General features: G+C 67.2%; 59 protein-coding genes, 2 pseudogenes and 1 riboswitch (1 of these 62 running past the window's edge). Of the genes and pseudogenes, 32 read left to right on the forward strand and 29 right to left on the reverse strand.

Annotated elements, in window-relative coordinates; genetic code table 11:
* Positions 1–1,145 carry the 3' portion of a hypothetical protein gene (locus tag D456_RS0103165; RefSeq protein ID WP_017574703.1) on the forward strand. The gene continues 292 nt to the left of window position 1, outside the view, so the window shows 1,145 of its 1,437 coding nt (coding positions 293–1,437); the start codon falls outside the window, past its left edge; its stop codon occupies positions 1,143–1,145.
* Positions 1,146–1,234: 89 nt separating this feature from the next.
* Here D456_RS0103165 and D456_RS0103170 read toward each other — a convergent pair whose 3' ends face one another.
* From D456_RS0103170 to D456_RS26455, 5 genes and pseudogenes are all read right to left on the reverse strand, one after another.
* Entirely contained in the window at positions 1,235–1,657 is a 423-nt protein-coding gene (locus D456_RS0103170) for a YchJ family protein (RefSeq protein WP_017574704.1), read from the reverse strand.
* 89 nt (positions 1,658–1,746) lie between these two features.
* Positions 1,747–1,923, reverse strand: a complete 177-nt coding sequence (locus D456_RS27020; RefSeq protein WP_017574705.1) for a hypothetical protein — start codon at positions 1,921–1,923, stop codon at positions 1,747–1,749.
* 130 nt (positions 1,924–2,053) lie between these two features.
* Entirely contained in the window at positions 2,054–2,764 is a 711-nt protein-coding gene (locus D456_RS0103180) for a DUF4352 domain-containing protein (RefSeq protein ID WP_239643769.1), read from the reverse strand.
* A gap of 90 nt (positions 2,765–2,854) precedes the next feature.
* A pseudogene (locus D456_RS27200) lies at positions 2,855–3,680 on the reverse strand (SAM-dependent methyltransferase).
* Positions 3,681–3,779: 99 nt separating this feature from the next.
* Complete coding sequence (locus D456_RS26455; RefSeq protein WP_152442468.1) at positions 3,780–4,106, reverse strand: hypothetical protein; 327 nt, start codon at positions 4,104–4,106, stop codon at positions 3,780–3,782.
* Between the two features lie 291 nt (positions 4,107–4,397).
* Between D456_RS26455 and D456_RS23555 the strand changes: the two are divergent.
* A pseudogene (locus D456_RS23555) lies at positions 4,398–4,622 on the forward strand (SAM-dependent methyltransferase); the annotation flags it as partial.
* A 58-nt stretch (positions 4,623–4,680) separates the two neighbouring features.
* Here D456_RS23555 and D456_RS0103200 read toward each other — a convergent pair.
* Both D456_RS0103200 and D456_RS0103205 read right to left on the reverse strand, forming a co-directional pair.
* Positions 4,681–6,003, reverse strand: coding sequence for a sodium:solute symporter family protein (locus D456_RS0103200; RefSeq protein ID WP_017574710.1), 1,323 nt, complete (start codon positions 6,001–6,003; stop codon positions 4,681–4,683).
* 155 nt (positions 6,004–6,158) lie between these two features.
* The gene (locus tag D456_RS0103205; protein WP_017574711.1) at positions 6,159–6,992 is read right to left on the reverse strand and encodes a MurR/RpiR family transcriptional regulator; all 834 of its coding nucleotides are present in this window, start codon (positions 6,990–6,992) and stop codon (positions 6,159–6,161) included.
* 161 nt (positions 6,993–7,153) lie between these two features.
* On the opposite strand from D456_RS0103205, the gene D456_RS0103210 reads away from it, so the two are divergent.
* The 3 genes from D456_RS0103210 (at position 7,154) to D456_RS0103220 (ending at position 10,841) form a co-directional block, all read left to right on the forward strand.
* Positions 7,154–8,401: a metal-dependent hydrolase family protein gene (locus tag D456_RS0103210; RefSeq protein ID WP_017574712.1), complete on the forward strand. Its 1,248-nt coding sequence runs from the start codon at positions 7,154–7,156 to the stop codon at positions 8,399–8,401.
* A gap of 603 nt (positions 8,402–9,004) precedes the next feature.
* Positions 9,005–9,700 carry a GPR1/FUN34/YaaH family transporter gene (locus D456_RS0103215; protein WP_017574713.1) on the forward strand — a complete coding sequence of 232 codons (696 nt, stop codon included), beginning with the start codon at positions 9,005–9,007 and terminating at the stop codon, positions 9,698–9,700.
* Positions 9,701–9,821: 121 nt separating this feature from the next.
* Positions 9,822–10,841 (forward strand): LLM class flavin-dependent oxidoreductase, encoded by a 1,020-nt coding sequence (locus D456_RS0103220; protein WP_017574714.1) that lies wholly within the window; start codon positions 9,822–9,824, stop codon positions 10,839–10,841.
* A 136-nt stretch (positions 10,842–10,977) separates the two neighbouring features.
* Here D456_RS0103220 and D456_RS0103225 read toward each other — a convergent pair whose 3' ends face one another.
* Together D456_RS0103225 and D456_RS0103230 are read right to left on the reverse strand one after the other, a co-directional pair.
* Positions 10,978–12,189: an FUSC family protein gene (locus tag D456_RS0103225; protein ID WP_017574715.1), complete on the reverse strand. Its 1,212-nt coding sequence runs from the start codon at positions 12,187–12,189 to the stop codon at positions 10,978–10,980.
* A gap of 292 nt (positions 12,190–12,481) precedes the next feature.
* The gene (locus tag D456_RS0103230) at positions 12,482–13,096 is read right to left on the reverse strand and encodes a DUF4352 domain-containing protein (RefSeq protein ID WP_239643758.1); all 615 of its coding nucleotides are present in this window, start codon (positions 13,094–13,096) and stop codon (positions 12,482–12,484) included.
* A 416-nt stretch (positions 13,097–13,512) separates the two neighbouring features.
* Here D456_RS0103230 and D456_RS0103235 point away from each other — a divergent pair, with 416 nt between their 5' ends.
* The 5 genes from D456_RS0103235 (at position 13,513) to D456_RS0103250 (ending at position 16,812) form a co-directional block, all read left to right on the forward strand.
* Positions 13,513–13,803 (forward strand): FmdB family zinc ribbon protein, encoded by a 291-nt coding sequence (locus D456_RS0103235; protein ID WP_017574717.1) that lies wholly within the window; start codon positions 13,513–13,515, stop codon positions 13,801–13,803.
* A gap of 27 nt (positions 13,804–13,830) precedes the next feature.
* Positions 13,831–15,087 (forward strand): formamidase, encoded by a 1,257-nt coding sequence (gene fmdA / locus D456_RS0103240; RefSeq protein WP_017574718.1) that lies wholly within the window; start codon positions 13,831–13,833, stop codon positions 15,085–15,087.
* A 493-nt stretch (positions 15,088–15,580) separates the two neighbouring features.
* Positions 15,581–15,931, forward strand: coding sequence for a putative immunity protein (locus D456_RS27985; protein WP_394297263.1), 351 nt, complete (start codon positions 15,581–15,583; stop codon positions 15,929–15,931).
* A 39-nt stretch (positions 15,932–15,970) separates the two neighbouring features.
* Positions 15,971–16,459, forward strand: a complete 489-nt coding sequence (locus D456_RS0103245) for a hypothetical protein (RefSeq protein WP_017574719.1) — start codon at positions 15,971–15,973, stop codon at positions 16,457–16,459.
* A complete protein-coding gene (locus D456_RS0103250; protein WP_017574720.1) occupies positions 16,459–16,812 on the forward strand; it encodes a winged helix-turn-helix domain-containing protein in 354 nt (117 codons plus the stop codon). The genes D456_RS0103245 and D456_RS0103250 overlap by 1 nt, the downstream gene beginning before the upstream one ends.
* Before the next feature lie 341 nt (positions 16,813–17,153).
* Here the strand turns inward: D456_RS0103250 and D456_RS0103255 are convergent, their stop codons facing one another.
* The 4 genes from D456_RS0103255 to D456_RS0103270 form a co-directional block, all read right to left on the reverse strand.
* Positions 17,154–18,470, reverse strand: coding sequence for an LLM class flavin-dependent oxidoreductase (locus tag D456_RS0103255; protein ID WP_017574721.1), 1,317 nt, complete (start codon positions 18,468–18,470; stop codon positions 17,154–17,156).
* Positions 18,470–19,252: a 3-oxoacyl-ACP reductase gene (locus tag D456_RS0103260; RefSeq protein WP_017574722.1), complete on the reverse strand. Its 783-nt coding sequence runs from the start codon at positions 19,250–19,252 to the stop codon at positions 18,470–18,472. The genes D456_RS0103255 and D456_RS0103260 overlap by 1 nt, the downstream gene beginning before the upstream one ends.
* Before the next feature lie 52 nt (positions 19,253–19,304).
* Positions 19,305–19,407: riboswitch (TPP riboswitch) on the reverse strand.
* Between the two features lie 124 nt (positions 19,408–19,531).
* Positions 19,532–19,933 (reverse strand): hypothetical protein, encoded by a 402-nt coding sequence (locus D456_RS0103265; RefSeq protein WP_017574723.1) that lies wholly within the window; start codon positions 19,931–19,933, stop codon positions 19,532–19,534.
* A gap of 531 nt (positions 19,934–20,464) precedes the next feature.
* Entirely contained in the window at positions 20,465–20,932 is a 468-nt protein-coding gene (locus tag D456_RS0103270) for an NUDIX domain-containing protein (RefSeq protein ID WP_017574724.1), read from the reverse strand.
* 209 nt (positions 20,933–21,141) lie between these two features.
* On the opposite strand from D456_RS0103270, the gene D456_RS0103275 reads away from it, so the two are divergent.
* A complete protein-coding gene (locus D456_RS0103275) occupies positions 21,142–22,161 on the forward strand; it encodes an LLM class flavin-dependent oxidoreductase (protein WP_017574725.1) in 1,020 nt (339 codons plus the stop codon).
* A gap of 73 nt (positions 22,162–22,234) precedes the next feature.
* Positions 22,235–23,596 (forward strand): MFS transporter, encoded by a 1,362-nt coding sequence (locus D456_RS0103280; protein ID WP_017574726.1) that lies wholly within the window; start codon positions 22,235–22,237, stop codon positions 23,594–23,596.
* Positions 23,597–23,706: 110 nt separating this feature from the next.
* Here D456_RS0103280 and D456_RS0103285 read toward each other — a convergent pair whose 3' ends face one another.
* The 4 genes from D456_RS0103285 to D456_RS0103300 form a co-directional block, all read right to left on the reverse strand.
* Entirely contained in the window at positions 23,707–25,446 is a 1,740-nt protein-coding gene (locus D456_RS0103285) for an ADP-ribosylglycohydrolase family protein (RefSeq protein WP_017574727.1), read from the reverse strand.
* Positions 25,443–26,150, reverse strand: a complete 708-nt coding sequence (locus D456_RS0103290; protein WP_017574728.1) for a DarT ssDNA thymidine ADP-ribosyltransferase family protein — start codon at positions 26,148–26,150, stop codon at positions 25,443–25,445. The genes D456_RS0103285 and D456_RS0103290 overlap by 4 nt, the downstream gene beginning before the upstream one ends.
* Complete coding sequence (locus tag D456_RS0103295) at positions 26,147–27,529, reverse strand: 3'-5' exonuclease (protein ID WP_026115526.1); 1,383 nt, start codon at positions 27,527–27,529, stop codon at positions 26,147–26,149. The genes D456_RS0103290 and D456_RS0103295 overlap by 4 nt, the downstream gene beginning before the upstream one ends.
* A gap of 266 nt (positions 27,530–27,795) precedes the next feature.
* Positions 27,796–28,173: a DUF1330 domain-containing protein gene (locus D456_RS0103300; RefSeq protein WP_017574730.1), complete on the reverse strand. Its 378-nt coding sequence runs from the start codon at positions 28,171–28,173 to the stop codon at positions 27,796–27,798.
* A 673-nt stretch (positions 28,174–28,846) separates the two neighbouring features.
* On the opposite strand from D456_RS0103300, the gene D456_RS0103305 reads away from it, so the two are divergent.
* The 3 genes from D456_RS0103305 to D456_RS25415 all read left to right on the forward strand — a co-directional run bounded on the left by D456_RS0103305 (position 28,847) and on the right by D456_RS25415 (position 32,173).
* Positions 28,847–29,719 (forward strand): TetR/AcrR family transcriptional regulator, encoded by an 873-nt coding sequence (locus D456_RS0103305; protein WP_017574731.1) that lies wholly within the window; start codon positions 28,847–28,849, stop codon positions 29,717–29,719.
* Entirely contained in the window at positions 29,716–31,194 is a 1,479-nt protein-coding gene (locus tag D456_RS23560; protein ID WP_017574732.1) for an MDR family MFS transporter, read from the forward strand. Before D456_RS0103305 ends, D456_RS23560 begins: the two co-directional genes overlap by 4 nt.
* 442 nt (positions 31,195–31,636) lie before the next feature.
* Positions 31,637–32,173: a putative immunity protein gene (locus tag D456_RS25415; RefSeq protein WP_083904495.1), complete on the forward strand. Its 537-nt coding sequence runs from the start codon at positions 31,637–31,639 to the stop codon at positions 32,171–32,173.
* A 14-nt stretch (positions 32,174–32,187) separates the two neighbouring features.
* On the opposite strand, the gene D456_RS0103315 is transcribed toward D456_RS25415, so the two are convergent.
* Together D456_RS0103315 and D456_RS0103320 are read right to left on the reverse strand one after the other, a co-directional pair.
* On the reverse strand, positions 32,188–32,397 hold the full coding sequence (locus tag D456_RS0103315; RefSeq protein WP_017574733.1) for a DUF397 domain-containing protein: 210 nt from the start codon (positions 32,395–32,397) through the stop codon (positions 32,188–32,190).
* 28 nt (positions 32,398–32,425) lie between these two features.
* On the reverse strand, positions 32,426–32,953 hold the full coding sequence (locus D456_RS0103320; protein ID WP_239643759.1) for a DUF6879 family protein: 528 nt from the start codon (positions 32,951–32,953) through the stop codon (positions 32,426–32,428).
* A 101-nt stretch (positions 32,954–33,054) separates the two neighbouring features.
* Between D456_RS0103320 and D456_RS0103325 the strand changes: the two genes are divergently transcribed.
* The 4 genes from D456_RS0103325 to D456_RS23565 all read left to right on the forward strand — a co-directional run bounded on the left by D456_RS0103325 (position 33,055) and on the right by D456_RS23565 (position 37,108).
* Positions 33,055–33,927: a helix-turn-helix domain-containing protein gene (locus D456_RS0103325; RefSeq protein ID WP_239643761.1), complete on the forward strand. Its 873-nt coding sequence runs from the start codon at positions 33,055–33,057 to the stop codon at positions 33,925–33,927.
* A gap of 92 nt (positions 33,928–34,019) precedes the next feature.
* Complete coding sequence (locus D456_RS26460; RefSeq protein ID WP_040698634.1) at positions 34,020–35,153, forward strand: hypothetical protein; 1,134 nt, start codon at positions 34,020–34,022, stop codon at positions 35,151–35,153.
* Positions 35,146–36,075: a phosphotransferase gene (locus D456_RS0103335; protein WP_026115529.1), complete on the forward strand. Its 930-nt coding sequence runs from the start codon at positions 35,146–35,148 to the stop codon at positions 36,073–36,075. Before D456_RS26460 ends, D456_RS0103335 begins: the two co-directional genes overlap by 8 nt.
* 52 nt (positions 36,076–36,127) lie before the next feature.
* Entirely contained in the window at positions 36,128–37,108 is a 981-nt protein-coding gene (locus D456_RS23565) for a hypothetical protein (RefSeq protein ID WP_017574738.1), read from the forward strand.
* A gap of 303 nt (positions 37,109–37,411) precedes the next feature.
* Here D456_RS23565 and D456_RS0103345 read toward each other — a convergent pair whose 3' ends face one another.
* The 3 genes from D456_RS0103345 to D456_RS0103355 form a co-directional block, all read right to left on the reverse strand.
* A complete protein-coding gene (locus tag D456_RS0103345) occupies positions 37,412–38,062 on the reverse strand; it encodes a hypothetical protein (RefSeq protein ID WP_152442471.1) in 651 nt (216 codons plus the stop codon).
* A 90-nt stretch (positions 38,063–38,152) separates the two neighbouring features.
* Positions 38,153–40,363, reverse strand: a complete 2,211-nt coding sequence (locus D456_RS0103350; protein WP_152442472.1) for a hypothetical protein — start codon at positions 40,361–40,363, stop codon at positions 38,153–38,155.
* Positions 40,360–40,782, reverse strand: coding sequence for a hypothetical protein (locus D456_RS0103355; protein WP_017574741.1), 423 nt, complete (start codon positions 40,780–40,782; stop codon positions 40,360–40,362). The genes D456_RS0103350 and D456_RS0103355 overlap by 4 nt, the downstream gene beginning before the upstream one ends.
* 621 nt (positions 40,783–41,403) lie before the next feature.
* Between D456_RS0103355 and D456_RS27990 the strand changes: the two genes are divergently transcribed.
* From D456_RS27990 to D456_RS0103395, 9 genes are all read left to right on the forward strand, one after another.
* Positions 41,404–41,832: a Scr1 family TA system antitoxin-like transcriptional regulator gene (locus tag D456_RS27990; protein WP_394297264.1), complete on the forward strand. Its 429-nt coding sequence runs from the start codon at positions 41,404–41,406 to the stop codon at positions 41,830–41,832.
* On the forward strand, positions 41,792–41,992 hold the full coding sequence (locus tag D456_RS0103360; protein WP_026115530.1) for a hypothetical protein: 201 nt from the start codon (positions 41,792–41,794) through the stop codon (positions 41,990–41,992). The genes D456_RS27990 and D456_RS0103360 overlap by 41 nt, the downstream gene beginning before the upstream one ends.
* A 3-nt stretch (positions 41,993–41,995) precedes the next feature.
* Positions 41,996–42,550: a DUF6879 family protein gene (locus D456_RS0103365; RefSeq protein ID WP_017574743.1), complete on the forward strand. Its 555-nt coding sequence runs from the start codon at positions 41,996–41,998 to the stop codon at positions 42,548–42,550.
* On the forward strand, positions 42,551–43,396 hold the full coding sequence (locus D456_RS0103370; RefSeq protein WP_017574744.1) for a helix-turn-helix domain-containing protein: 846 nt from the start codon (positions 42,551–42,553) through the stop codon (positions 43,394–43,396). It begins immediately after the preceding gene.
* 183 nt (positions 43,397–43,579) lie between these two features.
* On the forward strand, positions 43,580–43,693 hold the full coding sequence (locus D456_RS26465; RefSeq protein WP_152442473.1) for an albusnodin family lasso peptide: 114 nt from the start codon (positions 43,580–43,582) through the stop codon (positions 43,691–43,693).
* Positions 43,686–45,401: an albusnodin/ikarugamycin family macrolactam cyclase gene (locus D456_RS0103380; protein ID WP_083904496.1), complete on the forward strand. Its 1,716-nt coding sequence runs from the start codon at positions 43,686–43,688 to the stop codon at positions 45,399–45,401. The genes D456_RS26465 and D456_RS0103380 overlap by 8 nt, the downstream gene beginning before the upstream one ends.
* Positions 45,398–46,018, forward strand: coding sequence for a lasso peptide biosynthesis B2 protein (locus D456_RS25420; protein WP_040698603.1), 621 nt, complete (start codon positions 45,398–45,400; stop codon positions 46,016–46,018). Before D456_RS0103380 ends, D456_RS25420 begins: the two co-directional genes overlap by 4 nt.
* A complete protein-coding gene (locus D456_RS0103390; protein ID WP_026115531.1) occupies positions 46,015–46,578 on the forward strand; it encodes a GNAT family N-acetyltransferase in 564 nt (187 codons plus the stop codon). Before D456_RS25420 ends, D456_RS0103390 begins: the two co-directional genes overlap by 4 nt.
* Before the next feature lie 16 nt (positions 46,579–46,594).
* Positions 46,595–47,176 carry a GNAT family N-acetyltransferase gene (locus D456_RS0103395; protein ID WP_017574748.1) on the forward strand — a complete coding sequence of 194 codons (582 nt, stop codon included), beginning with the start codon at positions 46,595–46,597 and terminating at the stop codon, positions 47,174–47,176.
* Between the two features lie 416 nt (positions 47,177–47,592).
* Here D456_RS0103395 and D456_RS0103400 read toward each other — a convergent pair whose 3' ends face one another.
* The 3 genes from D456_RS0103400 to D456_RS0103410 are packed head-to-tail and all read right to left on the reverse strand — an operon-like array spanning position 47,593 to position 49,176.
* A complete protein-coding gene (locus D456_RS0103400) occupies positions 47,593–48,447 on the reverse strand; it encodes a helix-turn-helix domain-containing protein (protein WP_017574749.1) in 855 nt (284 codons plus the stop codon).
* Positions 48,444–48,974 carry a DUF6879 family protein gene (locus D456_RS0103405; protein WP_017574750.1) on the reverse strand — a complete coding sequence of 177 codons (531 nt, stop codon included), beginning with the start codon at positions 48,972–48,974 and terminating at the stop codon, positions 48,444–48,446. Before D456_RS0103405 ends, D456_RS0103400 begins: the two co-directional genes overlap by 4 nt.
* 1 nt (position 48,975) lies before the next feature.
* On the reverse strand, positions 48,976–49,176 hold the full coding sequence (locus D456_RS0103410; RefSeq protein WP_017574751.1) for a hypothetical protein: 201 nt from the start codon (positions 49,174–49,176) through the stop codon (positions 48,976–48,978).
* Between the two features lie 172 nt (positions 49,177–49,348).
* On the opposite strand from D456_RS0103410, the gene D456_RS0103415 reads away from it, so the two are divergent.
* Together D456_RS0103415 and D456_RS0103420 are read left to right on the forward strand one after the other, a co-directional pair.
* Positions 49,349–50,449, forward strand: coding sequence for a HesA/MoeB/ThiF family protein (locus tag D456_RS0103415; RefSeq protein ID WP_017574752.1), 1,101 nt, complete (start codon positions 49,349–49,351; stop codon positions 50,447–50,449).
* Positions 50,446–50,928: an HIT family protein gene (locus D456_RS0103420; RefSeq protein WP_017574753.1), complete on the forward strand. Its 483-nt coding sequence runs from the start codon at positions 50,446–50,448 to the stop codon at positions 50,926–50,928. The genes D456_RS0103415 and D456_RS0103420 overlap by 4 nt, the downstream gene beginning before the upstream one ends.
* A gap of 314 nt (positions 50,929–51,242) precedes the next feature.
* Here the strand turns inward: D456_RS0103420 and D456_RS23580 are convergent, their stop codons facing one another.
* Complete coding sequence (locus tag D456_RS23580) at positions 51,243–51,746, reverse strand: hypothetical protein (protein WP_040698605.1); 504 nt, start codon at positions 51,744–51,746, stop codon at positions 51,243–51,245.
* Positions 51,743–52,288 (reverse strand): ATP-binding protein, encoded by a 546-nt coding sequence (locus D456_RS0103435; RefSeq protein ID WP_040698607.1) that lies wholly within the window; start codon positions 52,286–52,288, stop codon positions 51,743–51,745. Before D456_RS0103435 ends, D456_RS23580 begins: the two co-directional genes overlap by 4 nt.
* A 391-nt stretch (positions 52,289–52,679) precedes the next feature.
* Between D456_RS0103435 and D456_RS0103440 the strand changes: the two genes are divergently transcribed.
* Entirely contained in the window at positions 52,680–53,567 is an 888-nt protein-coding gene (locus D456_RS0103440) for a helix-turn-helix domain-containing protein (protein ID WP_239643762.1), read from the forward strand.
* A complete protein-coding gene (locus tag D456_RS0103445; protein WP_017574757.1) occupies positions 53,564–53,773 on the forward strand; it encodes a DUF397 domain-containing protein in 210 nt (69 codons plus the stop codon). The genes D456_RS0103440 and D456_RS0103445 overlap by 4 nt, the downstream gene beginning before the upstream one ends.
* Before the next feature lie 167 nt (positions 53,774–53,940).
* Here D456_RS0103445 and D456_RS0103450 read toward each other — a convergent pair whose 3' ends face one another.
* Positions 53,941–54,441 (reverse strand): hypothetical protein, encoded by a 501-nt coding sequence (locus D456_RS0103450; RefSeq protein WP_017574758.1) that lies wholly within the window; start codon positions 54,439–54,441, stop codon positions 53,941–53,943.
* Positions 54,442–54,627: 186 nt separating this feature from the next.
* The gene (locus D456_RS0103455; protein ID WP_017574759.1) at positions 54,628–55,242 is read right to left on the reverse strand and encodes a hypothetical protein; all 615 of its coding nucleotides are present in this window, start codon (positions 55,240–55,242) and stop codon (positions 54,628–54,630) included.
* Positions 55,243–55,421 lie beyond the last annotated feature (179 nt).

Below are 55,421 nucleotides of genomic sequence, written 5' to 3' on the forward strand. Positions count from 1 at the left end.
CACGGCTGGCCATCCCCTGGCGCGCCGCCGTGCACCTGAACATGATCGACGCCTCGGCCGGCCAGGCCCGCCCCAGCCGGGAACTGGAGGAGGGCTTCGACGAACCCGGCCAGATCATGCACTGGTGGGCCGGGCTCCTGTCCTGGGCCGTCGACGAGTCCGACAAGGTCCTGACCACCGTCGTCCCGGAGGCCGCCGGGCCGCGCCTGGTCTCCCGGGTCCTGCACGGGCTCTACGAGACCCTCGACGGTTCCCGTCCCCGCCTGGAGGATCTGGTCGCCGACGGGCTGGCCGGCAGCGCACACACCGACGCCCTGACCCGGCAGCGCGCACAGGAGGCCCTCCTGCCCCTGTTGCAGTGGTTGTCGGAGACCGGCGCCCTCGAGGTGCACCTTCCCGGCCCTGAAGCCCTGGACGACCGTGAGAGCGGCAGGCCCTGCAGCGAACACGCCCATCTGGTGCGCCTGACGCCGTTGGGGCGTTTCGGGGTACGGCACCTGTTGCTCGCCGAAGGCGTGCCCGCCCCGCTCATCGACGACTACGCCGACGTGTCCGCGGAAGCCTTCCTCGACTCCCTGCCCGGGTTCTCCCAGGAGGGTCGGCTCGTGGCCGTGGACACCTGGATGTCCGCGCGCACCCCCGCCGAGGCGCTCCGGCAGATCGGCCCCGCCGTCGAGTCCCCCGGGCTGGCCCTGCGCCGGGTACACGCCGCCCGCGCCCTGGACACCGTCGGCTCCGAGCTGCTCGCACGGTTGCGGATGCTCACCCGCACCGCACCCGACCCCGTCGCCGCCATGGCCGGGCACGTCCTGCTCGCGTCGGGGACCCTGCCCGCAGAACAGCACGAGAAGGTCCTGCGTGAGCAGGGGGCCTGGGCCGCCGTGGACCTGGTGGCCGCCACGGCCCTGGAGGGGGAGGCCGAGCTCGCCTGCGTGCTGGCGGACCCCGGGGCCGACGTGCTCACCCTGAACCTGTCTTTCCTGATCCCCGGTTTCGTCGCCTCGGGGCACCCCGCCGCTGCTGCGGCGCTGCAGGCCCTGGCCGACCACCACCCCGACCGCACGACCGCCGACCTCGCACACCGCTGCGTACCTCTGCCGCCGCCGCGTCCGTGGCAACGCCGCCGCCGCGGCCCGGCCCAGTAGACCACCGGTCCGCTCCCCTTCCGCGGACCGGCCCGCCCGTGGCCGTGCGCACGGCCTGCTGCGGCGCGCGGGGCGGGCCCACGAGGCCTTCAGTCCGTGAGCGGTTCGAGATAGACCCAGGCGCCCTCGTGGCGCACGAAACGGCTGTGTTCGTGCATCCGGCCCGGTCCGGAGGCGTCGCGGTAGTGGGCCGCGAACTCCACCGTCCCCTCCCGGTGGAACGGTGTGCCCTCCGAGGCCGCGAGGATCTCCAACCCCGTCCACGTGGTCGCCGTGTCCGGTTGCAGGTCGGGCGGGCACGTGTCGGGGTGCCAGGTGCGGCGCAGGTGTGCCAGGTCCCCGACCGCGAAAGCGCTGTAGCGCGAACGCATCAACTGCTCGGCCGTGGACGCGCGCGAGGTGTCCGCGTGCAGGGGGCCGCAGCACTCCGTGTAGGTACGTCCGCTGCCGCAGGGGCAGTCGGCGCCGGCGGCGGGGACGGACGGGCTGGTACGTGAACGGCGTCGCGGCATGCTCCCCATTGTGCCCCGGCCCGGTGCCGCCCTGTACGGGTACGCCGGTTCCGGGGCCCTGGGAAGCCGCGGGCACGGGGCGCAGGCAGTTATCCGAACAGCTCGAACAACAGGATCATGACCCCGATACCGGCCATGGACAGAAGCAGGACCCAGCACCCCACGCTGCCGGTCGGGCCCGGATCGCGTGTGGGTCCCCGGTGGATGTCGTTGGCACCCTTACCGTGCCCGGGGCGGCGCTTCGACTTCTTCTTGCGGGCGGCCATCGCGCGTTCTCACCCTTGTCGCTCGGTTGTCCGTGGTCCCTGGAGAGCCTACGGCACCGGCCTTTCGGCCACGGTCCCCGCATCGGCCCGCGCCCGTGCGGATCGGCTCGGCCGGCGCCCGCGGGCAAGGTCACGTCCGGGGTTCGAGCACGGCGGACCCGCCGATGCGGACCTCGGCGAACTGGGTCCCCTCAGGAGCTGTGAGTACGACGTAGGTCGTCACCGTCTGCCCCGGGTCGATGTCGTCCCCGAAATAGTCCCAGGCGACGGTCCACTCGGCTTCCTCGTCGTGGGTGAGTTCCCGCCCGTCCGTGGTGGTCGCGGTGGTGCCCACGGTGTCGAAGAGGTCCGGTACGTCGCCCTCGTTGGTGACGTGGAGGCGGTAGATGTGGAACTCCGACCCGGAGGGGGCGGTCTGGCTGCTGCCCATCCCGTCGGTGATGGTGGTGTCGGTGTAGGCGGTCTCGCACTCGACCCTGAAGTTCCCCGACCACGTGGAGGTCCCGTCGTAGGAGCTCGGGGGGACCTCGTGCTCCGCCGGCCCTCTGCGTCCGGAAGCGCGCTCCTCGTCCTCCTCGTCGCTCTCTTCTTCGGCCTCCTCCTTCTCGGGTCCGGGTTCCTCGGACTCCGCAGCGGGCGGTGCCTCCTCCCCCGATCCGCCCGTGTGTACCACCATCATGGTCAGGGCGATCCCGGTGGCCAGGCAGAGGAGCACCGCGAGGAAGACGGAGAGGGGCACCGCGACGGCGAGCGCGATCCTGGACGAGCGCTGGTCCGGGCCCTCCCCGCCGGGGCCCGGGGGCGGTGCTTGCTGGTAGCCCATATACACTGTGACCCACATCACCAGCAGGACATTCCGCCCTTGTACATACTTTGCCCGGATTCGCCAGGGGCCGGCACACCACGGCGCCGGCCCGCGCACCGGGCGGCCTCAGGGTTTGCGGCCGACCGCGCCGTAGCCGTCGACCTCCGGAGGCACCCCGACCCCGGTCTCTTCGTAACGCCAGCGCGTGACCGTCACCAGCCCCGGCTCGACCAGATCCAGGACCTCGAAGAATCGGCCGATGCGTTCGGGCGACCGCTGGACGTAGAGCACCCCGCCGCTCTCGTTGTACTGTTGGTGCGCCTCTGCGTTGGCCCGGCTGTGCACATCGGTGCCGTCGTTGACACCAGGTGACTGCCCGAGGGCAGCGCGGCCATGAGACGGCGCACGAGGTCGCGGGCCTCCTCCTCGTCGGTGATGTGCCCGAGGACACCCATGAGCATGAGCGCGACCGGGCGGTCGAGGTCCAGGTGTTCGCGGGCGGAAGCCAGCACGTGTTCGGGCTCGCGCAGATCGGCGTGCAGGTAGGCGGTCGCCCCTTCCGGGGTGCTCGCCATCAGCGCGCGGGCGTGGGCGAGCACGAGCGGGTCGTTGTCGACGTAGACGATGCGGGCCTCGGGTGCGACGGCCTGGGCGGCCTCGTGGGTGTTGTTGTGGGTGGGCAGCCCGGCCCCCACGTCCAGGAACTGGCGGACCCCGGCCTCACCGCCAGATAATGCACGGTGCGTTCCAGGAAGGCGCGCGAGGCCCGGGCACCTTGGGCCATACCGGGGAACAGTTCGAGGAAGGCCTCGGCGGCTTCGCGGCCCACGGGGTAGTGGTCCTTGCCGCCGAGCCAGTAGTTCCACACCCGCGCCGAGTGGGGGATGCTCGTGTCGGTGGCGGGGTCGTTGTCCATACTGTGCCGTTCTGTTTTCGAGGGGCCGAAAGACATCGGGCAGCTTTTCAGCCGGCGTGTTCGGTGGTCGGGCCCGGGGCGCGGGAGAACGGGGCAAGGGCCCTGGGGCGAGGGGCCCGGGGCCGGAGAGGCAGGTCAGTCGACCGGGCGCCGCGGACGGGGCACGAAACAGAAGGAGCTCAGCAGACTCCGGGAGGTACGTGGGTCCGGGCAGTGAACGGGCGCCTCGTCGCCGACCGGGCGCGATCGGCGATCGTGGCAGCGTCGGCGGATGCGCAGCGGCTGAGCACCCCGGCAGCGCTGCTGGTCGTGTTGGGCCATGGGCGCGCTGAGGGACGGGGGTTTGACCAGCAGAGCGCAGACGGGAACCGGATCGAGCTGTACGGCCGCCAGCGAGGCGAGCAGGACGAGGAGCAGAACGGCCGGGGAAGGCACCGACCGCGCACGTCGAGGGCGGATCATACCCCCAGCATCGCAATAATCACCCTCCGTTGTGGTGTTCTCACGAAAAAATCGGGGTCACCCAGAGAAAAGTACGCACGGTTTCACCCCCGGACGTACACCCCCGGCGCCCCCTCCCACCGGGGCTTCCCGAAGCCCCGCGGCTGCGGGCTTCTCGGGTTGCCCGCCCCCTTCGGGGCAGCAGAATGCGAACCGACCGACAACTCTGAGGGCGAAGAGGACCACGTGGCGGATCTCCCCTCGATCGACACGAGCATCCCCCACTCGGCGCGGGTGTGGAACTACTGGCTCGGCAGCGACACCAACGAACCCATGATCGAGGCCTCACGAGGGTGGAGCGAGTCCGCTGCTGCGCCCTACCACCTGCACAGCCCCGAGGAGATCGCAGGTTTCTTCACCGGCCCGGAGCTGGTGGAGCCGGGTGTGGTCTCGGCCTTGCTGTGGCACCCGCCGGAGACCGAGGTCGGTGTGCCCAGTGAGGTGGACCAGTACTGCGGTGTGGCGCGCAAGGCCTGACCTGGCCCGAGGGGCCGGCCGGTCCCCCGGGCAGGCGCACCTGCCCGGGGACCACGGGTCAGTCCGCCCCGACAGCCTCCAGGCTCCGCGCGTCCGGAGCCTTGGTCAGGAGGCTGACGAGCACGAGGGAGACCACGGCGGTCGGCAGGGCGATGATCACCCCGTTGAGGTCGCCCGGTGCCCCCGCCGTCTCCCACCCGATGGTCGCGGCAGTACCGGCGACCAGGGCGGCCACGGCGCCGGCAGTGGTGGCGCGTTTCCAGAACAGCACGGCGAACACGGCCGGGGTGATGCCGGCCCCGTAGATGGTGTACGAGTACATCTGCAGGTCGAGCACGGTCGGGAAGTACAGACCGAGGGCGATCGCGACGAGTGCGATGGCCAGCACGGACACCCGCTGCACGAACAAGGTGCCGCGGTCGCCGATCCGTTCGCCTCCGAAACGCGCAAAAAGGTCGAAGGCGATGTTGGACGCGCCCGACAGCATGAACGAGGAACCCGTCGTGATCACGAAGGCCACCGCCCCGGCCAGGAGCACACCGCCCATCACCACGGGCAGGTGGCCCTCCGAGGCCAGGCGCAACACGGACTCGTCGCCGCTGACGCCGGGGACGAGGATCGCGGCCGCCGTGGCCAGCAGCACCACGGGAACGAAGACGAAGAACGAGGAGAAGAGCATGCCCAGCGTCGAGTTGCGGGCGCTGCGCTCGTCCTTGGCCGCGGCCAGACGCTGGTAGAGGTTCTGGTCGGCGAGCAGGAGCAGGAAGAGCGGCAGGAAGTAACCGAGGAGCTGGAGCCCGGTCAATCCTCCGGAGGGGGTGCTCGCCACCTCCGGCAGACCCTGCCAGTAGTCGCTGGGGCCACCGACCGCCAGCAGAACGATCGGCACCGAGGCGACCACCGCGACCACGAGGGTGCCCTGGGTGTCGTCCAAGGGTGTGATGAGGGCCAGGACGTACCCGCCGCCGACGAACTGCGCGGCCACGAGCCCGATGTAGGCCACCGCGGTGACCAGGGCGGCCACGGTCCGCACTCCGGTGCCGAAGCGGGCCTCCAGCAGCTCTGGGATGGTGTGCCGCGCGGCCCTGCGGATACGCCGTGCGATGAGGAGCAGGACCAGGATGCCCAGGGGCGTTCCGGCGAAGAAGATCATCCCGGCGATCGGCCCGTGGTTGTAAGCGAAGTTGGCACCGCCGATGATCGTTCCCGACCCGACCCAGGTGACGAGCAGGGTCGCGATCATGACCGGGGTGGACAGGCTCCGTCCCGCGAAGAGGAAGTCGTCGCCTCCGCCCACCTTGGACGAGCGGGAGAAGTACAGGCCGATGCCGACCATCGCCAGCAGATAGAGGCCGAGGATCACGAGGTGTGTCGTCTGCATGGATCGCCTCGGGAAGATCGTAGGAGCGTGGGGGCGGGGTCCCGCCGGTGGCCGATCCAACCAGGCTGCCCCACTGCCATGCAATAGATGTTGCAACTATTGTGGCTTGGGTCACTCTGTTGTTTTCGGGGCCCGTGTCGCGCCTGCGCCCCGCCTCAGAAGAGATCGGCTTTCCTCCAGAGCCGCTCCGCCTCACGGACCGACTCCAGCGCCCGCGGCCCGCCGATACGCGCCAGCTCGGCCAGGACCGCGTGGATCACGGTCATGGCAGCGGTCAGCGACGGAAACATCCCCGCACCCTCACTGGGCACCACCACGACCAGGTCCGCCGACCCCACCAGCGGTGATTCCCTGCGATCGGTGACCACGGCGACCCCCACCGACCGCTGCACCGCCACTTCCACAGCGCGGCGCAGCGCCACCGGGAGCATCCACAGGTCACAGACCACCAACAGGTCGCCCTCGCCCATCCTGGCCAGGGTGTTGAACACAGCGGTGCCCCCGAGATCGCCCATGCGGACGTCGTAGCCCATGATCCCGGCCGCGTGGGAGAGCTGGACCCCCGCAGCGGCGAAGGTCCCCGAGCCCAGCACGAGGGTGCGCCCGGCGGTGTGCAGCGCGGAGGCGATCGCATGAACCTGCCCGCGGTCCAGCGTGCTCTCCAGGAGGCGCAGGTTGGCGCGGTCGGCGGCCAGGGCGGCGCTGACCGGGTCCGCGTCCGAGCCGGCGTGTTCGGCCAGGACCTCGCCCGCGCTCAGCGATGCCAGATAGCGCGAGCGCAGTTCCACCCGCAGGGCCGGCCAGCCGGAGAACCCGAGTTGTTGGGCCACGCGCACCACGGTGGCAACGTTGACCTCGGAGCGCTCGGCCAGCTCCGCGGTGGAGGCGTAGGAGGCGAAGCGCGGCTCCTCGCGCAGTACGGCGACCACACGCTCGGAGGCCCTGCCCAGACGGGCGCCGTTCAATGCACCCGCGATCCAGTCCGACATGGGGCCTCCTGCCTCCATCGGCCCCGGACCTCCCGCGGCCGTCGCACCACCGATATCAGGACCGGAGACCCGGCGACACCTTGATGCAAAATATATTGCACAATGTGGGGTGCGGCACGTACGGAACGTTGCCCGTCACATCCGCCCCAGGGAGGCCCTCGATGACCCCATACTCCTCGTCCCTGCTCCTCACCGGCGCGCGGCTGCTGGACCCCGAGTCCGGGACGTCCGCACCCGACTCCTGGCTCCTGTTGCAGGAGGGCCGCATCACCGGACGCGGGTCCGGCCCCGCCCCGGCCCGGGAGGACGCCGAGACCGTCGATCTGGCCGGCGCCACCCTGATGCCCGGGCTCATCGACGCACACGTACACGTCACCGCGTTCAGCGCCGACCTCGGAGCCGCCGCCGACCAGAGCGCCTCCTACGTGAGCGCCTGGGCGGCGACGTCGCTGTCGGCCATGCTCGGGCGCGGCTTCACCACCGTGCGCGACGTCGGCGGCGCCGACTGGGGACTGGCCCAGGCCGTCGAGGACGGGCTCATCGACGGTCCCCGCCTGGCCTTCGGCGGACGGGCGCTCTCCCAGACCGGCGGGCACGGCGACTTCCGGCCGCGGGGCCGCCACGGCCACGGCCAGGACGGCTGCTGCCCCGGCAGCTCCCTGGTGTGCGACGGCCCCGTGGAATTCCGACGGGCCGCACGCGAACAGCTGCGCACCGGCGCACACCACGTCAAGGTCATGCTCTCGGGCGGGGTCGCCTCACCCACCGACCGGATCGACTCGACACAATCGTCCGAGGACGAACTGCGCGCGGTCGTGGAGGAGGCCGAGGCCGCCAACCGTTACGTCACCGGCCACGCCTACACCGCCCGAGCCGTCAACCGCGGCCTGCGCCTGGGCGTGCGCTGCATCGAGCACGGCAACCTCATCGACCGGAGCAGCGTCGAGCTCTTCCTGGAGCACGGGGCGTTCCTGGTGCCGACCCTGGTGACCTACCACGAGCTCTCCCGCCAAGGCGCCCGTCACGGTCTTCCCCCGGAGAGCCAGGCCAAGGTCGACACGGTCCTGCACCGGGGACTGGAGGCACTGCGCCTGGCCCACGAGGGCGGGGTCCGGATGGCCTTCGGCACCGACCTGCTCGGAGGTATGCAAGAGCACCAGAGTACCGAGTTCACCATCCGCGGCCGGGTCCAGCCCGCCGATGCGGTCATCCGCTCGGCCACCAGCGACGCCGCCGAGCTGCTCGGGTACGCAGGCGAGGCGGGGACCCTGCGTGAGGGCGCCCGCGCCGACCTGGTGGTCGTGGACGGCGACCCGCTGGCGGACCTGTCCCTGCTGGCCGAACCGGAGCGGGGCGTGCGTGCCGTCGTCAAGGACGGCGCAGTACGCCGCGGGCGTCTCGGGGTCTGAGCCGGGGCCGTGCGGCTCCTCCGGCATCCCGGGGAGTACGTGGTGTCTTTCTCGGTTCCGTCATCGGCGAGAACGGAGAAGCAGAGCGGGTCGACCTCGACGCCGCCGTCGCTGTTGTTCCCGGCGGTGGTGAACACGCTGGTGCGGCTGTTCGAGGGGCTGCGCCGGCGTGGGCACGCCATGGACGAGGTGTTCGTCCTGGCGTCCTTCAGAGCTGTGGCCGAGGAGACCGCGAAGATCTCCGAGGACCACGGAGGGCCCCTTCGCCCGGAGCGGAACCATCCACACCTCGCAGGGCAAGGAGGCCTCTGTGGTGGTCTCCGTCCTCGGCCGCGCTCTCGACCGTGAGGGGGCGTTGGATCGGGCGGGCGGGCCCCCGAAGCTGCTGAACGTGGTTGCCTGCCGTGACAAACGGCGGCTGTACGTGATCGCCGCGAAGTGGTTCCGAGCGGCTTCTACCATCGGGGAGGCGATCCAGGCGGGATATTCGACTTCGCGCGGTTTTCCCGATACCACCCGATGCGACCTTCCACCGTGTGGGCCGGATCAACGCTTCGTCTCCAGGCCAGAGAGGAGCAGCCCCGAAAGAATGAGTAGGCGACCATGAACGAGGACCGCAGCGCCGAAACGGCCTACCACGAACACACGTCGATGGTGCGCATCATGTTGCGGCCCATGGGGTCACCCCTGCCCATGGGCTTTCTCGGATTGGCTGTGGCTACGACCGGCTTCAGCGCACTGCAACTGGGGCTGGTCCCCGAGGACGAGACGAGGATCGTGGCCCTGGCCGCGCTCCTGGTCACCGTGCCGCTGATGGCCCTGGCATCGGTCTTCGGCGTTCTGGCCCGCGACCCCGTCGCCAGCACCAGCATGGGTGTGCTCGGCGGGATCTGGGCTCTGCTGGCCGTAGTGAAAATGACCACCGAACCGGGGACGCAGAGCACCGCCCTGGGGCTGCTACTGATCGTGGCCGGGATGGCGGTCCTGGTCCCCATCGTCGGTGCCCTGCAGAAGGTGATGGTCGCCATCGTCATGATCGGCAGCGGACTGCGTTTCTCCCTGACCGGCCTGTCAGAGATGACCTCCTCACCCGTGGCTGAGACAGCGGCCGGGGCAGCAGGGCTGGTGCTGGCCTTCCTGGCGCTCTACACCGCCCTGGCCCTGGAGCTCGAAGACTCCAAGGGTTATGCCGTCCTGCCCCTGTTCCGGCACGGGGACGCCAGCCTGGCCACCCGGCACGACATCGGCGACCAGACCAAGGGCTTGGCCCGCGAGACCGGTGTCCGCGCCGAATTGTGACCCGGCCCTCAGATCCCATCGCGTTCAGAGCATCCGCCCAGGGATCGTACGACTGCCTGGCCGCTGACGGGCCCGTCGGCCGGCCCGGAAGCAGGAGTGGTTCAGCGGTGTTGCCCTGACCATGAAGAGAATCGGGTTCCTGTCTTTCGGCCATTGGACACCGTCGCCGCGCTCCCAGGTGCGCTCGGCCTCCGATGCGCTGCTGCAGTCGATCGACCTGGCCGTGGCCGCCGAGGAGCTGGGCGCCGACGGTGCCTACTTCCGGGTGCACCACTTCGCGCGGCAGTTGGCCTCGCCCTTCCCCCTGCTGTCCGCGATCGGCGCCCGGACCAGCCGGATCGAGATCGGCACCGGCGTGATCGACATGCGCTACGAGAACCCCCTGTACATGGCCGAGGACGCCGGCGCCGCCGACCTCATCGCGGGCGGCCGCCTCCAACTCGGAATCAGCCGAGGAGCACCGGAACAGGTCGTCCGGGGCTACGAGTACTTCGGCCATCACCCGGCGGAGGGTTCCACCGACGCCGACATGGCCCGGGAACACACCGCCTCCCTGCTCCAGGCATTGGAGGGGGAAGGCTTCGCCGAACCGAACCCGCAGCCGATGTTTCCGAACCCGCCCGGCCTGTTGCGCATCGAACCGCACTCCGCCGGGCTGCGCGAGCGCATCTGGTGGGGCGCCGGAAGCAGGTCCACCGCCCGCTGGGCCGGCGAGCAGGGGATGCACCTGATGAGTTCGACGCTGCTGACCGAGGACACGGGGGTGCCCTTCCACCAACTGCAGGCGGAACAGATCCAGGACTTCCGCGAGGCATGGAGCGCCGCCGGCCACCGGCACCAGCCCCGTGTCTCGGTGAGCCGCAGCATCTTCCCCCTGGTGAGCACGTTCGACCGGCAACTGTTCGGCCGCGAGACAGCCAGCACCGACCAGGTCGGCCACCTGGAGGAGGGCCCGGCCCGCTTCGGCAAGACCTACGCCGGCGAACCGGACGAACTCGTCGAGAAGCTGGCCGGTGACGAAGCCGTCGCCGCAGCGGACACACTGTTGATCACCGTGCCCAACCAGCTCGGGGTGGACTACAACGCCCACATCATCGAGAACCTGCTGCGCTACGTCGCACCCGGACTCGGTTGGCGCTGACCGGTGCTTCCGCCGACGGCGGTGTCCGTCTCCAGGAGCCGGCCGATAACGCCGTCGGCGCGCACGGTCATGGTCCCGCTCCTGACAAGCATCCGCTGTTTCCCGACCTCGGGTGGTCGTCGGCACCTCGCCCCGGTCAGCGGGAACGCCGAAACATCCGCCGGGACCGCTTGCGTGCGCTCGAGCTGGACGAGCGCCTCCGGCGCACCCACGGAAGCCACGACTCCGTGCGCGGATGGGCGACCTGCGGCTGGTCCTCCTCTTCCCCCGACAGCGCTTGAGCCACGGTCTCGGGTTCCTCGACCCCGGCGAACAGCATGATGTCGGTGGCGACCATCTGCACGGACAGGTGGGCGGAAGCGGTCACCGAATCCTCGGCCGAACCCTCGCTGAACGGCTGGGCCAGGTCGAGGGCCAGGTCGACGGCGCGCTGGCGCGCCTCACGGTCACCGAGGTTGCCCGCGAGCACATCGAGGGTCGAGGCCATCTCCAGCACCACCGACGCGATGTGCCCGCGTTCCTCCTTGTCCATCGCGGCTGCCGTCCGCGCCAGAGCCAGACAGCTCTCGCTGAGGATGATGAGCCGGTCGACCTTCTCGTCCTCATAGGCCAGTGGTCCGGGACTGGCCCAGCGTGCGGTGGTCCACCGGACGCTGCGGTGGCTGTTCTCCTGCGCACGGCTGAGGTCGGCCATCGGACGGCTGAGCGCGCTCAGCCGGTCCACGGTGCTCAGGGAAGGGTCCTCGTCCCCCTGCAGCGCACGGCCGGTGGCGTCGAGCAGACGGACGATCTCCTGCAGGGCCTCGTTCTCGATACGGCGCAGCCAGGCGGCCGGGCGGGTGGGAAAGAGCACCTGGCTCATCACCAGCGCAACACTCGCACCGATGAGGGCGTCGGTGAGCCGGCTCAACCCCACCTGGCCGTCGGCGACCGCCAGGGTCAGGATCGACCCGGAAGCGGCTTGGGCGATGACCAGGCGTGCGGCACCGAGGGCGACCGCGATCATCATCGCCACCGCGATGGCCGCCACCATCGTCGCGTAGCCCCCTCCGAACAGGGCGATCGAGAATTCACCGACGACGATGCCGATGACCACACCGAACAGCATCCGCACGGCGTTGGTCCCGCGCTCGCCGCCCACGGTGTTGAGCGCGATGACCGCGGCGATCGGGGCGAAGAACGGGAAATGGTCGTCGATGAGGCCCCCGGCGATGGTCCACGCCACGGTCGCGGCGACGGCGCACTGCACCACCACCCACATGTGGTCGCGCAGGCGTTCCAGCGCCGTGGCCCCTTCTCGGCGGACCCACGCGAACGCGTCGTGGGCCAGGCGGCTCAGCTCTGCCATGCCGCACCACCAGCTCTGTACTCGGCGGAACACCGTGTGCCCGCGCGCGAACCATCGCCGCCATCGTGATCACTCATACAGACAGGAACATTACTCTGTGCATGCGCGGATCTGCCGGTGCGGCGCCCGGCCACGGCCACGTGTACGCGCTCGGCGCAGGCCCTCGCCCCGCCACGTGGCAGAGGTGCGCACGCTCGTCCAGGGCCGTAACGGGCCCTGCCCGGCACGAGAGTGGTCGCCGCGCTCCCGCTCCGAGCGCGGCGACCGGTTCCCGGGGGTGCTGTGCAGGTCCTCAGCCGAGGTCGACACGCACGCCGTCGTCGACCATCGTCTTGCCGTTGACGAGCATGTGGTCGATCTCCGTTCCAGGGGTGACGTCGTAGGCCAAGGTGGCCTCGGCGGCCTGGCCGGGGTTGAGCTGGTCCATGAAGGAGTCGTCCGAGCTGGCGCTGATGTCGCGCTCGTACATGTTGCCGTCGGTGTCCATGAGGACCTGGTTGGAGCCTTCGAGGTACTCGGCCGAGGAGCTGGTGTTCTCCGCGGTCAGCTCGACGACGATGTATTCGCCGCGTGCTTCCTGGGTGAGGCCGAATTCGTCCTCCAGGCCGGCCACGCCCTCCTCGACGGAGTGCACGGTGAATTCGAAGGAGCCGTGTTCGAACGTCTCCCCGAGCTCGTGGGCCTGCTCATTGTCCTCTTCGCCATCGGCCTCGGCGTCGGCGGCCTCGGTATCGGTGTTCTCGGCGGTTTCCTCACCACCGGGAGCCAGGACAGCGACGCAACCCACCATGAGGAAGAGGACGAGGAGGGGTGTGGCGCACCCGAAGAGGGCGACCTTCTTGCCGGTGGACATGCCCTGCTTCGGAGGGACGGGAGGGCCGAAAGGGGGCTGCTGGGGTGTGCTCATGGTGGTCTCCGGTGTGTGGGGGAACAGCCCGCCTGTCGGGCTGCCCGTGTTGAGGGTGGTTCATGCGGGCGATACACCCAGCACGTACACATGAATAATACACATAAACCTGTTAGCAATGTCAACGCCGTTAACAGTCATCCACTGAAATCCTGTGCCGCCCTTGATCCGCCCGGCACCCCCGGAACGCCCCAGCGACCACCGCCCACACATGGAACCGAGAGCGAGAAGACCCCACACCGGCCCCCGCGGGCGCACGCGCAGAACTGAACACGCCGCTGAATACTGGGCCCATCATCCACGCTTGATTACTCTGTGTACCTATGCGAGCACAAATTGTTCTGACCCCTGTGAGTTGCGGGCAGTGCTGCGCATAACGGGGCACTCACGACTTCCAGCGACCACCGGGGACCACCATGGCCATCTACCAGTTCATGTGCGAGGAGCACGGCGGCCTCGAGCTCGAAGCGGCCATGGGGACAGCACCGCCGACCCTGTCGTGCCCGGACTGTGGCCGACAGGCACGCCGGGTGTTCTCAGCCCCGATGCTCGGCCGCACGCCTCGTGCCGTGGCGACCGCGTTCGAAAGAGCCGAACGCAGCGCGGACGAACCGAACGTGGTGACGTCCCTGCCGCCCCGCTCCGGGCGGGCCCGGCCGCAGCGGTACACACACGAGCCGACACACCAACGACTTCCCAGACACTGAGATCGCCCACCTGAAAGGGACACGCCCATGCCCGAACAGCTGTTTCCTCTCGATTCGTCCAGGCCGTTCACCGAGCAGGACATCATCGGACACAATCGCTACCATCCCGACATCCCCGCGGCCGTCCAGGTCAGGCCCGGCTCCACCTTCCGCATGGACTGCCGTGAATGGTTCGACGGGGCGATCAAGAACGACGACTCGGCAGAGGACATCCGTGATGCCCCGATGTCCAAGGTCCATGCCCTGTCGGGGCCGGTCCGGATCGAAGGGGCCGAACCCGGGGACCTGCTGATCGTCGACATCCTGGACATGGGGCCGATCCCCCAGGAGGACTCCGGCCCCCTGGCCGGCCAGGGCTGGGGGTACACGGGGATCTTCGCAAAACGCAACGGTGGTTCGTTCCTCGTCGACCAGTTCCCCGACGCCTACAAGGCGGTGTGGGACTTCCACGGCGAGGTCGCCACCTCGCGACACGTCCCGGGGGTCTCTTTCACCGGCATCACCCACCCCGGTCTGATGGCCACGGCCCCCTCGGCGGACCTGCTCTCCCGGTGGAACCGCAGGGAAGGGGACCTGATCGCGACCGACCCGAACCGGCTCCCGCCCCTGGCCCTGCCGCCCGAGCCGCAGGACGCGGTCCTGGGCACACTGAGCGGTGCCGAGTTCGACCGGGTGGCCGGAGAAGCAGCGCGAACAGCCCCGCCCAGGGAGAACGGCGGCAACCAGGACATCAAGAACCTCACCCGAGGGACCCGCGTGTTCTACCCGGTGTTCGTCCCGGGTGCGAATTTCTCCGTCGGCGACCTGCACTTCTCCCAGGGGGACGGGGAGATCACCTTCTGCGGCGGTATCGAGATGGGCGGGTTCATCGACCTGCACGTCGACGTGATCAAGGGCGGCATGGACACCTACGGGGTGAGCGAGAACGCCATCTTCATGCCGGGAAAGACCCCGCCCCAGTACTCCGAATGGTTGGCCTTCTCCGGCACCTCGGTGACCCTGGACGGCAAACAGCACTACCTGGATTCACAACTGGCCTACCAGCGCGCCTGTCTGCACGCGATCGACTACCTGACCAAGTTCGGCTACAGCCCTGAGCAGGCGTACCTGCTCCTCGGCGCGGCACCGATCGAGGGGCGCTTCTCCAGCGTGGTGGACATCCCGAACGCGTGCGCCACCGTCTACCTGCCGACCGCGATCTTCGATTTCGATGTACGGCCCTCCGCTTCGGGGCCCGTGCAGATCGATCCGGGCATCGGAGCACCCCGGGCCGAGGGTTCGTGATCAGGCGAAGCGCTTGACCGCTGCCCGTTTCCGAGGCCTGCCGATACCGCCCGAGCCCCGGTGAGGCGGGCGCCAGGGCGGCAGACACCGGACCGTGTTCGGGTGCCTGCCGCCCGGGTGCCCGGCGGCACCTCCTCCGATGGCGGAGCGTGGCATCGGCACAAAAGGCCCTCTCGTCCGTCTCGGCACAGAACCCCTGCAGCTCGATGAAGGCCCTCTGCGCAGGACTGGAAGATCAGCGCCGAAGGCAGAGAGCACCGCCGAGCAACCACAGTTATCCGAGGGAACCTGCTGAGCACGGAGAGGCCCCGAACCGGGCGCTTCACGCGGCCGACCCCCATCTCCTGAGGTGCCGAGCGGATCTCTGGCCGGGTGGAGCATCCCGGCCGGCGAGCATTTCGCGCGTGAAGCACTGCTCGCACGGCATCGTCCCAGGCCCTCAACGAACAGGGTCGGGAGACCGTCGCAGCGTGGGCCGCAGACTGCGCCGAACGTGTGCTCGGCGATTTTCTGGGCTGAGGCGCCGACGGATAACCGCGCACTGGACGCCGTGGCTCGCACGCGCACCTTCAACCGCGGTGAGCTGGAGGCCTCCGGCGAGATTCGCCGACGTCTGCTCGCGGTCCGTGCAGCGGGCGCCGCAACTTCCCCCGCTGGCGCGGCCGCTGCCAGGGCAACTGCACAAGCTGCTGCCGTCGCCCACATGGGAGCGCACGCACTGGGCGCGGCGCTGTACTACGCCATCCCTCTCGAAGCGGTCGTCCTGGCAGAGGAGGACGCGACACGTAGACCCTGCTGGAACCGATCACGCACAGTACTTTCCTCCGGGGAAACAATCCAATAGACTTTCCAATGAGGAAAGTAAGAGAGGGAGGCGTCTGTCATGGACATACAGGAAGCGCAGGAGGCCCTACGCGTCGCGCAGGTACAACGTGGGAACACCATCGCCGAGGGCAACCGCTTCCCCTGGGTGGCGTGGGCTGTAGGAAGCGTGGGCCTCACCGGCGTCCTCGCCGCGGTCGACCTCGCGGACGTGTTCGCGGACTTGGACGACTCCCCGTGGTACTGGGCGCTGTCGTTCGTGTCCCTGTGCCTGCCGCTGGTGGCGGCAGCCGTGGCCTCCGCGTGGTGGGAACTCTCCCGCGCACCTGTGCGCCCACACCGTTCCCTCCACACCTGGCGGAACGTCCGGACCGTAGTGGTCGCCCTTCTCCTGCTCACTGCGCTCACCGTCGTCGCGGCGGTGGGATTCAACGGAGGCGGTGTCCCGCTGCCCAACGTGTGGTCGGGGCTCTTCCTCGGTGCCGCCCTGCTGATGACCGGCGTCCTGGTCTCCCGCCGAACACCCGCACCTCAGCAGCTGGGGCAGTGATGGATCTCCGTGCACAGGAATTCAACGACTTCATCCACACCCGCCCCCGCCTGTCCATCTTCTCCCTGTTGGCGCCCGCGGAGTGGGTGGAGTTCTCCTTCGTCCGTGACCACGCGGGCCTGAGCGATTCCGCTCTGTCCAAACACATCAGCGCGATGGAGACGGCGGGCTACGCCGAGGTCCGCAAGGGCACCGAAGCCAAACGCCGACGCACGTGGGTGCGCTTGACCGACCGGGGCCGGGCGTCTTTGGACTCACATCTCGGGGCACTGGAGCAGATCATCGCGGAGTCCAGAGGAAGGACCGACACAGACGTCGTCCCCCTCAACCGGGAGGAAGGAGAGGAACCCTGACTCCAGGCGTGGAGCCGGCTTCTCATGGTTCTCGCGGCTTGCCTGCGGTAGTGGTACCGCAGGGCGTTGGCTCGGTGGGAGCGCCTGGACAACGACCGGCCTCACACGTGCCCGGTACCGGGCTCCGTGGGAAACAGCACGTGCCCGGCCGGGTGGTGCAGCAAGGCGGGCCGCGGCCCGGGCGCTTTCGCAACGCCCGGCGGCCCCGGTGACGCCTTCCGGCCGCGTAGCGACACTGCCGCGTGCGCGCTCTCCCAAGGGGAAGAGGGTCGGGCACGCGGCAGTGCCCTCAGGCGTGCACGGCCGACCCGACTGTGCCACCGGCCTCACAGCACACGTGCTCAGTGCGGCGACGCCGGCCGCTCCAGACCCAGGTGGCCGCGCAACGTGTCGGCCTGGTACTCGCGGCGGAACAATCCTCTCCGCTGCAGGACGGGGACCACATGGTCCACGAAGTCCTCGATCCCGCCCGGCAGGGACGGCGGCATGAGGTTGAACCCGTCCGCGCCGCCGCTGGTGTGCCACTCTGTGATCCGGTCGGCGATCTGCTCGGGTGTTCCGACCATCGTGCAGTGGCCGCCGCCGGCGGCCAACCGCCCGAGCAGTTGCCGCACCGTGGGACGTTCGGACTCGATAATGCGCAGGATGGTCCCGTAGCGGCCCTTGGGACCGGTGAACTCCTCCAGGGGCGGCAGGTCGGGAACCGGAGCGTCCAGTTCCCAGCCGGTGCAGTCCTGCTCGGTGAACAGGCCCAGCTGCTGCAGTGACTCCTCTGTCGGCAGCAACTCGTCCAATTCGCGTTGCTTGGCTCTGGCCTCCTCCTCGGTGGAACCGACATAGGTGACCAGTCCCGGCATGATCGCCACGGACCGGGGATCGCGGCCGACCCGGTGGATGCGCGATTTCACGTCGCGGTAGTAGTCCTGGGCGCTGGGCAGGTCGTAGGCCACCGAGTAGATGGCCTCCGCACGGCGGGCCGCCAGCGTGCGGCCCTGCTCGGAGGAGCCCGCTTGGAACAGCACCGGGTGGCCCTGCACCGGACGCGGCACGTTCAACGGTCCGTCGACCTGGAAGTACCGGCCCCGGTGGTCGATGGGGCGGACCAGCTCGGGGTCGGCGAAGACCCCGTCCCGGTCGTACCGGAGGGCCCGGTCGCTCCAGGAGTCCCACAGCCCCAGGACCGCCTCCACGAACTCCTCGGCCCGCTCGTAGCGCTCCTGGTGCGGGGGCATGTGTTCGTACCCGTGGTTGCGGGCCTCGGTGTCGAACATGGAGGTCACCACGTTCCAACCGATCCGCCCGCCGCTGACGTGGTCCAGGGAAGCCAACAGACGCGCAGCATGGAAGGGGGTGTAGAACGTGCTGGAGACGGTACTGACCAGCCCGACGCGATCGGTGGCCCTGCTCATGGCCGACAGGGCGGTCAGCGGTTCCAGGAACCACCACGGTCCGCCGGCGACGTCTCCCGCGGCGTGGCCGTCGGCGAAGAAGACCGCGTCCAGGCAGCCGCGTTCGGCCGTGCGGGCCAGTTCCTCGAAGTAGGTGATGTCACCGACCCGTTCGGCCGGGGAATCGGGGTGGCGCCAGGCGGCCTTGTGGTGGCCGCAGCCGAAGATGAACAGGTTCAGGTGGAGCGGGCGCTCGGAGGCGGTGGCCATCAGTTCGTCACCAGCCCGCCGTCGACGAGGAGGTTCTGGCCGGTGACCGCGCGCGCCCAGGGTGAGGCGAAGTACAGGGCCGCGTCGGCGAACTCGGCCGGGGTGACGATCCGGCGCAGCGGTGTGGAGGAGGCGATCGCGTCGAAGACCTCCTCGGGGGTGGCGGAGCTGGCGTCGGTGGTGCGCAGCAGGCCTCCGGAGACCATGTTGACGGTGATGCCGTCGGGGCCCAGGTCGTGGGCGAGTGTGCGGGTCAGCGACAGCAGCGCCGCCTTGGCCGCGGTGTAGTCGTGGTAGGGCACGACCGGGTGCTGGAACAGGTTGGTTCCGACGTTGATCACCCTGCCGAACCCGCGGGCGCGCATGCCGGGCAGAGCGGCCTGGACGGTGTTCAGCGCGCCGTGGACGGTACCGCCGAACTGGCGGTCGAGGTCGCGGGTGGTGAGCGTGTCGGCGTGGGGGCGGGCATCGCCGTTGAAGGAGAAGTCGGCGAGTGCGTTGTTGACGACGGTGGTGACCGGGGCACCGAAGTGGTCCTCGGCGGCCCGGAACATCGCGGCGACCTGTTCGGGCTCGCGGACGTCGGCCCGCACGGCCAGGGCGTGGCCGGGGTGGGCGTCGGCGAGTTCTCGGGCGGCCTCGGCGCTGGTGAGGTGGTTGACCACCACGCGGGCACCTTGCCCCAGGAAGGCCCGGACCAGGCGGGAGCCGAGTCCGCGGGCCCCGCCGGTGACGACGACGGTCTGCTGATCGATGGGGATTGCGGTACGGGGGGAGCTCATCGGCGGCCTCTCTGGCAGGGGCGAAGGCGAGCCCCCGCGGCCACCGATGTCACCGGCCGTGTGCGGACATCCCTTCGCCAGCGTTACCTGGATCAGGTTCGACGGGTGTCATCTCAGCCCGCACACGTGTGTTGCGAGCGCCCCGTGTCACTGCCGCTCAAGATAACCCATGGATGCGCTCTCGGGCCACCGCTCCTGGGGTCGGCACGAGCGGCCAGGAGCGGTGGTGGGCGCCTCGGGCCCTGCTCGCAGAGCCCGAGGCCGGCAGGGAGAACGTGCTCAGGCCGCGAGCGCAGCGTGATAACTCTGTCGCAGCAGCCGAGCGGCGCCGTCCCCGAGAACATCCTTGCCCAAGGGGACGAGGCACAGGCGGGCGATCTCGGTGTAACGTACCGGACCGGGGCAGACGAAGACCCCGAGGACACGCATCGTGAGCAAGAGCTCCTGGACCCGCGTTCCGGTGGGGAGGCCGGCGGCACACTCCCCCACCGTTTCCAGCGCCGTGTCGGCGAGGAGCTCCTGGGCCGGCCCCCAGTCCGGTGGGGACCTCTCCTCGAGGAACTCCTTCGCCGAGTCCGGGGCTCTTTCCACAGCACGGTCGACCCGGGTTGCAGTACTCACCAGCGCAGCCAGCAGGGCACACCAGAAGTGGCCGGGCAGGACCTCGGCGATCCGGGCCATGTTTGGATGCCTGTCGGTGTACCGCCCCGCAGCACCACGTACGAGGGAAGACTTCTTCGCTCACCGCGTCGCCGAGCTCCTCGACCCGGGAGGCCTCCAGCGAGTGCCGGGCGAGGTACTCGGCGGCCTCTACCCTGGCCGCCTCGGTCGCGTGTGCGAACATTTGCGGTGTGGGGGAAGCCAGGTTCACGCACCTGGTCCGTTCGTCCGCCCCCACTGCCACATACCAGTCCCGTTCCGCACGTTCACAGCGGTCCGCGCGTTCGCCGGGGGAACCACGCGCCAGCGCGAGACAGCCGGGCCAGCCGTGACGACTGCCCCCACAGCCGGAACAACTACAGGTCCTGCCTCGAGCCTTTGCGCAGGGGGCGTTGTGCGCCATGAAACCTCCGGGATGAGGAAAGCGCGAGCTGAGAGGTTGTCCAGTACTGCTCTTCTTCCCACGGGAGCGCCGAATCCCGGTATCCGCTGCGCGGCCACTGTGCTGTTGCCTCGGGGTGACTGCGGTGTTGTGTCACCGAGCGCAACCGGTCAGCCGGTGTAGGGGGCGCCTTGGCCAAACGCGTGTTCCACGCGCAGCCGTTGGGTGTGGTGCATCTCCAGCCCCGCTGCTTCCTCGGGGGTGAACCACCCCACCTGGCGGGACTCCTCACTGACCGCGAGCCCTCCCCCGACGACCCGGGCACGGAAGCACACGTTGAACTGTCGACGTACTTGCCCGTTGCTGTAGGCGATCACGTGCCGGGCGTCGGTGTAGGTGCCCACCAGACCGGTCACCTCGACCTCGTAACCGGTCTCCTCAAACGCCTCGCGCGCAGCCGCATGCGGCAGGCTCTCGGTCATCTCCATGACCCCGCCCGGCATCGCCCACAGCCCGTTGTCCGCCCGCTGCTGCAACAGCAGACGCCCCTGCTCGTCGAGGACGGCCGCGGTGGCGGCGACCACCACACTGTTGGGCACGGGCGCGTCCGAATCGTCGTAGTACTCGGTACGGGCCATGAGCTCAGGAACTCCTCGAGGGGTCGGGGGCTGCGCTGCACGGCATCCATACTGGCAGTACCGGCCTCGCCCCGTCCCACGAACCCCGCAGGCACGCCCCGGCACCGCCCACACGGCCAGGCCGACAACACCTGCCTTACGCGAGCTCTCGGTGCGCTGAGGCAAGGAAGATTCCGGAATACGAGAGTGCTTGCGGTGTTGCCCTGACCATGAAGAGAATCGGGTTCCTGTCTTTCGGCCATTGGACACCGTCGCCGCGCTCCCAGGTGCGCTCGGCCTCCGATGCGCTGCTGCAGTCGATCGACCTGGCCGTGGCCGCCGAGGAGCTGGGCGCCGACGGCGCCTACTTCCGGGTGCACCACTTCGCGCGGCAGTTGGCCTCGCCCTTCCCCCTGCTGTCCGCGATCGGCGCCCGCACGAACCGGATCGAGATCGGCACCGGCGTGATCGACATGCGCTACGAGAACCCCCTGTACATGGCCGAGGACGCCGGCGCCGCCGACCTCATCGCGGGCGGCCGCCTCCAACTCGGAATCAGCCGAGGAGCACCGGAACAGGTCGTCCGGGGCTACGAGTACTTCGGTCACCGCCCGGCGGAGGGCTCCACCGACGCCGACATGGCCCGGGAACACACCGCCTCCCTGCTCCGGACACTGGAGGGGGAAGGCTTCGCCGAACCGAACCCGCAGCCGATGTTTCCGAACCCGCCCGGCCTGTTGCGCATCGAACCGCACTCCGCCGGGCTGCGCGAGCGCATCTGGTGGGGCGCCGGAAGCAGGTCCACCGCCCGCTGGGCCGGGGAGCAGGGGATGCACCTGATGAGTTCGACGCTGCTGACCGAGGACACGGGGGTGCCCTTCCACCAGCTGCAGGCGGAACAGATCCAGGACTTCCGCGAGGCGTGGAGCGCCGCCGGCCACCGGCACCAGCCCCGTGTCTCGGTGAGCCGCAGCATCTTCCCCCTGGTGAGCACGTTCGACCGGCAACTGTTCGGCCGCGAGAAGGCCAGCACCGACCAGGTCGGCCACCTGGAGGAGGGCCCGGCCCGCTTCGGCAAGACCTACGCCGGCGAACCGGACGAACTCGTCGAGAAACTGGCCGGGGACGAAGCCGTCGCCACAGCGGACACGCTGTTGATCACCGTGCCCAACCAGCTCGGAGTGGACTACAACGCCCACATCATCGAGAACCTGCTGCGCCACGTCGCCCCCGGACTCGGCTGGCGCTGAGGTGTCGCGTGGTCCGGAGCCGTGCCGGGCGGCGGTCCCGCCCCATGTTCCCTCGTCAGACTAGGTTGAGGGGATGAGCCCGAAGGAGAACATCTACTCCACTCTGGTCAAGCGCAACCGGGGCTCCGAGCAGGAGCTGCCCGAGGACGTGCGGAACAACATCGCACGCAACGGGCTGCGCCTGGTCTCGGCCAGTGCCCTGCAGGCCTCCGGCGACCAGACGGTCAACGCCTCGACCGTCCTGCCGTGGCTCTTCCACGCCCTGGGTGTGCCGGCGGCTCTGGTCGGGGTGCTCGTGCCCGTGCGCGAGTCCGGGTCGATGCTGCCCCAGGCGCTGCTGACCCCGCTGATCCTGCGTGCCCGGCAGCGCAAGTGGGTGTTCGTCCTCGGGTCGCTCGTCCAGGCCCTGGCGGTGGCGGTGATGGCGGGCACCGCCTCGCTCGGGCACGGGCTCACTGCCGGGGCGGCCATCGTGGCCGCCCTGGCGGTGTTCTCGCTGGGCCGGTGCCTGTGTTCGGTCTCGACCAAGGACGTCCAGGGCCGTACCGTCCCGGGCGGGGAACGGGGCCAGATCAACGGGTTGGCCACCACCGCTTCGGGTCTGGTGGCCATCACCTTGGGGTTGGGGATCCGTTTCTTCGGTGGGCAGGAGCTGGAGGCCGGGCAGCTGGCCTGGGTGTTGGCCGCGGGTGCCGCCCTGTGGGTGGGGGTCGCGTGGATCTACGCCGGGGTACGGGAACCGTCCGGTTCCGACGGCGGGCACCCCTCGGGCTCGGCGGGGACCGCAGCCGGGGACACCGGCGGTGGCTCCGGCCCGCAGCAGGGGTGGTTCGGCCGGACCTACCGGATGCTGCGAGAGGACCGCACATTCCGGATCTTCGTGTCCGTGCGCAGTTTCCTCCTGGTCTCGGCGCTGAGCCCGCCGTTCGTGGTCACCCTCTCCACCCAGTACGGCACCACCGGCCTGGGAGGCCTGGGCGGCTACATCCTCGCCTCCGGCGTGGCCGCACTGCTGGGCGGACGCCTCTTCGGCCGGCTCGCCGACAGATCGAGCCGCACACTGATGGCCGCCGGGGCAGGGTTCGCCTCCCTTGTGACGCTCGTGCTGGTGCTGGTGGTGTCCTTGCCGGGTTTCACCGGCGATGCGGGGTGGAGCTCCGGGTTGTTCATCGCCTGCTACTTCCTGCTGACCCTGACCCACATCGGTGTGCGGGTGGGCCGCAAGACCTACGTCGTGGACATGGCCGAAGGCGACCGGCGGACCACCTACGTCGCGGTGTCCAACTCGGCTCTGGGGATCGTCCTGCTCGTGGTCGGCGGGGTCAGCTCGCTGCTGGCTCTTGTCGGCGTCGTGTGGGCGCTGGTCTTCCTGGCCGTTCTGGGCCTGGTCGGGGTGGTGGCCGGCAGCAGACTTCCCGAGGTCTCACGGGGCTAGCCACCACCGCCGGCCGGGCCTCGACAGCAGAGCCGAGGGCGCCGCCGAGGCCCGGAAATCCGCCCCTCCCCCGCTCCGATCGCCTGGCCTCCCCGGCGCCAGGACAGGAGCTAACCCTGGGTGGGCCACACGAGCACCTCGTTGCCGTCCGGGTCACGGACACGCAAGGAACCGGATACGTCCTGCGGTCCTGGAGGGAGTCGCTCGATCCCATACTCCTCGATACGCCGGTTGACGCCCTCAGGGTCCGAACTGGCCAGGGTGATCTGTGTGCTGGCCTCGAAGAGGGAGGGCGTGTCATCACTCTGGAGGAAGACGAACCAGCGGCTCAGGTACAGCGCACGACCTTTCTGGCTGACCTGCGCGCCGAGGACGTCGGAGTAGAACTCACGAGTCCTCACAAGGTCCCTCGCCTGGAGAGCGAGTCGGCTGACGACCGTGGCCGGATCCGATGACCGTCGCTCGGGCTGTTCCGGACGCCCCGACACCTCGTTGGATGCCTCGCTCCGGACAGGGTCCTCACGCTTGTCGACGATCACCTGCTGCCCGTCGGCGAGGGCCAACCGGAAACGCTCCATCCCCCGTTTTCCTGAACTCTCCAGGCGTTCTCGCTTCGCCGACGCCACAGCGCGGCCGTCGACGAAGACGCCCGGGCCCTCCGCCTCCGCCAGGGATTTCAGCCAGGTGTCGTTGTTCGGAGGCGGCCCCGTCGGGGCCGGAGCATCCTGCGTCGGCCGACAGAGCCGTTCGGCCAGCGAACCGATGTATTCGTGGTCCTGGAGTTCGGGCGTCAGCCCCAGGAGCCACGGGGTTCCGTGCACCGTTCCCAGGATCCCTCCGGTCATGGAAGCGAGGGTGTCCGTGTCGGCATCGGGCAGGAAGGCGGGCTTGAGCAGGCCTGTCTGAGGTTTGGCCGAGAACCGGTCAGCCAGGTAGCAAGCAGCAGCGGCAGTGACGGTCCCCGCTCCGTTCACCTTCGGATCGAAACACCCCAGAGCGCGCAGGGTCCCCTCGTCGTCGGCCAGAGCAGCCCGCTCCAAGGAACGCTGTGCTGTGCGCAGCAGGTCCCCCATCTCACCAGCAGTAGCCTCCCAGGAACGGCGGAAGTCGGTACCGGTATGCCGGTGGAACGAGTCCAGCCAGGAGGAGGAGAACACTTCGCAGGGGATCGTGGGGTCCGCCCAGTCCGCCTGCTGTTCCAGAAGCTCCTCCACCAGGCCGCCGTACGCCAGGGGTTCATGCAGCCGTAGTGTGTGTCGCACTGCCAGCGCATAGACGACCGCACCCAGCAGCGCTCTGGTGTGCCCGTGGGTCCCTGCTCCGTCCAGAACCACCCTCTCCACCAGAGCGCGCGGGGCCGGGTCCTCGGTGAGGAGAAGCGCGTGGGGGGCGATACGCATGGCCGCCCCGTTGGCCCCGGCCGCGTAGTACCCCTGTACCGTCTTCTCGCCGGCCTCCCAGGGGGCCCGGCCCTTGGCCCAGGAGCGGCAGGCATTGAGTACGGCACGGCCGCCCCCTCTCTGGTAGAGAGGCCAGGCAGGCAGCTCCGTGCCGGTCAGCCAGGTTTGCCAGCCCTCGCCCTTCAAACAGGCCCGTGCACTTGCGAGCAGCAATTGTGTGTCGTCGCTGTACTCCCCTGCGGCCACAGGGTCTCTGTATCGGGCGAACCGGTTCCCGCCCCAGCGGTTCCAGGAACGGAAGGCCCATCGCGGTTCGGCCCGGCGGGAGTTCTTACCCCCGATGATCCCGCTGCGTTGCTCTTGGGGCCATCCCAGGGCGTCCCCTACTGCAGCGCCCAGGAGCAGCCCCCGGCCCCGGTCCGTCAGGTCCAGTAGCGTCGGCTCCGTCATGCTGTCCCTCCATCGGCTGTGGGTGCCCAGGGGGTCAGCGGGATGTCGATTCCACCGTGGAGCCTCCTGCGCAGCTCTTCCTTATCAAACAGGTGGGGTGAGACAACCCAGGAGATGCTGGAGGGATCCATGCCTGTCAAACTCAGTCTGGCCCACTCGGCTGCAGCCTTCTCAGCGGTGGGGACGGCCACTGCGGAAATATGTGTGCTCGAGATCGGTCCCGGGACCAGGACCTCGGCTTGGAGGTCGGTGGCCACCCCGGGGGTGTGTGTCGGGCTCCGTCGCCACCCACCCACCTGCTCGGCGAAGCAGGCAGCGAGTCCGGCGCCTCCTTCCTTCAGGTGCGCGCCCTTGCCTTTGGCCGCATTGTAGGCAGCGAAGAGCGTCCCCGGGAGGGTGACCAGGGAGATGTCGAGGAAGAGGCACACCCAGTCGGGATAGTTGGTGAATGCGGCCTTCCTCTGGGCCTGGGCAAGGTAGTAACCGTTGGGGTACTCGAACGTGCAGCAGATCCGGTCGGGGTGCCCGTCGAAGCGCTCCCTGTCGGTGGGGGAGAAATACTCGGGGGAGCGCTGTGCCAGGTCCGCGCTGCTGCGGATCCTGCCGTCCTCCACGATGTAGGCCAGGTTCATCGACGGGGTGAAGTGGGCGAGCCGCGTGGAACCGTATGCGCGGAGGGCCTCGGTCACCGAGAGCGCGGTCACGGTCGAACCTCCGTGAACAGCCCGGGGGACGAGGACAGGAGCGGCGGGTACTTGCCGCTGTAGGTGAGCACGAGGTCGGACTTGGCCCTGGTGATGGCCACGTACAGCAGCTTCGCCTCACGTGCCATGGCGTCCTCTTCACCGAAGGCGTCCAGGGCTTCCTCGCTCGGCATGTGTGCGGCTCCGCAGAAGGGGACGATCACGGAGTCGAACTCCAGCCCCTTCACCGAGTAGTAGGTGGAGCGGTACACGCCCGGCGGCGCGTCCCACGAGTACGGATTCTTCTTGACATGGAGAGATTCGAGACCACGGCAGAGCCGTTCGGCCTCCTCCCAGGTACGGCCGACGACGGCGACGGTCCCCTCCGCGCTGAGTCTGCGCGCCGTCTGCCGGACGATCTCCATCTCCTCCTGCTCGTCCTGGCACTCCACCAGGGTGGGTTTGGCTCCATCCACCTTCGGAGCGATGGGCTCGACGAGGTCCTCGGAATCCCCGAAGAAGGGCTGCGAACTCAGCTCGATCGCCACCTTGGCGATCGCCTTAGTATTCCGGAAGTTGTCCTGGAATCGCTCCACCTTCCTGACTGCGAGCCCGCAGGACTTCCAGGACATCGCTTGCCCGTAGATCTGCTGGGCGTAATCACCGAAGAAAGAAACTGAACCGTCCGGGGGCACGGCATCGGCGAGCGATCGGATCTCCTCCGGTGAGAGGTCTTGACCTTCGTCGATGACGACGTGGCGATAAAATCTCGGCTGGTCGTCGCCCGCAAGCTCTTTCCGGACAGTGATGGCTATGTCGTCCCAGTCAAAATCGTAACCCTTTTCATCACGAAGGTCGTGGTAGTGTTCCAGGATCTCCCACACAATCGACCTCGAGTTCTCGGGGATCCGGGACCGCCGCCTGCGCTCGGTCTCGAGGTAGGCATCTTCCCCTTGAAAGCCCATTCCGGTGATCCAGGAGAGCTCGTCCTCGAACCACTCCACTTTGCGCCCGAACAGACTGTGCCCCGGATAGTGGTCCGCCACCGCGCGGATCGCCTGCCCCACAAGCTCTCTCCGCGCCCGAGAGTCGACGATGTTCCGTCCCCGCATAAGGCCACGGCTGTTCAGGTAGCCCCGAGCGAAGTGGCCGTACGTACGGACGTCCAGACCTTCCGGAGCACCTCGGGACATGTGCTGAAGGTATCCCGATAGTGCCTTTGTCGATGTGACCAGCAGTGTTCTCCCGTGCCCTTCGATCCCGGGAGTAGAGAGGTATTGGGCTCGCAAGGCCGCCATCACCGTTTTCCCTGTTCCCGCACTACCCAGAACCACCTGGTGACCGCTCGAGGGAAGATAGAGGGCCTTCTTCTGGTGCCCCACCGGACGGGGAAGGTTCACGAAGCATCCTCCAAGGAATTTTATTCCCCGGATATATTATCAGAGCCCTTGCGAAGTAGCACCCTGTTCAGCTCTGCACCTGACTCCGAGGATTCGGGTCCACCCCTCAGAGATGCGCATCCCGGGTTTTCGGAAACACGCCATGACCTGTGGAGTACTGCACCTGCGGGACCGACGGGAAAACTTCCCGACCCCACACCAACAGCCATAGGGGACGCACGAGTGAGCCCGTGCAGCGGCAGGCGCAGTCATGAACCTTCGCCTGCTCAGGAACCGTTTCCGGAACCCCAAGGGGTGGTCGGCTGGAGCACGGCCTCACTCAGGGCCTGGGAACGCAGTCGGCTGACCTTCTGGTATTCGGGATCGGCGACCATGCGGCTGAACGTCTCCCTGTCGGGGTAACGCACGATCAGCACCGCATCCCAGTCCTGGCCGTCCTCAGCGACCAGGGGCGTACCCCCGTCACCGGCGTAGAGCAGCTCGGCTCCGTACTTGCGCAGGAAACCGGCGGTTTCGCGCGAGTACTCCTCGTAGGAAGGGCGGCCTCCGGGGGCGAACCGCACCAGGTTGAGCATGACGACGGGACCTCCCGGATCCTCTTCCAGCATCTGCGCCAGAGCCGTGCCTGTGGGGTCGACTGCCATGGTGGCCTCCTGTGCGGTCGGGGGTGCGCGAGGGTGGGCGCGCAATACCCGCCATAGTAACCAACCGGTCGGTATGGAGCGTGAGTGGGTGTCCTCCCCCGACCCAACTGAGGGCGCCTGGAAGCTTCCGGCCAGGGCCCCTCACATCCGAGTAGCAGCAGGCTCCCGGACAGGGCAATCACCGAGAGGACGGGACGCACGTTCTGTGGGGTGTGCCTGTGGCGTCGGACCTCGGGGCCGGTGAGCCGGTCGCCCTGGACCACGATGCCGCCGGCCCCGGTCTCGTACAACGTGAGGCAGCCACCGTCCTGCGACGTAGTACCGAGGTCGCAGAGCTTCACGGGCCTCCTCTTCGCTACGGGAGGCCGATGACAGGCCGTATGCACCCCGGGGTGCCGAACAACCCGTGATGACCATGGAAACCGGTGCCGCGGCGAGAGCCAATGCCCTTCGTGAGATTGCCTCCGACTGCCCTGCCCCTGCGGACACCGCCGATCCCGGGACCCGCCGACGGCGGACGATGCGGAAGCGGCGGATCTTCCGAATACATGCCGGAGGAGTCGTTCGTCACGGTTGCGGGACAAAGCACCCAAATGACCCAGAGCCGCTGTTAGAGTGATCGCGTGACTGGACAGTCACCCCACATGACTCACCGGTCACACTAGGAAGCGAATTGACACCACGACGGACAGCCATTCTGAGCGCGGCCGCAAAACTTTTCCAGGCCAACGGCATCCACACCACGGCCGTCGAGGACATCACTCGGGAATCCGGGATTTCCAAGGGCGCTTTTTACAAGCACTTCGGCTCCAAAGACGACCTGATCCTGGAGCTGTTGCAGCGCTTTTGCGACGAGATGTTCCAGCAGGAAGACCTCCTGTCGAGCACCCACCGGGGGCCGCCGCTGCTGGCCCTGAAAAGGATCCTCACCGCGCAGCTGGAAACCCTGACCGATTACCAGAACTTCATGCACGCCGTGGCGATGGATTTCCCGCCGCACAGTGCCGGCCCGATACCCGAAGCCATGGGCCGGCTGACAAGGGACCTGCACGCGTTGAACGAACGTGTCCTGCTGGCCGCGCTCGGCCCAGAGGTCAGGCCGTACGTGGCCGATCTGGCGGTCGTTCTGGAAGGGGCGCTCCACCACTACCTGATGTGGAGGACGTGGCAGGGGGCCACGCTGCGGTTGGAGCGGATCGCCGGCTTCCTCGCCGAGTGTCTGGTGGCGATCGTGACAGGAGACCAGAGCCTGTCGCCGGTCCTGTCGAACAGCACCGGTGGGGCCCAACACCCCTCGAACCTGGAGAGCATGGCACGCGGTCTGACCTCGGCCCGCGTTGCGGTGCAAGGCGCTACCAGCGGGGCACCGACCGCGGGGGCGGACCTGCAAACGATCGACCTCCTCCTCGACGAACTCCACGGAGAGCACCCTCGGGAGTTCTTGGTCGACGCACTGCTGGCTCAGCTCTGCGACCGCCCCTACCTCACCGAACACATGACGCCGATCGCAGCAGCATGGAACGCCTGGAAAGGGAGAACAGAGTGACCAGCACCAAGGCCCCCGGGAGGCCTTCGCAGCGGCAGAAGGTCCTGATGGTCGCGGCCCTGCTGACCGGGGCCTTCATGGGGATCACCAACGAGACCCTTCTGGCGACCGCCCTGCCGTCGATCCAGGAGGCGTTCGGCATCTCCACCTCACAGGTGCAGTGGATGACCACGGCCTTCCTGATGACCAACGGCGTGATGATCCCGATCTCGGCCTTCCTCATCGACAAGTTCTCGACACGGGCCCTGTTCCTGACGTCCATCGGCCTGTTCGGCGCGGGCACCGCTGTGGCAGCGGCCGCTCCCGTCTATCCGATCCTCCTGCTCGGCCGCATCGTGCAGGCCTCGGGTTCGGGGATCATGCTGCCGCTGCTGATGACGGTCCTGCTCGCGGTCGTGCCCGTGCACCGGCGCGGTACCGCGATGGGTCTGATGGGCATCGTCATCGCGTTCGGTCCCGCGATCGGCCCGACGCTGTCCGGGGCCCTGCTCGAGCACTTCACCTGGCGGGCGCTCTTCCTCACCGTGCTCCCGATCGTCGCGGTGACCATGATCATCGCGGCCCTGTTCGTCCGCAACGTCACCGACCTGCGCGAACCCAAGATCGACATCGCCTCGATCATCATGTCCTCCATCGGTTTCGGTTCGCTCCTGTACGGCTTCAGCATCGGCGCGGAGAGCGGGTGGACCAGCGCCCCGGTCCTGACGACCATCGGGGTCGGCGCCGTGGTGATCGGCCTGTTCGTCCGGCGCCAGCTGCGGCTGGAGACCCCGATGCTGGAGTTCCGGGTTTTCCGGTTCCCGATCTTCTCGCTGGCCATCGGCATCACGATGGCCGTGCTGATCTCCCTGATCGGCGTCGAGACGCTCCTGCCGCTCTTCATGCAGAACGTCCTGGGCTTCAGCCCTCTCGATTCCGGGCTGGCCCTGCTGCCGGGCGCGATCGTCATGGGCCTCATGTCGCCCATCACCGGGCGGCTCTTCGACGCCTTCGGCGCCAAGTACCTGGCTCTGACAGGGCTCGCCGTCGTCACGGCCACGACCTTCATGTTGTCCCGCGTCTCGCTGGAGACGAGCTTCGCCTTCATCACGTCCATCTTCGCCATCCGCATGTTCGGGCTGTCGCTGGCGCTGATGCCGGTCATGACCTCAGCCCTGAACCAACTGCCGCCGAAGTGGTACTCGCACGGTTCGGCCATGGCCAACACTGCGCAGCAGATCTCCGCAGCGATCGGTACCGCGATCCTGGTGACGTTCGTGGCCATGGGGACCCAGGACTTCACACCCGATTCCGCCACCCCCGCCGACCAGGCCGGGCTGCTCGCACAGATCAACGGATACGAGTGGGCCTTCACCGCAGGCACCGCCCTGGCGTTCCTGGCCCTGGTGCTGAGCCTGTTCCTGAACTCGCCGCAGAAGGAGAAGGAAACCGTTCGGCAGATCCATGGTGAGGACGCTCGGGCGAAGGTGGCATGAAGCCCTCGGTCCGGCCCCGGGGCGGATGCGCGGACCGCGCAGAGCTCGGGGCCGGGCTCTTTCCTCCGGTCGCCGAATCGGACCGTGCCGCTGGGGTCGGCGGCTAGGGATGGCCACCCTGGCCGAGGACGGTCCGGCCGCTCGTTCGGGACGCGGGAGGCCCGCCACGTGCGGCCGGTTCCCTGCTGTGTTCCGGGGCCGACGTCGGCCCCGGCGGGAGAACGACCTCTGCCGGGCAGCACAGTACATCCTGCGCGCAGACCCTGGACGAGGCACCCGACACACCCGACCAGGCCCGGTTCACCGCCTACGGGCCGAGCCGTTCCCGTGCGGGGTGGCGGGCCCGCCCATCGGCCACCGGGTGCGTACGGGTGAGTTCGTCCTGGCCCCTGGCCCCAAGGACCCCTGCCGAGGAGCAGCTCGCGGGTGGAATAATGCGCGCGTGACATCGCCCCAGGCCCTCAGCGAACAAGACCGGAGGACCGTCGCAGCGTGGGCCGCAGACTGCGCCGAGCGCGTGCTCCCGCTCTTCGAATCAGAGGCGCCGACGGAGGACCGCGCAAGGGACGCCGTGGCCCGCACGCGTGCCTTCAGCCGCGGCGAGCTCGACGCCTCCGGCGAGATTCGTCGACGTCTGATCGCGGTCCGCGCAGCGGGAGCCGCAACCTCACCCTCAGGCGCGGCCGCTGCCAGGGCGGCTGCACAAGCTGCTGCGGTCGCCCACATGGGAGCGCACGCGCTGGGCGCGGCCGCCTACGCCGCCAAGGCTTCAGGGCTCGCAGCGCCCGGCCGTCCCGGTGCGGTTCACGACGAGATTCACTGGCAACTCGAGCGGATGACACCACAGATCCGGGCCGCCCTACGTCTCCTACCGCCGGTCGGTGAGGATTCCACAGGCCCTCTCGGTCCGGGCCTTCTTGCCTCAGGCATCCTTGCTGCGATCATCCGCGAGATCCAGGCGGAACTGGCACACGGGTAACGGAGGTGCGCGGCTCAGGGCGTCCCAGCGCGGCCGTGCACGGTTCCGCGCGTGAACGCGAGCCACTCCGCAGGGGCAAGCAGCACAAGCGTTCCTCGTGGATTCTTGGAGTCACGCAGGCCGATCGTGTCGGGGGTATGGGCGGTGATGGCGTCCTCGACGCAGTCACCGGTTCCGCTCCCACTGGCTTTGCGGAAGTCCGTGTCGTTGAACGGGGGGTACATTCCTCTGCCTCCTGAGGGCTGTGCTGTGTCAGATCTGCGGTGTGAGTCCGGCTTCTGTCATGTACTGGTGCAGGGGGACTGCTTGAGCCAGGACCGCTTCCCGACGGCGTACGTGCTCCTGAACGATGACGGGGTCCGTGGTGACCTCTACGTGTCTGAGTACCCCGTCGCCGCCATAGGCCATGAGCCCCGTGCGGTCGTCGTCGAACAGCCAATAGTCCTCGTCGGGCACGCCCAGTTCCTCGGCGACCGAGCGGGGCAGGATCCCGATGTCCTCACCTGCACGCGCATTCGAGGGGTAGGCGCAGGTCATCTCGAAAACGAGGTACTCCGACAGGGGCTCGTCCACCACGTGCACGCGGCGGAACAGAGCGCCTCTGTCCTTGATGGCGCGCACTCTCTCGGCCCATGGTTCGAGCCAGGAGGGGTCCTGGGGGCGGCCGTGTCTGAAGCTCTCCAAGGGCGCGCGTTCGCCCTTGGAGTCGTAGAAGTCCAGGGTCTCCATCCGAAAGACCTGGCGGTGGAAGTCGTCGAAGGTGCGGAGGAAGTCGGGCATCGCCATCACGGTCACTGCAGTACTCCGGGGGTCAGCGGCGGCCACGGGCACGTTGGTCTGGGCTACTCTTTTGGAGAGCCACAAAATAAGACTATTGAGACTTGGACAAGACTAGTATGGAGGGGTTCGTGTCTCAGGGCAAGGGAGATGACAGCGCCAGAGAGGAACTCGCTTCCCTGTTGCGGACTGCCAGGCTCGACCGCGGCCTGTCGGGCCAGGAACTAGCCGATGCCTTGTGCTGGTCCCAGTCGAAGGTCTCCAAGATCGAGAACGGCCGCACCAAGCCCTCCAGCAGCGACGTCGAAACCTGGTTGGATGCCTGCCGCGCTCGGCTGGATGTGGCCCGCAAGGGCGCCGAGTTGGCCGAGGCCACTCTGGTGGAGTCCCGCCATTGGAGAGTGGTGCACGCCAAGGGGCTGCGCTCGGGTCAGGACGAGGCCCGTAGTTTGGAACAACGTTCTGACCTCGTCCGTTCGTTCCAGCCCTCCCTGGTGCCCGGCCTGCTCCAGACAGCCGAGTACGCGCGGCAGGTATTGAGCGCGGCCAATGTCTCCGGGCAGCGCGATGTCCCCGAGGCCGTCGCAGCAAGAATGCGCCGTCAAGAAGCGCTCTACGACCACGGGCGAGGCTTCGAGTTCACGGTCACCGAATCCGCGCTGCGCTGGCACCCCCATGACCCCGACCTCTTGCTCGGACAGTGGGATCGCCTGCTCTCGGTCGCCACGCTCACCAACGTCACACTGCGTGTGTTGCCGCTGTCCTCTCCCTTCGGGCATCTGCAGAGCAACGGGTTCCTGCTGTTCGAGTCCTCTGACGAGCCCACTGTCATCGTCGAGACGTTCACCAGGGAACTGTCGATCACCGAGCCCGAGGAAGTGCGCCAGTACCGCGACGTTCACAGCATCCTCACCGAACACTCATTGGACGAGGAAGCCAGCAGGGACTACCTGCGAGACCTCGCATCCTCCGTGTGACCCTGGACGCACAAAGCTGTTGACCTCCACCGCACCCAGCTCTAGTCTTTATCTAGTCTCACACGAGTCTTGATGGCAGTCAGGGGGTGCCGGTGGTTCTGTTCCTCAACGGCCCGATCCAGAACAGCGACTTCACCTTCCACAACACACCGGGCAAAGCCGTGGGACTACGGCTCGCATCGACCCTGAACGGCATTCTCGGCCTCCCCGAGGCACCGCACCTGTGGAACACCGTCATGCTCGCCGGGGATGTTCTCCACCGAGATCAGGTCCATGCCGGCTTCGCCCCGCTGCCTCGGAGGTCATTCGAGCATGCACGCCTGATGGGCAAGTACACACCCGACCTGCCCCCGCCCCCAGAGCTCATCACCGATGCTGAACCAGCCGTAGCAACCCTGGCCTTGGACATGATCGACACTCGGCTTTCCCGAGGTTCTTTGCGTATCGAGCGAAGAACACTCCAGGAGTGTGCGTCCTGCGGCCACATGATCGGCCCGGTTGCAACCTGGTGCACCGCTTGCGGAGGAGCACGGCTGCGTACCCACCGATCCAGGCACCTGGTGCACGACCTGACCGATGCGGACCTGTCGATGTCAGGTCGTGTCCATGGCCACCACCGCAAACGTCACCGGCACGTGGACGCGATGAGCGCGCAAGTACCCCGTTGCCTCCTGCTGTCCCGTACCCGGTCCCACGGGATCCGCTTGGACCCCCTGGGGCTCGACGGGCTCGTGCTGGACCCGAGAACTGGTCTGCATGTGACCGTGCTCAGCGCCGCACAAAAGGCCGGTGCCACTGAGGTTGCCATGACGGCGACCACGCGCGCAGTTTCCCATATCGCCGCCCACGGGCTCGGTTTCACCTCATGGCGGGGCCACCGACTGCGGTACGCCATCCACGGTCATATCCCCTACCAGGAAATGCCTGCTCTGGAGAGAATGTATACCTTCCATGGGGTCACCGCTCGGGAACGCCAGGTGTTCGAGGCCCGCTTCCTCCCACTGATCGCCTGGCAGAACAAGGGAGGAACCCATCCCGCTCAGTTGGCTCCGCTCTTGAAGTACTTCCTCAAGGTGCACCGGGGCCCTCCTGTCTCTGCCGACGCAGGACGGCTCGACAGGATACGGGAGGAGGTCGGTCGAGGAGGCACCTCCTGGGTGATGAACAAGCACCTCCTCGCCGCTGTCATGGAGGAACCCGTGGAAAGGACAGCAAATCGTGTCTGATTGGGAAACGATCAAACCCAGAACCGCTGCGGAGTCGGGTGCCGTGTGGTATTCGCCCGGCGAGCGGCTCTACAAGCGAACCGGTGGCCCCGAGGTGGAAGAAGAAGGCAGGCACCAGCGTCTTCTCGCGGATCTCGGTTTCCCCGTCCCCCGCCCCACCGAGGTGGGAGCCACCGGGAAAGAGCACCACTTCACCGAACCAGAAGCGGGTATACACAGTCTTCACGACCTCGCGATGGCCCAGGCAGCGAACAACGACGGGAAAGTCGACGATGCGCTCGTCGAGTCCGCCGTGGAGATCTCCTCACGTCTGTTGCGCGCCCAGGCTGCTCATCCGCTCAAAATCACAGAGGGGCACGTGCGGTCCTGGTTCTGGCGGGCGGGGTTCGTCGATGAAGTCTTCGCGGAGAACCCGGACCTGGACACGGAGGAGGTCCGGGTGCTCGTCGACACCGCTGTAGGACGACTCGTACGTCTCCCCCTGTGCTTCGGTCATCTGGATTACGGGCTGCCCAACACCTTTTCTGACTCCGTCATCGATTGGCAGCACCACGCACCGGCCCCCCTGGGTTTCGACGTCTATCCGATGCTCGATATCGCCGCCTTCAAGGGAGGGACCCGGGGGTATGCCTTCACTCCCGATCAGAGAGCCCGCTACACCAGCGCCCTGGACGATGTGGCCCAGGAATGTACAGGCACGGTTTTGAGCCCTCACCTGGGCGACTTCCTGCTGGCCAAATGCTTCTTCTTCCTCGTCCGTATGCGGCCAGGTTCTGGGGCCCGGCCCGACAAGCACCGCAAATGGCGCTATCGCCGCACACTCTTCACCCTGAGCGCAGAGGAATATGCCAACACACGCAGGATCGACACCGCGGCCTTCCCCTTCCTCGCCGACTTCGAGCCCTGGAACCCGGGTACGTGACCGTGACTACCTTCTCGACCGCCACGGGGTCATCTTCAAGGTCATCGGCGATGTGCATCCCGAGACCCACTACCTGGGTTATGTGAAGTACCACCCGCACCCGCGAGGCGACCGTGTCCTGTTCGGACGCTCTTACCAACAGAACAGCGTCGTCCCCAAGTCTTTCGGCATCCTGGCGCATAGGCCGGAATGCTACGTCTACTCCGAGGCACTCGGCAGCGTCATCACCGGGGTGCCACGCCGAGACGTCGTCCACCACTATTCCGCTCGCCGTGCACTCACCGATCTGTCGCACAGCACCTCCGAAAGTTCTGAGACCGGTGTCGGAGAGGACCTACGGTCCATCGCCGGCCACATCGCCGAACGGAAGCAGCTTCCGCTCTTCGGCATCACAGGTTCGTTCCTTGTGGGCTGCGCGAACCGGGCGTCGGACATCGACCTGGTCTGCTACGGCAGAGAGGGTTACGAGGCGGCACAAGAGCTCTTCGCGGACCGGCACGTCATTCGTGCCTATGAAGGGGAACACCTGACACGCCTGTATCTGCGCCGGGCGAAGTATATGGAGGGCAGCCGGTTCGAGACGCTCATCGAGCAGGAGAGCCGGAAGTTGCAGGGGATGACCGCGGGATCAGGTGCACACATCAATTGCGAGCCCCTGCGTTCCGACAGCCCCCGGAAACTCGACACGATGAACGCGAAGGAGATCGGCGAGATCACCCTGCTTGCCACGGTGACCGACCATTCCGAGGGTGTGCTGACCCCTGCGCTCTACCGGATCAAGGTCGAGAGGGTGCTGCACTCGACCGTGGACGAGCCGGAGCTGTTCGCTCAAAGGATGGTGCATTTGAGGTCGTACTTGGGCGCGTACACGGGGGCTTTCCGCGCGGGAGATTCGATCCACGTGGTGGGAAGGCTCGTCCACCTGCGTCACGAGGGAGAAGACTCCTTCGGGGTGGAACTCACCCCGTGGACGGCGAGCAGGTCCTACCTTGCCGGCCTCTCGCCGAGCGTGGCCCACTGCAATGGGTTCTGAAGCGACCAAAGCGTCGCGATTTGCTTGGCCTCAAGGCCCGGAAACCGGCGCTACGAGCAAGCTGTCGGAGCTGGGCCGGGCGGTGGGGCCGCCCGGCCCAGAGTCAGAACAGACCCGAGGTGGGATGGTAGACCAGCGCGCTCTCGAGAACGGTGGGGGTGTAATCCGTCAGGTACCAGGCGACGTGTCGGACCGGGCAGCGGGGTTTTCGATAGCCGCACAAACACCGGGGTGCCAGGTCAAGGGCGATCCCCGACGAGGGCATGGGTACAACAGCCCCTGGTTCGGTGAGAACCGTCGAGGTCACGCACTGGGTGATCGCCCCATCACGTGTGTCATGTAGTCCCCCAGGTAGTAGGCGAAGCGTCCCGCGGCCTCCGGTTCCTCGACCAGGGTCAAGGCCTCCTCGACCCTGGCCCGCAGTAGCGCACCCTCCTCGGTTTCCACGGCGGTACGGTCACGGCGCAGCGCGGTCGCCAATTCCTCGTAGGACTCGATGAGCTCACGTGTCCACTGTTTCGGGTGCGCCGTTCCTTTCGAGGGGGCGTGCCGGTCGAGCCACCACGCCAACCCCAGTCCCGGGGTCGCCAACCGCTCCTGGAGCACCTCGAGTCGAGCTGTCCGCTCCGCCTCTTCCAGGTACACCCGTTCGCGGGCACGGTATCGAGCGCGGGCTTGCGCCTCCGTGGCCGCCGAGAGGCTCAGCTCGACGTGTCCCGTGACGGTGAGACGGTCGTCTGTGGTGATCTTTTTCGACAAGCACTCGTTGGCCGACCATTGGGCCTCGTGAACATGCAGGACGGGATGCCGTTCCGTTGCGGTTCGGACTGCCTCGACGAGGAGAGTCCGTGTCACCTCGTCGGGATGCAGGATCCGTTCTTCGGCACCATCGGCGATCGTCCACCCATAGGAGAGGGCGGCATCGAAATGCAGGCCGGCGTCGGCGCTGTCCACGTGTGCCGAACAAGTGTGTTCGAAGGGGCGGCGTCTCACGGCAGCGTTCCCCCGCTTCCTGATCCGGAACACCAGCGTCTCTCCCCCGTTCTACGGCCTACGCATGAAGTCCCTACGCAGTAGCGTCCCGAGCTGGCCTTCACCCCTGATGATGCGATCAAGGTCGTCGTCGATACCGGAAGACCCGAAAACCACCCCAATGATTCGCCGGGTACGGTCCACAGGCATGTGCTCCGCATCGGCCGCGCGCCTCCAGGCGACCAGTGCGTGGCTGGTGTCGCTACGCAGCTCGGGCTTGTTCCAAGTGAGCTTCCACGCCTTCTTGAACAGTTCCACTGCTGCTTCGCCTTCCGAACCGATGAGCGTGAGCAATCCGCGGGACGGGTCGTTCCGGATGCCTTCCCCCTCGAAGCCGGCTCCTCCGAACAAGTCGAGGAAGAGGCGGCCACCGACGATGGTGGTGGTGCGGTCGTTCTCGACCCAGTCGACCAGGGTCTTCAATACGGCCGTTCGACCGCGTTCTGGAGCGAGTTGCTCGGCGATCACGGCCACCGCCTCACGCCGCAGACCAGTGTCGTCAGCGGTCTCCATGACGTAGCGCAACCGCATCAATGCCTGTTCGGGGTAGCTCTCGGCGAATCCACCTCGGCAGACCTCGACGACGGCCCGCTGCCGTTCAGGCGTTCTCCTGCCCTTGGCCCAGTTGCGTAGATCCACCACCCGGACTCTGGCGCCAAAGCCCGGGTGTTCAGTAAGGCGTTCGAGGACTTTCACTACAAAACCCATGCGTTGCTGGGCGTCCTGCTTCAGCCACCCCTCGAGCAAGGCCAGGACGGTGGCGCTGCCCTGTGCCACGGCAACCTCGGTCAACACCTCCGAGAGGCGATCCAAGCACTTGCCTGCGGGGCCGCCGGGGGCGCTGATCTCACTCAGCCAGGTGGAAAGGAGCGCGGAGGCCGAACCTCGCCGGTTCCACAGATAGCGAATGACAGCCTTGTCCAGCCCCTCCCGACTATCGGTAATGGAGATGCGCCCGCCCTGGTAGCCCACCCCGGCGTCGCTGCAGCGCGTTTCGTCGTCGGGGGCAGCCAGGGCTCCTCCCCATACCTCAAAACGGTCCCGCACCGCTTGGGGAAGAAGCGCGTCTGCGGCGTTGAGGACCGCTGGTGCCGGGGAGCCGTCGAGAAAGGCGGACGCGATGCGCAAGGCCCTCTGCTCCGCACCGGTGGCGTCCTCACGCCGCACGTCGGCGGCGAACCACTCCTGGATCTGTTTCTGCCAGCCAGTGAACTCGTCCAGAACGACCTCGTCCTGCTGGTGTTCGGCCTTCAGCACGGCTTCAGCCAGTTCGACTCCGCGGGAAGGAGGGGCGTCAGGCGCCACCAGGCCGTGAAACGGGCCGCCCTCGGCGTCGAGCCATGTCTCCCGTTCATGATGGCCGGTCGCCCTGATCCGTTTCCGGGCGACCATCAGCGCGTCCGGACGTTGGTGTTCCCGGACGACGAGCCCGACCTCTCCGTCCGAAGGGGGCAACCTGTGCTTCACCCCTTCGTCACCGAGGGTCACGAGGAGGGTTCGGTTGTCCCTGGCTTTCTCGGCATAGCTGGCCAGGTCCTCGGCGAAATGGTCGGGCAGTGCCTCGCCCATGCCAGTCAGGTCGAGCAGGTAACCGTGGTCGGGATCGTTGGGGATGCGATCCATGTCGGGTTCGTCCCAGTCGGGCCGCCGGAACTTCCGGAGCTGCCTCCCCTCAGGCAAGGAACCCAGAAGACGGCGAGCTGCCGTACGGCGCCCGCTGTTCGGAGGGCCGATCAACACGTACACGCCGCCCTGGATGTCGTCGGGCACTCCAGCGTGAACGAAGAGCTGCTCGGAGGGGATCTCGTTCGGCACGATCTCGTGGGACCGGAGCAGCGTCGGCCCCTGCTGGTAGCGAATGGTGGTGGGAGAGAGGATGGCGTCTCTTCCGGCCACCACCACATGATCGCTCTCGACTTCGGAAACACTCACGCCGGGCTTGTGCTCCGGTTCAGAGGTGGACTCCGACAGGTTTTCGGGTGCCTCGACCAGGTCCCTGGCCTCGTTTTCAACTCCGTACACGATTTGTGGTGGGTGCCCGATTCCCGGCTCGGAACGCCCCTCTACGGCGTCGGGTTCGGCCCCGGGCGGACGCGTGTACGTCACCCCACCAAGGTGCTCCGTGCGCTCTTCCAGCTCTGGCCCAGAGATGTCAGTCATAGCCAGCTTCGAGGGATCTTCCGGCTCAGGACGGGGGTTCATGTTCTCGAAGGGGTGGTTCATCGCTTCTTCTCCACCTTCGCGTCACGCCCGCCCACGACGACATCGCCCTTGGCCCTGACGTTCTCGACTCGCACGTCACTGACGACCGATTCGCCCGACGCTGTGGCGGAACGCGCCTCTTCCCGGAGTGCGCGCAGGGACTCGGCGGCTTCGGGGGAAGACTTCAACATCCCCTCCAGGACACGGGCCGTGTCCTGGGTGACGTAGTCGGTCAGCGCTTCGCGCGCAGCGACAGGGGTGGCTACCAGCATCTGCTGCTGATCGTCCAAACGGGCCACGGCGGTGGCTCCGGTTTCCTCGTCGAGGTGGCCATGCAACAGGGCCACGCACCGTTCCCGGATGTGGTCCCAGGCATTGGTGGCCATGGCACCGACGATGCTGGTCGCGGCCGTAGTGACAAGTTCCAAGGGGGTACTCATACCGGTCTCCACAGTCTCTGGCTTACGAACCGAGCGGGTTTGGGCCAACACAGCCCTACTCAGCACTCACTGAAACAAGCACAGTGAACATGCCTTCGAAAGCTTAGTCAACACGCAATTAACCAAGGGCGCGTGAACATAGATCGGCGGTGGTGTCGGTAGCTCCACGGCAGGACAACCACGTGAGAGCAGCCGAGATTGGGCCTCAACACCGAGTTGCAGTCCGCAGAGGTACAAGATCGGTGGTATCGGGAGGGAAGGTGGTCATACGCGCCGGGGCGGACGAGACAAGCCTAGTTTCCGTGCAGTCCCGGTGTAGGGGGTTTCAGTAAAGTAGTCCTCTCTTGCAGTCGCTGGGAGAGGAGGAGACACTCCCCCTGAGGACCGGGTTCCTGCCCGAAACGAGCCGTGTTCACAGGCGGAGGGATAGAGCCACCCGGAGGAGTGAGGAGGACACGGCCGTCTCCCGATTGCATTCCACGTGGCCCCAGAAGCCTCACTCGGGGAGTCGTGAGCAGGGCGGCGAGGGCGCAGCCGACCTGAGACCGCCCCCTCCACTCCTTCTTCCGAGCGGAACCAGAGCACTTCATTCTGGGAAAGGTGGGCGATCGGGGCAGAATCATGGACCGAAGTACTGAAGCAACGCGCCGGTACCGTCCGGCCCTTCCAGCCCTCCCGATACCGGAGCTACTCCAGACGCCCGAGTACGCGCGACAGCTTGTGAGCGCCGCCGACATTTCCGGCCCACGCGACGCGCCGTCTGCGGTAGCGGCGCGGACGCAACACCGAGAAGCGCTCTACACGCCGGATCGGACCTTCGGGTTCACGCCCACTGAGCCTGCGCTGCGTCGGCGTCCCCACCATCCCGGCGTGTTGGCGGCTCAACAGGACCAACTCACCCGGCATACGCAGGAGTGGCCACCTTCGGCCACGGCAAACACCATGCGCGACGCCGGCCACCGTGCCATGCTCGGTACAGCGAATATTCTCGATTATGCAGGGATGGGTCATGCGTCTGACGTTTCTTGGCACCGACAGCGAGGGCGGTAAGTGCCCGACTCTCTACCGAACCGACCGGGGAACCATCGTGGTTCAGGGATACAAGGTGACCGATACTGAGGCCCGAGGGGACGTCCGCGACCTGGCAGACAACGAGACCCTGGTCGAAATCCCCCGTGAACTGCTGCGCTACGCGGACGAGGGCGCCTGATCCGTGGGACGGCTCCTGAACGATGACGAATTCACACGGCAGTTCTCCGACTTCCAGCGCAGCGCATGGAAACTGGAGGTCCGCGATCGCTACAACGTCTCGGAGGAGGCCGAGACGATCAACCGGTTCCTTCGGACCGGAGACCTGGGGCGTGGGCAGGACCATGCCCTCACAGCCCCGTGGCACCGCAATGTCACGGCCACAGTCGAAGAAGGCAAGAGCTGGCAGCGTGTCCGTGTCGTCTCCGAACCCTTGAGTGACTACATCACGTGGGAACACGCTGTGACGCGCTTCAACATCGAGGCCGGCGAGGACATCCGTTGGCTCCCCCGCCACCACTGGTCGGTGGATGAGCTGCCCGACCTCGACTTCTGGCTGTTCGACGACACATGGGTCTGTGTCCTGCACTTCGACGACGATGACGTGCCCCACCAACTCGAACGCATCGATGACCCCAGCGAGGTCGTGCGCTACCGCCGCTGGAGTGAGATCGCCTGGCAGCACGCGATCGTGCACAACGAGTTCGCCCCCGAGCGCCATACCGGATTCAATACTTAGGTGTCGCACAGCATCGAACGCGCCCGGAGAGATCTGGGCAGACGGCTCCGCGAGGAACGAAGGTCAGCGGAACTGACCGGCGCACGGCTCGCGGAGCTGTTGTCGTGGAGCCAGCCGAAGGTCTCCAAGATCGAGACGGGACGCCAAGCCCCGAATGCAGCCGAGATCGTCGCATGGACCCAGGCATGCGGCCGGCCCCAGCTCGCCGAAGACCTCGTCGCCAGGCTGAACGATCTGGAGTCGATGTGGGTGGAGTGGAAGGACCAACTGCACAACGGCCTGAGCGGTATCCAGTCACGCATGGTCACCGAAGAGGAGCAGGTCCGGGTTTTCAGGGTGTTCGAGCCCCTGATCATCCCGGGCCTGCTCCAGACGCCCGGGTACGCACGTGCGGTCATGGAGGCGGCCAACCGCAAGAACCGGACGCCGTCCTTCGGTATCGAAGACGCCCTGCACCAGCGCATCCGCCGTCAGGAGCTCCTCTACCGGCGCGGGAAACGGTTCTGTTTCATCCTCAGTGAGGCAGCCCTGCACCAACGGAGAGGTAATTCGGAAACCATGGCGGCCCAGATCGACCGTTTGGTCACGGTCTCCGACCTTTCGAATGTCTCCTTGGGTATCATCCCTTTCGACTCTTCTCCCCCTTATCTCCCTCTGCACGGGTTCTGGATCCAGGACGAATCATCCGTGGTGATCGAGACCGTTTCGGCGGAGCTCACCCTGACTCACCGGAGCGAGATCGAGCAGTACACACACGTCTTCACCATGGCTTCGAGCGGAGCACGGTTCCATGGCCAGGCCCGCGCCCTGCTCAGACGGGCAGCACCAAGGACCTCCAGCCGATAGCCGACCTCCCTCGGTTCCGACAGCCGGACCAGAGCAACGCCCCTGATATTCGGGATTATTCTTCCCGCGCTCCTGATCCATACCAACACGTGAATACAAGAGCATCCCTGTCGCTCATGGCTCGCCCTCCTTTCTACGGTGGCCCTTACCTGAACAGGAAACCTTCAGAAAGGTGTGGGCCTGATGGAAGAGCCGCCAGAGGAAACACCGACCGTGATCGATCTCGGTGACGCGGCTGCCCTGACCCAAGGCAGCGACGACCAGAGCGTCGAGAGCAAGCAGTCACCCTATGACTGACTACTCCGGACCCACCGGTCGCGGGAGGAACCAGAAACGCTGGTTCGGTGGCTGCGCTCTGTCGGGAGGCAAGACCCCCGTCCCGACGGGCGCAGCCCCCGTGTGGCCCAGCCCGGCACTGTGGACGGTGGGTCCCTGGGCTGAGCGGCGCGTACGCACTTACCACGGTGATGGAGTCCGGATCGCGGTGATCGGTACCTGTTCTGCCGACCGAACCCAGTTGGCCGAGGCGGCACGAATCAGTGACCCCACGGCCGTCACAGAATCCTGGTCCGGTTCCTTCACCGTCGTCCGCTCCACCCGAGATGGGGTGGAAGTCATCACCGACGCCTCAGGCGCCTGCCCCGTGTACACCACCCGTACCCGTGACGGGCTCATCGTGTGGGGATCCAGCTCCTATGCGTTGTCGGCTCTGCACGGCGGCCGCATCGACCGCGAGTGGTTCTCGGCGTATCTGGGTGACAAGCACTCCGCGCCCCGTGACCGCAGCGCATGGGCCGGGGTACGACCGGTCCCGCCCGGCCACCGGCTGTTCCTGACCCCCGATTCCATGACCATGAGCCGATGGTGGACTCCGGTCTCACGACCACGTGAGGACGCCCTGGACCGTATCCGCTCCGCATTGGTGGACGGAGTGCATGCGCGGGTTCGTGGAGGTGGCGTGTCGACAGACCTCTCCGGGGTCGACTCGACCACACTCGCCGTCATCGCAGCACAGCACGTTCCTGTCACCGGAGTGACCGCCCACCCCACCGGTCTCACCGAAGGCGGAGATCTGCTCCATACGCGGGATCTGAACGTTCCCGGTCTGACGCGAGAACGCTTCGAAGTCACCGAGCGGCATCTTCCCTTCAGCCCATTCACCGACACACTTCCTCCCACGGACGAGCCGCCACCATCCGCTGCAAGCTGGTCGGCTTTCGCCGGACAGCTGCGTGCTGCCCGTCAGACAGAGGCACAGGGGTGCCACCTCACAGGAGACGGGGGCGACAATCTTTTTCTGCCACCGCCCACCCACCTGGTGGCTCTGGCGCAGAAGCGCCAGTGGGCGAAGCTGTGGAACGACGCTTCTGCCTGGGCGCGCTTGCGACGACGCGCCCCGTGGCCCTACGTTCGGTCGGCACTCACCCATGACGTGGCCTCACTGGCCCGCTCCGCGCCGAGCGCCCCACCATGGCTCCTGTGCTCCGCGCCCGAACGGACCAGGCCCGAAAACCCCGACGAAGCGCTCGTTTCCCTGGTCCACGGTGTGGCTCGGGCCGCCGCCTCCGATACCCAGTTGGCCGACCATGTCGGCGTCGAACAACACAATCCGTATTTCGACGGTGCTGTGCTCGACGCCGTGGTCTCACTACGCGCAGCGGACCGGTTCTCGGCTCATCGCTACAAACCCGCACTCATGGACGCCATCGGCGACTTGCTGCCTGCTGTGGTGCGAGAACGCACGACGAAGGGCTCGTTCGTGAGTGACTACCACCGGGCCGTACGCCTACACCTCGACCGAGTGCTGAGTATGTGCGAGGGGCCGTTGACGGAGGCAGAGCTGGTCGACCCTGGCAAGCTCCGTTCGACGGTACACGCAGCTGCTCTCGGGGCCCGTGTGCCTTGGGCCCATCTGCTCACCACTCTGGGCACGCACCTGTGGTGGCAGTCGGTGGAAAAGACTCCGGCTCCCTGCTGGTACCTGTCGAAGGTGGCCTGCGTATGATCCGTCCGTTCATGGTCGTTGTCGACACCGGGCACGCTTGGTTCCTCATCAACTACCGCACTGGCTGTACCGAGCTGCGTACCTGCCCGCCTGACTACCGCCGTCTCCCCACGGTCCGGTTGACACAGCAACCTCATTCCTGGGGCACCGGTGAGACAACCGCGGTGCTGCCTCCCCCGGGCAGAAGCAGCTTGTTCTGGCGGCTGCTCTGCCTGCCGACGTTCGCCGTGGTCACGACGGCTCTGTTCCTCGGCACTCGGAGAGGACGCCTGGGCCGGCTGACCGCACTCGCCTGTTCGGGACGCCGTCTGCCACCGGCACCGATACCCCGTGTCCGTGCGGCTCTGGACTCCGTCAGATCCGTTTCCGCTTGTCTGCCCGGGCGCTGGGCGTGCCTGGAACAGTCGGTCGCGGTCGCATTCATGCTCGCACTGACCGGCCGACGCGCCGAATGGCGTCACGGGCTAGCCACCGATCCCATCCGATTGCACGCCTGGATCGCCGACTGCGACGGCAATCCCGTGGGTGAAGGACCCGATATCGGCGCCTACACCCCGATCCATTCAACCGATGGCCCCGGCCCCGTACCGGGCCCCACCTTGGAGAACTCACTTTGAGCGAACCGCATGTGCTGCTGACCGGCCAAACCCTCGCGCTGGGAATGCCCCGTAAACAGAAATTGCCCGCCTACCACGCTTGGGAGAACGACCCCGGCACCCTCATGGGGTACGGCAATCAGGTGCCCCAATCCTGGGAGACCCGCGAGTCCGGTTGGGAACGCCAACGCGGCAACATGAACTTCCCACAGTTCGAGGTGGTACGTCTCCACGACCAAGAACCCATCGGGATGACCACCCTGGAGATCAACCGTTTCGTGCGCACTGCCGAGTTCGTCATGGTCTTGGCCCCGGACGAGCGCGGCAAGGGCTACGCCACCGAGGCCACCCGGCTCACCCTGGACTGGGCCTTCCACTTGGCGGCCCTGCGAATGGTCTGGCTCAAGGTACTCGAACCCAACGAGGCCGGTGTGGCCGCCTACGAGAAGGCCGGTTTCCGCCACGCGGGACGCATGCGCCGGGCAGGCTTCTGGCAAGGCCTACCGGTGGACGAACTCATGATGGACACCCTCCCCGAGGAGTTTCCGGGACCGTCCGCGGTCGTTCAGCCGGGCAGTTGACGAGACGAGGAGCCTGATGACTGAAACCGACGCGCCGACGCTGTGGGCCCGGACCGACAGGGTCGCTCTGGGTGCTCTGCGCGCGGACCTGGCCGAGGAGTACTGGCGGTGGGAGAGCGACCCGGGCGCGGTCCTCGGGTACGGACGGCAGGTGCCCGAGAGCCGCGAGTCGCGCACCGAGGGGCTCCAGCACCAGCTACGCGGAGCACCCGACCAGGCCCGGTTCACCGTCTACGACGTGCACCGGGCTGGTCCGGTCCCCTGCGGGCTGGCGAGCCTGCGCATCGACCACCAGGTACGTACGGGCGAGTTCATCCTCGTCCTGGCCCCCGAAGCGCGCGGCAAGGGCATGGGGAGCACAGCCACGCGGTTGATGCTGGACTACGCCTTCCACGTCATCGGCTTGGACATGGTCTGGCTCAAGGTGCTGGAGCCCAACACCGCCGGACGCAACGCCTACGCCAAGGCCGGGTTCCGGGAGGTCGGCACCATGCGCAGCGCCGGTCTCTGGAAGGGGCGCCGCTGCGGCGAAGTGGTCATGGACGCACTCCCCGAGGACTTTCCCTGGCCGTCGGTGATCGTCGACCCCGACAACTGACACTGACCGCATGCGACGGCCGCGCCGGTCCCCCAAGGGCCGGCGCGGTCCTCGTGCTGTGGGGCCGGAGAGTACTCAGAACAGGGCCGACATGGTGTGGCCGGCGAAGGCACCCAGGCCGGCGGCCAGAGTGCAGCCGAACAGGTGCCAGCAGGCACGAGAACGACGTCGGGGCCTGCGCGGTAGCGGTGGACGGATCGGCCGGGGCGGAGGCGGGCCGTCGTCGGGGGCCGGACGGGAACGCGGGATCGCGAGAGCCGCGGGTGAACCGGTACGGGCAAGGGCTTCCACGGACCCTCGGCGCCTTCGGAAGCTTCGGGGCGTGACGGTTCTGGCGTTCGCGTTCGGCCATCCGGGCGGCCTGAAAGTGCATCCAGTGCGGCAGCCGGTCATGGCCCTGCCGGGAAGCCATCCGATCATTCGGTGTCGGAGCGTTGATGTCCGGTGAGCCTGCGGCGGGCCCGTTGCACCAGTTCGAGGGCCGAGGGCCCGTGCGCTGCGGAACGGAACAAATCCGCGAATACGCGCTGGTAGGGCTGGATCGCGGCGTCATCGGTCAGGCACAGTTCGGCGCCGACGGTTTCCACGATCACCCGATCATCGTCGTAGATCCAGAAGCCGTGCATGGGTGAAGCCGTCAGTTGCGCCGACAGTGGGACGATTCCGATACTGCGGCCACGGTGAATGCACTCGGCCAGGTGGATGAGCTGTTCCACTTGTACCTTCGGGGAGGCGTGCCGTGTGTGCAGGGCCGGTTCCCACAACAGGATCCACGTCTTCTTGCGGGGCTCGTCCAGGATCGCGCGCCGTTCCATGCGCTTACGCACCCCCTCTTCCACGTCGGCCGGGGTGCCGTGCAGCTCCACAGCCCTTCTGATCATGGCGCGGGCGTAGTCGGGTGTCTGCAGCAGCCCGGGCACGCATACCGATTCGAATATGCGCAATGCACGGACGCGGTTCTCCAGGTCGACGGCGTTCTGCTGTCGTGCCCGGTTGCCTGCCGACAGCCTGCGGCGCCAATTCGTGTAGTGGGTCTCCAAGGAGCCCAATTGCGAGACGAGCCCTTGGACGGCATCGTCGCTTCCGCACAGACGAGCCCAGCGGTGCAGGTCATCGGCCATGGCGGTCTGATTGCCGTGTTCGAGGCGGGAGACCTTGGACGGGTGCCACCCTGCTCTGGCGGCCAGCTCCCGGCCGGACAGCCCGGCCCCTTCACGGAGCTCACGCAAGCGAACGCCGAGGGAGATCCGGGCTGTCTGGTAGTCGGTCATTCCGCCCTTGTCGCCATGTACTGAGTGAACGTCAGTGCATGGTGCCACGCGGTGTCTCGTGCCTGCACGGCGGCAAGTACCTTTGCCGGGTCCTCGCTCAGCGAAGCGCCCAGCACACTGCCCTGTTCATCGAATTCCAGGCGGGCCACCGTGCGACTGTCGAACACCCAGAAGTCGTCGTCGGGAAGCTCCCTCACGATCGGATGGCTGCGCGGCAGGTAACGGATGTCCTCACCGATACCGAGGTTGTACGGGGTGCCCCACAGCTCCCATCTCAGGTAGTCCGAGGGCGGGTCATCGATGAGGCGGACCCGTTCCATACGTTTTCCGGTGGCGAGTTCGGCCCGCATCATCTTCAGCCAAGGTTTGAACCACTCGATGTCGGAGTCGTCTCCGACCAGCCACCGTTGAAAGGGTTCGTTCTCGTGAAGGACTCCATAGAAGGTGCGTGTCTCCAGACGCCAAGCTGTATGTCGGTATTTCCGGAAGAGGTCGTCGAAGTCTTCTCCGGTGACGAGGTCGGGCACGTTACTCCTTCGGGGAGAATCGAGTCAGGAGTTCGCGGGGCACCACGACGAACTCTTCGTCGGGGAGCACATCCGTGAGTTGGGAGAGCGCCTCGGGGTCGGTGAGCCGGTAGCCCTGGACGATGATGCTGCCGCTGTCGGTCTCGTACAGCGTGGGGCAGTTTCCACCATGGGACGTGGTGCCGAGTTTGTGGAGCTTCATGATCCTCCTCGGTTCGGGGGGCACACTATGAGTATCCCGGACCAAGGTCGGCCAGGTCAGCTGTTGGCAAGGCTTTCGGACGCAATCTCGCGCAATCCCCCGTCCCCGGTGTTCCTGACCGTCCTACGCTCGCGCCGTTCCCGTTTTCCTCGAAGCCAAGGCGGTAGCAGCTATGCCCTCTGACCCGGTACACGACGATCTTCCACGTGTGCTCGCCCCGTATGTACGCGTCGGTGTCCAAGACGCGACCCTGTTCCTCGGGTTCGGTTCGATACGCCAACCCGTACGCGAACAGAAGTTGTGGGAACCGTTGCTGCACCTGGCGGACCACTTCCGCACACCACACACACGCGAGGAAGCCCTCGCACACCTGCGTGCAACCTGTACTGCCGACACTGCCTCGGCCGAAGCCGCGATGCTGTTGCTCGAACACGGCAACTGCCTGATCCCCGCCTCCGTCTACGACCCTGCCGACCGTTACAGCAGGCATGCCCTGTTCTACGAACTCTCCGGCACCGGCTCAGAACAGGTACAACGCCGCCTGGGCCGAGTCCGTGTCACCCTGCTCGGCTGCGGCGGGATCGGAAGTCTGATCGCCGCCACCCTGGCGACCTCCGGCATCGGGGAACTGGTTCTGGTGGACGGCGACCATGTGGAGCTGAGCAACCTGACCCGGCAGTTCCTGTTCACCGAGGCCGACATCGGTTTGCCCAAGGCGGAGGTGCTCGCCCGAGAGCTGCGGCGGCGCAATTCCTCCTGCCGGGCTCGGCCGATGGTCCTCGATATTGCGGACACGTCCGCTCTGGAGCTTCTGCCCGGATGCGACCTCCTCGTGGTGTCGGCAGACTCCCCCGGCCTGACGGAAACGGTCAACAGGCACTGTGTCACGACACGAACGGCCTGGTTGAACGCGTGCTACGTCAACGACATCGCGGTGTGGGGGCCTCTGGTGATTCCGGGGACGACGGCGTGCTGGGACTGTCGTACGCTCACCGCACGTCCTCCCGAGGACGACCCCGAGCTGGCCACTCTCATCACGCGCGTCAACGGGCGCTACCAGGCGCCCTCCAACGGCCCGGTCAACATGTTGGCCTCCTCCTTGGCCGCGCTGGACGCACTGCGCCACCTGGGCGGGTTCGGTACACCGGCCTCGTTGAACCGCCGTGTGGGGGTGTGGTCGCACGAACTCGCCCTCGACCAACAGGAAACCGAGCGGGACCCCGCCTGCCCGACCTGCACAGAGACCGCCCCGGCCGTTGGAGGGGCCCGATGAGCAGCGACCACGCACCCGCCTGTGTCTTCTGCCGGATCGCGGCACACGACGCGCCGGCCCACCGGATCTGGGAAGACGCAAACCATCTGGCGTTCCTGTCGATCTTCCCCAACACCGAGGGCTTCTCCGTGGTCATCCCCAAGGCCCACCGCACCAGCTACGTGGTCGAGATGGAGCCGTCGGAGTACACAGCGCTGCACTTGGCCGCCCGAGAAGTCGCCCGACGTCTGGACGCCGCCTTCGACGGCGTGGCCCGTACCGGGATCATGTACGAGGGCTACGGCGTGGACCACGCCCACGCCAAGCTCTTCCCCATGCACGGCACCGCGGGCAACCAGGGCCAGAACTGGCGCGAGGTGGCCTCCCCTGTCGAGGGCTACTTCGACCGGTACCAAGGATATTTGTCCTCACACGACCACACCCGCGCCGCTGACACCTGGCTTGCAGAGGTGGCCGCACGTATCAAGAGGGCGACCTGAAACCGGTGACCACACACCCTTCACCCAACAGGAGCGGGGCGGCCCCGAAAGAGCCGCCCCGCTGTTGCGCTGTTGGTCTCAGTTGTTGCCGTCGTCGTTCATCGCGGCCTCCTTCTCGGTACGGGGGTCTGATGGCGGTCCGTGAGCGTCCCGGGTGGTCGAACGGCCCGTGGTGACCATGAAAGCCGGTGCCACGGCGTGGTCCAATGCCCTTGCGGGAGATTGCGTCCGGCTGCCCGAGCCATGTGAGCCTGTCCGAACCGACCATCCGGCAGGGACCGGCGCGGCCGTCGTGCTGTGGGCCCGGCCGGTACTCAGAGCAGGCCCGGGGTGAGGTGGTGGGCCAGGGCTCCCAGGCCGGCGGCCAGGGTGTAGCCGAACAGGTGCCAGCAGGCACGAGAGCGGCGGCGTCGGGGTTTGCGGTGGCTATGCGGACGCCGGGGCCTGCGCGGCAGCGGTGGACGGATCGGCCGGGGCGGGGCCGGGCCGTCGTCGGGGGCCGGACGAGGGCGCGGGATCACGGGAACCTGCGGGTGAACCGGTACGGGCGAGGGCTTCCACGGGCCCTCGACTCCTTCGAAGACTTCGGGGGCGTGGCGGGCCTGGTGTTTGCCCTTCCGGGCGGCTTGCAGATGCACCCAGTGCGGCAGCTGGCCGTGGGCCTGGCGATAATCCACCCGGGGATTGCCCTCCATCTGGGCCAACAGACGCTGCTCCCGACTGGGCGTTCGGGCCCCGGTACGGGTGCGAGTGAAGCGGCTTCCCCGGGGCGCCTCCAGCACCGTGCGCACCCCGGAGGCGATCGGCTCAGCGCTCATCGGACTCCCCCACTACCGGCAGGGCTCACGGCGGTGGCGGTGAAGGCGAACTCGGCCCAGACCACCGTGCCCAGACCGGCACAGAACGGAAAATCCACCACCGCACGGGAACCCCACGAGGTCGCCAGGTGATCGATCAGCAGCAGGCCCCGGCCGCGTTCGGACTCGGCCCACTCGGTGACCGTGCGCTGGTGCGGGATCTGCGGGCAGGTAGGGGCCTCGGCCCGTGCGCCGTCGTCCACGACGGACAGGCACAGAGTCCAGGCAGCCGGCATGGACAAGGTGCGCACCACCCGCCCTCCTGACTGGCCGGAAAGGGAGTGGTCGCACGCGTTGGCGAACATCTCGCTCGCGCACAGCACCACCGTGTCGGCCAGGTCCGGACAGAGCCCTTCCAGCCGGAACAGGTCAGCGCGCAGGTCCTCACGTACCCCGGCAGCCTGGGCAAGTTCACCCGAGTAGACACGTGAGGGCCAGCGCCGCCCGGCGAAGGGCGGGGTCGGGGTGTGGAAAGGCGCGCGGGGACGCGGCACAATGGGCATGTCGGCATCTCTTTCGTTCAGGTTTGTGGATGCTGGCTCGGCTCTGGTGGGCGTCGGTAGCGCCCACCAGAGCTTTTTTGTGGGCCCGTCTCAGCGGGCATGACACCGACACCGGTGGCGCCCGTGGGCGTATGGCCGGTTCCGGCGCCCCCTCTCCCTCCTTCCGCACACCGCCCCCGCTCGCGTGCATCCGCCGATCCCGAGCCATGGCAACCCCCCAGTAGACAGCTCACAGGAACTCGCACCCCTGACTGTGAGTGAGCGGTGCATCACATCTCTACTCAGATGATGCCCCAGGAGTAATTACTCTGCAATAACTTATGGATAATTACTTACAGGTCTTGACGCAGGTCGGCCGCGAACCCGACATACTGGCACTACAGGCATGGGCATGGACTGGAACATGGAGGCGCAACGTATGGAGCAGGAGCAGCACAGCCCGATCGCTGCACGGCTGTGGCTGGGCAACATGCTCCGCGACCTACGAGAGGAAGCGGAGTTGACCGGTGCCAAGGTCGCCAAGGAGCTGGGGGTTCACCCGCCTCGCATCTCCAACATTGAGAAGGGGCGCTCCGTCCCGAGCAAGCTTGAACTGGCCAAGCTCGCCGAGATCTTCTCCGTACCCAAGGACCTCTTGCCTGTACTGCACGAGCTGGCCTCCCAGTCCCGCAAGAAGAGCTGGACCACCACCTATGAGGACGTGCTGCCGGAGAAGTACGAGAAGTACCTCGGTCTAGAAGAAGCAGCTCACAGCCTCAAAGACTGGCACACCCACATGATCTGCGGGCTCCTACAGACCTCCGAACACAGCCGCGCGCTCCTTACGGAGAACAACCTTTACGCGGCTCCGCATGAAACGGATCGACTCGTGGAACTCCGCATGCGCCGCCAACAGGTACTCGACCGCTCTCCGAAACCGCTACAGCTCTGGGCGATCATGGAGGAGCACGTACTGCGACGACCGGTGGGTGGAGCCGAGGTCCACCGGCGACAGCTACAGCACCTGCTGAACATGCAGGAACATCCGCACATCACCATCCAGATCACCCCGACTTCCCTTGGTGCTCACGCCGGGCTTGATGGCCCGTTCTCGCTGCTGGAGATCGGGGACAGCTATCCGACGATCGTTTATATCGAGAGTCGGAGCGGCAACCTCTACAAAGAGGACATAAAAGACATATCCCTACACAAGTCCTTGTATGACCAGATACAAGGCGCTGCACTCTCTCCAGTAGGGTCAGCAAGGCTTATCGCAAAAATCATGAAGGAGGCCGCATGAAATACTCCGACCCACTCTTCGACGGAGAAACAGCGGTCTGGTCCAAGTCCAGCTACAGCACCGGTTCAGCGAACTGCGTTGAGGTGGGTGATCTGGGCGCCACGACCGGTTTGAGGGACACCCAGTACCGGGAGCTCGGTGTCCTCTTCTTCTCCGCACCCGAGTGGCAGGCCTTCCTCGGAACCGCCCGGAGCGACTTCTCCTGACCCCTTTTCCTGACTCCCCTCGGCATCACTCGGCCCCGTCCGCTGAAGTACAGCAGGCGGGGCCGTGCTTATTAGCAAGCGGGAGCGTAGCAGGCCATCACTCAGAGAGCTGCCAAGTAGAGACGACAGCGGACTGCCCAGCCTACGGATACGGCGTCCGGAACACCTCAATCCCGTTCCCACACCACCTGCACTGCCCCCTTCTTCTTCGCCGCTGCCCCAGCGCCGGCCCCCACGAGCGAGCCGATCCCGCCGGTGAGCACCCCGACAACCGCGGCCCCACCAAGGATGCGGGTCGCAGTCATCCGGGACGGGTCGGTCTCCGTGGAGGCCACCCGCCACCCGGCGGCGATCATCTGATTGGATGCTTTCTCGAACTCTTTGCGGTTCTTGTAGATGACCACCTGCTGTTTGGGCTCATCGGGTTCAGGGGGCGGCCCACCGAGCGCTTTCTCGGCTTCCTGAAGGCTCCCGTGCTCGGCCACCAGCTTGGCCAAGTTCTTGCCCGAAGACGCTGAGGCCACCGTCGACATTTCGTTGGCCTGGGACCATTCGGCCAGTGACGGCTTCTTGAAGTCGCCTTCGGCCAAAGGTTTGAACTTGAAACCGTTGAAGTACCAATGGCCGTCACCAGAAATGATGGCGCCGTTGGCTGCTTTGCGGACCATGAGAGCTCTCCTTCTCGGGGGACACCGCAACGACAGGGGACGCACACGTGAGAGGTGGCTGCTTGCCCTCCCGTCCTCGGCAGCCCCGAAGCGACCTCGGCCCCGAGCACGGCTACTCTCTCGTCGAAATCGGCGTACCAAAAATCTACAGTCAGGCGGGGGCCTTCCTGTGCCGGCCCCAGGCGGTCAGCGATGCCCTTTCAGTGAGCGCATCGCCTTGTGATGCAACCGACGGAAGTCTTCCATGGTCGGGTTGACCCGGCGCCCGACCTCGGCCAGCATGCGCTTCTCCTGCCCCAGAGCCGCCGAACATATCCGTAGCGTCCGCTCTGGATCCTTGACCACAAGGAGCGTGGCCCGTTTCCGCATTCGGTACAGCTCGGGGACGTCAATGTATTCAGGGGTACCGAGGAAACGCATCCCGTAGGAGCTCTCCCGCTGCTCTGGGGCACGCGAGGTCGAACGCCCAGCAACCGAGACATCGACCGTCCCCTTCGCCTTCTTGCCCTTCTTAGTTTTCTTGGGCTTCGCGGCTTTTTCTGTCCGCGGCTCGGGCACGCCCACCACCGGGCTACGCGGACGCGGAACCCGCGGAACGTCCATTCCCCGGTGCTCGGCGCACCGCATCACCCGGTTGGTGCCGCCGAAGTCGTGCTCCTGGTCGGGCTTGTCCCAGAGGACGGACAGGCTCGCGTTCTTGTCGGTGCACCCCGGATACTCGCAGGGGTTGCCGGTATGGCCGGTGCCCGTGGCCAGGGGGCGCCGTCGCTGGGGGTCGGGATCGTCAACACTGCGTGCCACTGCATCCTCCGGTTCCGCGGAGCGGCCGCGGGCTCTGGGACGAGCCCTTACCGCAACCGTCCGCCGGTTGCTGGACCGGGTAAACCATCCGGGCCCGGGGCCCGTCCTGGTTCACAGACCCGACGGTGCCGGGCCCGGAAACACTGTAACCCTGTTGCCTGTGAACCGGATTAACAATA

This window comes from Nocardiopsis kunsanensis DSM 44524, from assembly GCF_000340965.1.
GTDB lineage: Bacteria > Actinomycetota > Actinomycetes > Streptosporangiales > Streptosporangiaceae > Nocardiopsis > Nocardiopsis kunsanensis.

Coding starts and splice junctions, on each gene's coding strand:
- D456_RS0103170 (WP_017574704.1), bottom strand. CDS start 1,657: ATGCCGCGACGCCGTTCACGTACCAGCCCGTCCGTCCCCGCCGCCGGC.
- D456_RS27020 (WP_017574705.1), bottom strand. CDS start 1,923: ATGGCCGCCCGCAAGAAGAAGTCGAAGCGCCGCCCCGGGCACGGTAAG.
- D456_RS0103180 (WP_239643769.1), bottom strand. CDS start 2,764: ATGTGGGTCACAGTGTATATGGGCTACCAGCAAGCACCGCCCCCGGGC.
- D456_RS26455 (WP_152442468.1), bottom strand. CDS start 4,106: ATGATCCGCCCTCGACGTGCGCGGTCGGTGCCTTCCCCGGCCGTTCTG.
- D456_RS0103200 (WP_017574710.1), bottom strand. CDS start 6,003: ATGCAGACGACACACCTCGTGATCCTCGGCCTCTATCTGCTGGCGATG.
- D456_RS0103205 (WP_017574711.1), bottom strand. CDS start 6,992: ATGTCGGACTGGATCGCGGGTGCATTGAACGGCGCCCGTCTGGGCAGG.
- D456_RS0103210 (WP_017574712.1), top strand. CDS start 7,154: ATGACCCCATACTCCTCGTCCCTGCTCCTCACCGGCGCGCGGCTGCTG.
- D456_RS0103215 (WP_017574713.1), top strand. CDS start 9,005: ATGAACGAGGACCGCAGCGCCGAAACGGCCTACCACGAACACACGTCG.
- D456_RS0103220 (WP_017574714.1), top strand. CDS start 9,822: ATGAAGAGAATCGGGTTCCTGTCTTTCGGCCATTGGACACCGTCGCCG.
- D456_RS0103225 (WP_017574715.1), bottom strand. CDS start 12,189: ATGGCAGAGCTGAGCCGCCTGGCCCACGACGCGTTCGCGTGGGTCCGC.
- D456_RS0103230 (WP_239643758.1), bottom strand. CDS start 13,096: ATGAGCACACCCCAGCAGCCCCCTTTCGGCCCTCCCGTCCCTCCGAAG.
- D456_RS0103235 (WP_017574717.1), top strand. CDS start 13,513: ATGGCCATCTACCAGTTCATGTGCGAGGAGCACGGCGGCCTCGAGCTC.
- fmdA (WP_017574718.1), top strand. CDS start 13,831: ATGCCCGAACAGCTGTTTCCTCTCGATTCGTCCAGGCCGTTCACCGAG.
- D456_RS0103245 (WP_017574719.1), top strand. CDS start 15,971: ATGGACATACAGGAAGCGCAGGAGGCCCTACGCGTCGCGCAGGTACAA.
- D456_RS0103250 (WP_017574720.1), top strand. CDS start 16,459: ATGGATCTCCGTGCACAGGAATTCAACGACTTCATCCACACCCGCCCC.
- D456_RS0103255 (WP_017574721.1), bottom strand. CDS start 18,470: ATGGCCACCGCCTCCGAGCGCCCGCTCCACCTGAACCTGTTCATCTTC.
- D456_RS0103260 (WP_017574722.1), bottom strand. CDS start 19,252: ATGAGCTCCCCCCGTACCGCAATCCCCATCGATCAGCAGACCGTCGTC.
- D456_RS0103265 (WP_017574723.1), bottom strand. CDS start 19,933: ATGGCCCGGATCGCCGAGGTCCTGCCCGGCCACTTCTGGTGTGCCCTG.
- D456_RS0103270 (WP_017574724.1), bottom strand. CDS start 20,932: ATGGCCCGTACCGAGTACTACGACGATTCGGACGCGCCCGTGCCCAAC.
- D456_RS0103275 (WP_017574725.1), top strand. CDS start 21,142: ATGAAGAGAATCGGGTTCCTGTCTTTCGGCCATTGGACACCGTCGCCG.
- D456_RS0103280 (WP_017574726.1), top strand. CDS start 22,235: ATGAGCCCGAAGGAGAACATCTACTCCACTCTGGTCAAGCGCAACCGG.
- D456_RS0103285 (WP_017574727.1), bottom strand. CDS start 25,446: ATGACGGAGCCGACGCTACTGGACCTGACGGACCGGGGCCGGGGGCTG.
- D456_RS0103300 (WP_017574730.1), bottom strand. CDS start 28,173: ATGGCAGTCGACCCCACAGGCACGGCTCTGGCGCAGATGCTGGAAGAG.
- D456_RS0103315 (WP_017574733.1), bottom strand. CDS start 32,397: ATGTACCCCCCGTTCAACGACACGGACTTCCGCAAAGCCAGTGGGAGC.
- D456_RS0103320 (WP_239643759.1), bottom strand. CDS start 32,953: ATGCCCGACTTCCTCCGCACCTTCGACGACTTCCACCGCCAGGTCTTT.
- D456_RS0103350 (WP_152442472.1), bottom strand. CDS start 40,363: ATGAACCACCCCTTCGAGAACATGAACCCCCGTCCTGAGCCGGAAGAT.
- D456_RS0103355 (WP_017574741.1), bottom strand. CDS start 40,782: ATGAGTACCCCCTTGGAACTTGTCACTACGGCCGCGACCAGCATCGTC.
- D456_RS27990 (WP_394297264.1), top strand. CDS start 41,404: ATGGACCGAAGTACTGAAGCAACGCGCCGGTACCGTCCGGCCCTTCCA.
- D456_RS0103360 (WP_026115530.1), top strand. CDS start 41,792: ATGCGTCTGACGTTTCTTGGCACCGACAGCGAGGGCGGTAAGTGCCCG.
- D456_RS26465 (WP_152442473.1), top strand. CDS start 43,580: ATGGAAGAGCCGCCAGAGGAAACACCGACCGTGATCGATCTCGGTGAC.
- D456_RS0103380 (WP_083904496.1), top strand. CDS start 43,686: ATGACTGACTACTCCGGACCCACCGGTCGCGGGAGGAACCAGAAACGC.
- D456_RS25420 (WP_040698603.1), top strand. CDS start 45,398: ATGATCCGTCCGTTCATGGTCGTTGTCGACACCGGGCACGCTTGGTTC.
- D456_RS0103395 (WP_017574748.1), top strand. CDS start 46,595: ATGACTGAAACCGACGCGCCGACGCTGTGGGCCCGGACCGACAGGGTC.
- D456_RS0103400 (WP_017574749.1), bottom strand. CDS start 48,447: ATGACCGACTACCAGACAGCCCGGATCTCCCTCGGCGTTCGCTTGCGT.
- D456_RS0103410 (WP_017574751.1), bottom strand. CDS start 49,176: ATGAAGCTCCACAAACTCGGCACCACGTCCCATGGTGGAAACTGCCCC.
- D456_RS0103415 (WP_017574752.1), top strand. CDS start 49,349: ATGCCCTCTGACCCGGTACACGACGATCTTCCACGTGTGCTCGCCCCG.
- D456_RS0103420 (WP_017574753.1), top strand. CDS start 50,446: ATGAGCAGCGACCACGCACCCGCCTGTGTCTTCTGCCGGATCGCGGCA.
- D456_RS23580 (WP_040698605.1), bottom strand. CDS start 51,746: ATGAGCGCTGAGCCGATCGCCTCCGGGGTGCGCACGGTGCTGGAGGCG.
- D456_RS0103435 (WP_040698607.1), bottom strand. CDS start 52,288: ATGCCCATTGTGCCGCGTCCCCGCGCGCCTTTCCACACCCCGACCCCG.
- D456_RS0103440 (WP_239643762.1), top strand. CDS start 52,680: ATGGACTGGAACATGGAGGCGCAACGTATGGAGCAGGAGCAGCACAGC.
- D456_RS0103445 (WP_017574757.1), top strand. CDS start 53,564: ATGAAATACTCCGACCCACTCTTCGACGGAGAAACAGCGGTCTGGTCC.
- D456_RS0103450 (WP_017574758.1), bottom strand. CDS start 54,441: ATGGTCCGCAAAGCAGCCAACGGCGCCATCATTTCTGGTGACGGCCAT.